This is a genomic window from Oceaniradius stylonematis (assembly GCF_965223445.1).
GTDB lineage: Bacteria > Pseudomonadota > Alphaproteobacteria > Rhizobiales > Rhizobiaceae > Roseitalea > Roseitalea stylonematis.
This window is the reverse complement of the sequence record NZ_OZ244994.1, coordinates 1464469-1520239: the sequence shown is the minus strand read 5'-3', so window position 1 is coordinate 1520239 and position 55771 is coordinate 1464469. Positions and strand designations below refer to the sequence as shown.

At 62.3% G+C, this 55771-nt stretch carries 57 protein-coding genes (2 of these 57 running past the window's edge); 16 read left to right on the top strand and 41 right to left on the bottom strand.

Annotated elements, in window-relative coordinates:
* A protein-coding gene (locus ACOQOU_RS07545) for an amidohydrolase (RefSeq protein ID WP_420578864.1) crosses the window boundary here: on the top strand, nt 1-1524 show its 3' portion. The gene continues 102 nt to the left of window position 1, outside the view; only the last 1524 of its 1626 coding nucleotides appear in the window; its start codon lies beyond the left edge, outside the window; the stop codon is at nt 1522-1524.
* A gap of 349 nt (nt 1525-1873) precedes the next feature.
* Here the strand turns inward: ACOQOU_RS07545 and ACOQOU_RS07540 are convergent, their stop codons facing one another.
* From ACOQOU_RS07540 to ACOQOU_RS07455, 18 genes are all read right to left on the bottom strand, one after another.
* Nucleotides 1874-2524, bottom strand: a complete 651-nt coding sequence (locus ACOQOU_RS07540; protein ID WP_306024929.1) for an RNA polymerase sigma factor — start codon at nt 2522-2524, stop codon at nt 1874-1876.
* A 135-nt stretch (nt 2525-2659) separates the two neighbouring features.
* Nucleotides 2660-3232 carry an RNA polymerase sigma factor gene (locus tag ACOQOU_RS07535; RefSeq protein WP_306024930.1) on the bottom strand — a complete coding sequence of 191 codons (573 nt, stop codon included), beginning with the start codon at nt 3230-3232 and terminating at the stop codon, nt 2660-2662.
* A 73-nt stretch (nt 3233-3305) separates the two neighbouring features.
* On the bottom strand, nt 3306-3674 hold the full coding sequence (locus tag ACOQOU_RS07530) for a hypothetical protein (protein WP_306024931.1): 369 nt from the start codon (nt 3672-3674) through the stop codon (nt 3306-3308).
* A gap of 160 nt (nt 3675-3834) precedes the next feature.
* A complete protein-coding gene (gene petA / locus ACOQOU_RS07525; protein ID WP_306024932.1) occupies nt 3835-4386 on the bottom strand; it encodes a ubiquinol-cytochrome c reductase iron-sulfur subunit in 552 nt (183 codons plus the stop codon).
* Nucleotides 4383-4721 (bottom strand): DUF5676 family membrane protein, encoded by a 339-nt coding sequence (locus tag ACOQOU_RS07520; RefSeq protein ID WP_196780302.1) that lies wholly within the window; start codon nt 4719-4721, stop codon nt 4383-4385. Before ACOQOU_RS07520 ends, petA begins: the two co-directional genes overlap by 4 nt.
* A gap of 112 nt (nt 4722-4833) precedes the next feature.
* A complete protein-coding gene (locus ACOQOU_RS07515; protein ID WP_306024933.1) occupies nt 4834-5400 on the bottom strand; it encodes a hypothetical protein in 567 nt (188 codons plus the stop codon).
* Between the two features lie 197 nt (nt 5401-5597).
* Complete coding sequence (locus ACOQOU_RS07510; protein WP_245412799.1) at nt 5598-6605, bottom strand: cation diffusion facilitator family transporter; 1008 nt, start codon at nt 6603-6605, stop codon at nt 5598-5600.
* The gene (locus ACOQOU_RS07505; protein ID WP_109765443.1) at nt 6602-7099 is read right to left on the bottom strand and encodes a c-type cytochrome; all 498 of its coding nucleotides are present in this window, start codon (nt 7097-7099) and stop codon (nt 6602-6604) included. Before ACOQOU_RS07505 ends, ACOQOU_RS07510 begins: the two co-directional genes overlap by 4 nt.
* 43 nt (nt 7100-7142) lie before the next feature.
* On the bottom strand, nt 7143-7601 hold the full coding sequence (locus tag ACOQOU_RS07500; RefSeq protein WP_245412800.1) for a DUF411 domain-containing protein: 459 nt from the start codon (nt 7599-7601) through the stop codon (nt 7143-7145).
* Between the two features lie 8 nt (nt 7602-7609).
* Nucleotides 7610-7903 carry a DUF2933 domain-containing protein gene (locus ACOQOU_RS07495; protein ID WP_109765439.1) on the bottom strand — a complete coding sequence of 98 codons (294 nt, stop codon included), beginning with the start codon at nt 7901-7903 and terminating at the stop codon, nt 7610-7612.
* A complete protein-coding gene (locus ACOQOU_RS07490; protein WP_306024934.1) occupies nt 7900-8451 on the bottom strand; it encodes a L,D-transpeptidase in 552 nt (183 codons plus the stop codon). Before ACOQOU_RS07490 ends, ACOQOU_RS07495 begins: the two co-directional genes overlap by 4 nt.
* Before the next feature lie 59 nt (nt 8452-8510).
* Nucleotides 8511-8849 (bottom strand): hypothetical protein, encoded by a 339-nt coding sequence (locus ACOQOU_RS07485; protein WP_375566097.1) that lies wholly within the window; start codon nt 8847-8849, stop codon nt 8511-8513.
* A 141-nt stretch (nt 8850-8990) separates the two neighbouring features.
* Complete coding sequence (locus ACOQOU_RS07480) at nt 8991-10244, bottom strand: type II glyceraldehyde-3-phosphate dehydrogenase (protein WP_306024936.1); 1254 nt, start codon at nt 10242-10244, stop codon at nt 8991-8993.
* 472 nt (nt 10245-10716) lie between these two features.
* A complete protein-coding gene (locus ACOQOU_RS07475) occupies nt 10717-12114 on the bottom strand; it encodes a multicopper oxidase family protein (RefSeq protein ID WP_306024937.1) in 1398 nt (465 codons plus the stop codon).
* 8 nt (nt 12115-12122) lie between these two features.
* Nucleotides 12123-13001: a copper resistance D family protein gene (locus ACOQOU_RS07470; protein WP_109765430.1), complete on the bottom strand. Its 879-nt coding sequence runs from the start codon at nt 12999-13001 to the stop codon at nt 12123-12125.
* 3 nt (nt 13002-13004) lie between these two features.
* Complete coding sequence (locus tag ACOQOU_RS07465; RefSeq protein WP_306024938.1) at nt 13005-13361, bottom strand: copper resistance CopC family protein; 357 nt, start codon at nt 13359-13361, stop codon at nt 13005-13007.
* 137 nt (nt 13362-13498) lie between these two features.
* The gene (locus ACOQOU_RS07460; protein ID WP_158585210.1) at nt 13499-13933 is read right to left on the bottom strand and encodes a hypothetical protein; all 435 of its coding nucleotides are present in this window, start codon (nt 13931-13933) and stop codon (nt 13499-13501) included.
* Between the two features lie 109 nt (nt 13934-14042).
* Complete coding sequence (locus ACOQOU_RS07455; RefSeq protein WP_420578863.1) at nt 14043-15296, bottom strand: class I SAM-dependent methyltransferase; 1254 nt, start codon at nt 15294-15296, stop codon at nt 14043-14045.
* Nucleotides 15297-15612: 316 nt separating this feature from the next.
* On the opposite strand from ACOQOU_RS07455, the gene ACOQOU_RS07450 reads away from it, so the two are divergent.
* From ACOQOU_RS07450 to ACOQOU_RS07440, 3 genes are read left to right on the top strand one after another with little or no spacing between them, the layout of a single operon-like run.
* Nucleotides 15613-15816, top strand: a complete 204-nt coding sequence (locus ACOQOU_RS07450) for a YHS domain-containing protein (protein WP_375566093.1) — start codon at nt 15613-15615, stop codon at nt 15814-15816.
* Nucleotides 15817-15825: 9 nt separating this feature from the next.
* Complete coding sequence (locus ACOQOU_RS07445; RefSeq protein ID WP_420578862.1) at nt 15826-17928, top strand: copper-translocating P-type ATPase; 2103 nt, start codon at nt 15826-15828, stop codon at nt 17926-17928.
* Nucleotides 17929-17985: 57 nt separating this feature from the next.
* Nucleotides 17986-18996 (top strand): DMT family transporter, encoded by a 1011-nt coding sequence (locus ACOQOU_RS07440; RefSeq protein ID WP_109765767.1) that lies wholly within the window; start codon nt 17986-17988, stop codon nt 18994-18996.
* Here the strand turns inward: ACOQOU_RS07440 and ACOQOU_RS07435 are convergent.
* The 3 genes from ACOQOU_RS07435 to ACOQOU_RS07425 all read right to left on the bottom strand — a co-directional run bounded on the left by ACOQOU_RS07435 (nt 18911) and on the right by ACOQOU_RS07425 (nt 21179).
* The gene (locus tag ACOQOU_RS07435) at nt 18911-19969 is read right to left on the bottom strand and encodes a hypothetical protein (RefSeq protein ID WP_306024940.1); all 1059 of its coding nucleotides are present in this window, start codon (nt 19967-19969) and stop codon (nt 18911-18913) included. The genes ACOQOU_RS07440 and ACOQOU_RS07435 overlap by 86 nt on opposite strands.
* Before the next feature lie 158 nt (nt 19970-20127).
* Nucleotides 20128-20514, bottom strand: a complete 387-nt coding sequence (locus tag ACOQOU_RS07430; RefSeq protein WP_109765423.1) for a DUF302 domain-containing protein — start codon at nt 20512-20514, stop codon at nt 20128-20130.
* A gap of 35 nt (nt 20515-20549) precedes the next feature.
* Nucleotides 20550-21179, bottom strand: a complete 630-nt coding sequence (locus tag ACOQOU_RS07425) for an EF-hand domain-containing protein (protein WP_306024941.1) — start codon at nt 21177-21179, stop codon at nt 20550-20552.
* A 172-nt stretch (nt 21180-21351) separates the two neighbouring features.
* Between ACOQOU_RS07425 and ACOQOU_RS07420 the strand changes: the two genes are divergently transcribed.
* Both ACOQOU_RS07420 and ACOQOU_RS07415 read left to right on the top strand, forming a co-directional pair.
* On the top strand, nt 21352-22074 hold the full coding sequence (locus ACOQOU_RS07420) for a response regulator (RefSeq protein ID WP_306024942.1): 723 nt from the start codon (nt 21352-21354) through the stop codon (nt 22072-22074).
* Nucleotides 22074-23486 (top strand): ATP-binding protein, encoded by a 1413-nt coding sequence (locus ACOQOU_RS07415; protein WP_109765418.1) that lies wholly within the window; start codon nt 22074-22076, stop codon nt 23484-23486. The genes ACOQOU_RS07420 and ACOQOU_RS07415 overlap by 1 nt, the downstream gene beginning before the upstream one ends.
* Before the next feature lie 55 nt (nt 23487-23541).
* Here ACOQOU_RS07415 and cueR read toward each other — a convergent pair whose 3' ends face one another.
* The 5 genes from cueR to ACOQOU_RS07390 form a co-directional block, all read right to left on the bottom strand.
* Nucleotides 23542-24006: a Cu(I)-responsive transcriptional regulator gene (gene cueR, locus ACOQOU_RS07410; protein WP_109765416.1), complete on the bottom strand. Its 465-nt coding sequence runs from the start codon at nt 24004-24006 to the stop codon at nt 23542-23544.
* Between the two features lie 209 nt (nt 24007-24215).
* Entirely contained in the window at nt 24216-26741 is a 2526-nt protein-coding gene (locus tag ACOQOU_RS07405; protein WP_109765414.1) for a heavy metal translocating P-type ATPase, read from the bottom strand.
* 262 nt (nt 26742-27003) lie between these two features.
* A complete protein-coding gene (locus ACOQOU_RS07400; protein ID WP_306024943.1) occupies nt 27004-27378 on the bottom strand; it encodes a RidA family protein in 375 nt (124 codons plus the stop codon).
* A complete protein-coding gene (locus tag ACOQOU_RS07395; RefSeq protein WP_306024944.1) occupies nt 27375-28292 on the bottom strand; it encodes a DMT family transporter in 918 nt (305 codons plus the stop codon). The genes ACOQOU_RS07400 and ACOQOU_RS07395 overlap by 4 nt, the downstream gene beginning before the upstream one ends.
* A 66-nt stretch (nt 28293-28358) precedes the next feature.
* A complete protein-coding gene (locus tag ACOQOU_RS07390) occupies nt 28359-28889 on the bottom strand; it encodes a MarR family winged helix-turn-helix transcriptional regulator (RefSeq protein WP_109765408.1) in 531 nt (176 codons plus the stop codon).
* A gap of 147 nt (nt 28890-29036) precedes the next feature.
* On the opposite strand from ACOQOU_RS07390, the gene ACOQOU_RS07385 reads away from it, so the two are divergent.
* Nucleotides 29037-29423 (top strand): YciI family protein, encoded by a 387-nt coding sequence (locus tag ACOQOU_RS07385; RefSeq protein ID WP_109765406.1) that lies wholly within the window; start codon nt 29037-29039, stop codon nt 29421-29423.
* On the opposite strand, the gene ACOQOU_RS07380 is transcribed toward ACOQOU_RS07385, so the two are convergent.
* The 12 genes from ACOQOU_RS07380 to ACOQOU_RS07325 all read right to left on the bottom strand — a co-directional run bounded on the left by ACOQOU_RS07380 (nt 29410) and on the right by ACOQOU_RS07325 (nt 44012).
* Complete coding sequence (locus tag ACOQOU_RS07380; RefSeq protein WP_109765404.1) at nt 29410-30207, bottom strand: ABC transporter ATP-binding protein; 798 nt, start codon at nt 30205-30207, stop codon at nt 29410-29412. The two genes, ACOQOU_RS07385 and ACOQOU_RS07380, sit on opposite strands and share 14 nt — an antisense overlap.
* Nucleotides 30208-30211: 4 nt before the next feature.
* A complete protein-coding gene (locus ACOQOU_RS07375) occupies nt 30212-31144 on the bottom strand; it encodes an ABC transporter permease (protein ID WP_109765402.1) in 933 nt (310 codons plus the stop codon).
* A 1-nt stretch (nt 31145) separates the two neighbouring features.
* A complete protein-coding gene (locus ACOQOU_RS07370; RefSeq protein ID WP_420578881.1) occupies nt 31146-32114 on the bottom strand; it encodes an ABC transporter substrate-binding protein in 969 nt (322 codons plus the stop codon).
* A 1-nt stretch (nt 32115) separates the two neighbouring features.
* Nucleotides 32116-33429: an alpha-hydroxy acid oxidase gene (locus tag ACOQOU_RS07365; protein WP_306024946.1), complete on the bottom strand. Its 1314-nt coding sequence runs from the start codon at nt 33427-33429 to the stop codon at nt 32116-32118.
* A gap of 14 nt (nt 33430-33443) precedes the next feature.
* Nucleotides 33444-34874 (bottom strand): FAD-binding oxidoreductase, encoded by a 1431-nt coding sequence (locus ACOQOU_RS07360; protein ID WP_306024947.1) that lies wholly within the window; start codon nt 34872-34874, stop codon nt 33444-33446.
* On the bottom strand, nt 34862-36031 hold the full coding sequence (locus tag ACOQOU_RS07355; RefSeq protein ID WP_420578861.1) for a prephenate dehydratase domain-containing protein: 1170 nt from the start codon (nt 36029-36031) through the stop codon (nt 34862-34864). Before ACOQOU_RS07355 ends, ACOQOU_RS07360 begins: the two co-directional genes overlap by 13 nt.
* Entirely contained in the window at nt 36024-36824 is an 801-nt protein-coding gene (locus tag ACOQOU_RS07350; RefSeq protein ID WP_109765394.1) for a class I SAM-dependent methyltransferase, read from the bottom strand. Before ACOQOU_RS07350 ends, ACOQOU_RS07355 begins: the two co-directional genes overlap by 8 nt.
* A 694-nt stretch (nt 36825-37518) precedes the next feature.
* Nucleotides 37519-37953, bottom strand: a complete 435-nt coding sequence (locus ACOQOU_RS07345) for a DoxX family protein (RefSeq protein ID WP_109765391.1) — start codon at nt 37951-37953, stop codon at nt 37519-37521.
* 133 nt (nt 37954-38086) lie between these two features.
* On the bottom strand, nt 38087-38578 hold the full coding sequence (locus tag ACOQOU_RS07340) for a TIGR00366 family protein (protein WP_109765389.1): 492 nt from the start codon (nt 38576-38578) through the stop codon (nt 38087-38089).
* Nucleotides 38579-38617: 39 nt separating this feature from the next.
* Entirely contained in the window at nt 38618-39256 is a 639-nt protein-coding gene (locus ACOQOU_RS07335; protein ID WP_109765387.1) for an OsmC family protein, read from the bottom strand.
* A 152-nt stretch (nt 39257-39408) separates the two neighbouring features.
* On the bottom strand, nt 39409-42498 hold the full coding sequence (locus ACOQOU_RS07330; protein WP_420578860.1) for an efflux RND transporter permease subunit: 3090 nt from the start codon (nt 42496-42498) through the stop codon (nt 39409-39411).
* Nucleotides 42499-42509: 11 nt separating this feature from the next.
* A complete protein-coding gene (locus ACOQOU_RS07325; protein ID WP_306024950.1) occupies nt 42510-44012 on the bottom strand; it encodes an efflux RND transporter periplasmic adaptor subunit in 1503 nt (500 codons plus the stop codon).
* 161 nt (nt 44013-44173) lie between these two features.
* Here ACOQOU_RS07325 and ACOQOU_RS07320 point away from each other — a divergent pair, with 161 nt between their 5' ends.
* A complete protein-coding gene (locus ACOQOU_RS07320) occupies nt 44174-45088 on the top strand; it encodes a LysR family transcriptional regulator (protein WP_306024951.1) in 915 nt (304 codons plus the stop codon).
* A gap of 513 nt (nt 45089-45601) precedes the next feature.
* Here ACOQOU_RS07320 and ACOQOU_RS07315 read toward each other — a convergent pair.
* The 3 genes from ACOQOU_RS07315 to ACOQOU_RS07305 form a co-directional block, all read right to left on the bottom strand.
* A complete protein-coding gene (locus ACOQOU_RS07315) occupies nt 45602-46015 on the bottom strand; it encodes a carboxymuconolactone decarboxylase family protein (RefSeq protein ID WP_306024952.1) in 414 nt (137 codons plus the stop codon).
* Nucleotides 45990-47672 carry a GMC family oxidoreductase gene (locus ACOQOU_RS07310; protein ID WP_306024953.1) on the bottom strand — a complete coding sequence of 561 codons (1683 nt, stop codon included), beginning with the start codon at nt 47670-47672 and terminating at the stop codon, nt 45990-45992. Before ACOQOU_RS07310 ends, ACOQOU_RS07315 begins: the two co-directional genes overlap by 26 nt.
* 164 nt (nt 47673-47836) lie before the next feature.
* Nucleotides 47837-48508 carry a GntR family transcriptional regulator gene (locus ACOQOU_RS07305; RefSeq protein ID WP_109765373.1) on the bottom strand — a complete coding sequence of 224 codons (672 nt, stop codon included), beginning with the start codon at nt 48506-48508 and terminating at the stop codon, nt 47837-47839.
* A gap of 186 nt (nt 48509-48694) precedes the next feature.
* Here ACOQOU_RS07305 and ACOQOU_RS07300 point away from each other — a divergent pair, with 186 nt between their 5' ends.
* The 8 genes from ACOQOU_RS07300 to ACOQOU_RS07265 all read left to right on the top strand — a co-directional run.
* A complete protein-coding gene (locus ACOQOU_RS07300) occupies nt 48695-49525 on the top strand; it encodes an alpha/beta fold hydrolase (protein ID WP_109765372.1) in 831 nt (276 codons plus the stop codon).
* Between the two features lie 42 nt (nt 49526-49567).
* Nucleotides 49568-50707, top strand: a complete 1140-nt coding sequence (locus ACOQOU_RS07295) for an FAD-dependent oxidoreductase (RefSeq protein ID WP_306024954.1) — start codon at nt 49568-49570, stop codon at nt 50705-50707.
* A 63-nt stretch (nt 50708-50770) separates the two neighbouring features.
* Nucleotides 50771-51361: an amino acid synthesis family protein gene (locus tag ACOQOU_RS07290; RefSeq protein ID WP_306024955.1), complete on the top strand. Its 591-nt coding sequence runs from the start codon at nt 50771-50773 to the stop codon at nt 51359-51361.
* Between the two features lie 31 nt (nt 51362-51392).
* Nucleotides 51393-51851 carry a YbhB/YbcL family Raf kinase inhibitor-like protein gene (locus ACOQOU_RS07285; protein WP_306024956.1) on the top strand — a complete coding sequence of 153 codons (459 nt, stop codon included), beginning with the start codon at nt 51393-51395 and terminating at the stop codon, nt 51849-51851.
* A 65-nt stretch (nt 51852-51916) separates the two neighbouring features.
* Entirely contained in the window at nt 51917-52639 is a 723-nt protein-coding gene (locus tag ACOQOU_RS07280) for a class II aldolase/adducin family protein (RefSeq protein WP_109765765.1), read from the top strand.
* A 101-nt stretch (nt 52640-52740) separates the two neighbouring features.
* Nucleotides 52741-54369: a GMC family oxidoreductase gene (locus tag ACOQOU_RS07275; RefSeq protein ID WP_306024957.1), complete on the top strand. Its 1629-nt coding sequence runs from the start codon at nt 52741-52743 to the stop codon at nt 54367-54369.
* Nucleotides 54366-55292, top strand: coding sequence for a 5-formyl-3-hydroxy-2-methylpyridine 4-carboxylate 5-dehydrogenase (gene fhmpcd1, locus ACOQOU_RS07270; RefSeq protein ID WP_109765364.1), 927 nt, complete (start codon nt 54366-54368; stop codon nt 55290-55292). Before ACOQOU_RS07275 ends, fhmpcd1 begins: the two co-directional genes overlap by 4 nt.
* 90 nt (nt 55293-55382) lie before the next feature.
* On the top strand, nt 55383-55771 hold the 5' portion of the coding sequence (locus ACOQOU_RS07265) for a TRAP transporter small permease (RefSeq protein ID WP_109765362.1). 121 nt of this gene lie beyond the right edge of the window; the window shows 389 of its 510 coding nt (coding positions 1-389); the start codon lies at nt 55383-55385; its stop codon lies beyond the right edge, outside the window.

Genomic DNA, 55771 nt, shown 5'->3' with positions numbered 1-55771 from the left:
GAGGCCATGCTGGTCGACAACGGGCGGATATCCTGGTCTGGCGCGCGGGGAGAGGCGCCGGCGGCGGATCGCGTGATCGATCTGGGCGGCGGCACCGTCCTGCCCGGGATGACCGATGCGCATGTGCATTTGCTGGCCGTCGGACAGGCGCGGCAGCAGGTCTCGGCGATCGCGCCGGACATTCGCTCGCGCGACGACTATTTGCAGCGCCTCACGTCCACATCGCAGGGCATGCCCGCCGGCGCCTGGCTCTTCGGCGGCGATGTCAACGAACAGCTGTGGCCGGAGAAGCGGATGCCGGATCGCGCGGCCCTCGACGCTGCCGTGCCGGATCGCCCCGTCTTGCTGCGCCGCTTTTGCGGCCATGTCGCGATGCTCAACTCGGCGGCCCTCCAGGCGCTGAATCTGAATGCTGAGTCCGCCGGCACAGCGGGGGTAGACTTTGACCGCGACGGCGGCGCGCCGACGGGCATCGCAAGGGAACGTGCGGCCGAGTTCGTGTTCCGCGCCGCGCCCCGCCCTCCGGACCGCCAGATCGCTCGGGCGACGCGGCAGGTGATCAACGACCTGTCCCGGTTGGGGGTCACCGCTGCCGTGGATGCCGCCGTCGGCTTCACGTTCGGATTCGAACCGGAGTGGAATTTCTGGCAGCTCTTGCACGACGAAGGGGACCTGCCGCTTCGGCTCGGGTTCATGGCACAGATCGATCCGGCCACCGCAAAAGCACTGTCGCTTGCGCCCGTCCGCGATCCATGGTGGCAATTGTGTACCCTGAAGATCTTCGTCGACGGCATTATCGGGGCGCGCACCGCGGCCATGAGCCGGCGCTATCACGACACCGATGGCAGCGGCTATCTGATGCATGAGCCGGCCGAAATCCGAAAGTTCGTTCAGGCAGGCCACGATCAGGGCTGGCAAATTGCCGCTCACGCGATCGGCGATCTTGCCATCGATGCCATCATGGACGCGATCTCCGCGGCGCAGTCCGGCCGGTCTCGCAACGGCTTGCGCCACCGCATCGAGCATTTCGGCCTTCCCGACCCCTCGGCCTTCCGGCGCGCCGCCGACCTTGGGGTCCTGGTGGCGACCCAGCCAAGCTTCATCTCACGCATGGGCGACTCCTGGCCCATCGCACTGGGCGATCGGCATCACCGCTGCTTTCCCGCCCTGTCCCTTATCGAAGCCGGTCTGTGCCTGGCCGGCAGTTCCGATGCACCGACCGGCGAACTGTCGCCATGGGCGGGGATTCAATCCTTCGTCACGCGGCGCGCCGCGAGCGGCCAACCCAGCGGCCCGCACGAGGCCCTGTCGGTGCGCCAGGCCATTCACGCCTATACGAGTGGCGGTGCCATCGCCATGGGACACGATGCCTGGCGCGGGACGCTGCATACCGGCATGGCGGCCGATTTCGCGCTGTTGGACCGCGATCCCCTCTCATGTTCGGTGGACGATCTGGCATCGATCACGGCCCGGCTCACGGTTGCCGACGGGCGGGCCATGCACGATCCGGACGGCATCCTGTAGCGAGCCAGGCCGGCCGCCGAAGACGGTCGTCCATACACTTGGCTGACAGCCGCGCGGAGGATGGGTCGGTCCGCGCTGGTTCGCCTCGCTTGTCCCAGCCATAGCGCTCCGCCATGGCGTCGACCTCGTTCTCCAAGAAGCTGAGCGCGAGCGCGCGCCGGCGAAATTCTTCGAACGTCTTGACCTCGGCACGTCCGTCAAGACGGCGGTCCAAGAATCCGTCTTCTTTTGATTTGTCATGGTCCAAAACTGATCGATAACGCTTCCATCCGCCGTAAGGTCATCCCGATTGCCCCGTGGTGTTTTCGGACAGGAACTGAGCGGCCCATCGCCCATGGGCGACCCGGCATCACGAACGATCCGGTCCTCCTCCCGTCCGCCGGTTTCGCGCGGCAGCATCGCAATTGCAGTCCATGAAGCCGTGTACGGGACAAGTCAGACACATCTCCTCGAGGCGTTTTTTCAGGGCCTGGCGGCCCCGGTGCAGCCGGACATTCAGGTTGTTGAGGCTTAGACCGAGTGCTTTGGCCACGCGTTGGCGCGGCTCTTCGAGAAGGTCGATCCGCCAGAGAATTTCGGCATATTCGTGCTTCAGAGTGGGCAGAAGCTTGTAAAGGCAATTGCAGATTGCTTCGTCGATCTCGAAATCCGTCTCAGTCGAAAGCTCCTGGATATCCAAAGGATCCATGACGGTCTCCCGTTGCCGCCGACGAGCCGCTCGACGCTGATGGTCGATGATGGTCGTTGCGAGTACGCGGCTGAGCCACCCGCGCACGGACCTGACATCCTGCAATTGGGCCGACCGCTCGATAGCGCGGAGCATAAACGCCTGCAGCACGTCTTCGGCTTCTTCAACCGAGCCCATACGACGGCATAGAAAGCCAAAGAACTGACGGTGGCTCTCTTCGAGCGCACGTCGCACCGCAGCATCTGGAGTGTGAAGCGCATCGGATGATGCTTCATTATCGATGGGCAGGGCTTCACTTGGTCCGCTTCTCAAGACTGCAATCCTCCAGGTAAGTTTGACGCACCGGTTTGCGGTTTTTTACACCTCGGTATTGGCCAGGCCGGATCCGCAAACGGGTGCGCTGCGCCACGCCGCGATATCGGTCTGTAGGGCGAGTCCGAGGATTGCTCAGCAGTCGCACTCGGCGAACCGCCCATCGGCGCAGATCGGACAGTATTGCTTGATGCTCGCCTTCAAGGCTCGGCGGGCGCGGTGGAGGCGGACGCCGACATTGTTCGCGGTCAGACCCAGATCTTCGGCAATTTGGCTGCGTGGTTCCTGGTCGAGATCGGCTCGCTTCAAAATCTCCGCGTAGTCGCATCTCAGCGTGGTCAGACCGTCTCGAACGCAGCGACACGATATGGCCACGTCATTGATCGGATCTGGATCAAGAGCGGTCGGCTGCGGTTCGCGCTTGTAAGCCTCGTCGCATCTCAGGCGAGCAGCGCGGCGTCGATAGTGATCGATGAGCGTGTTACGAAGGATGCAGCGGAGCCACGCGTCGGTCCTTGCTGCGTCATCCAGCTTTTCCGCCGACCGAATGACCTTGAGACAGAAGTCTTGAAAGGCGTCTTCAGCATCCTCCGGTCGATTAAGGCGGCGGCGGAAATAATTGAGAAATTCGCGCCTGCATTCCAGCAAGCGGTCGTGAATTGGATTGTCGTGCGGCTTCGGCACGTTCTGTCGAACGGGTGCGTGCATCGAGGGTCTCCACAGGTCAGCCATTTGGACCATGCGGACACGATCACTGGTCGTGCCCGCGTGGCGTTTGTCGTCAAGCGGCTGGGAGACGGGGAGGCCGGAAGTAAGAATAGGTCAGTGTCGGCAGTGCAGGACCGGCGCGATCAAAGCGCCATGTCGCTTTGGCCGGCCTGACGATAAAGGCGAACGCCGATGAAGGGACCCCGAAAGAGCAAACGCCGGCCGGGCGGCAACAGGCGCTGGTGCCTTCACCTTGTCCGGTGTCATTGGCGATATCAGACAGCCGCGCTTGTGAACACGCCGGTTCCGCATCAAGCGGGGCGGCCAGCGCCGGATAGGTCGATGCGATCGACGCCACCAAGACGAGGACAACGATACCCCACCGCCGATAAAACGGAGCAGGGTTCCATTTCGTCCTTTTCTTCACCAGGCCTGTCAGCATCTGATCGCCGTCTTGGGTTACGATCGCTCAGGGTTTGAACGCGAGACCGTACGCCGGTGCGATCAAGCACGCGCATGGTGGCAATCTTCAGGCGGCCTGTCGACAGTGACGATTTTGCTGCGAACGGGGCTGGCGCGAAGCCGGTCGCCCATGATGCCTCTCAGCCGATCAGGACCGTACCGTCGTCGCGCAACTCATAAGGCGGCACCACGAGGTTCCTCGGAGCCGGCCCCCTGCGAATCCTGCCGGAGGTGTCGTAGTGCGATCCGTGGCAAGGGCAGAACCAGCCGCCCCATTCACCCCGTTCATCACCTTCTCGCTGGCCCAGGGGAACGCAGCCCAAGTGGGTGCAAACGCCGACGACAACGAGCCATTCTTCGGACTTTACCCGGGAAGCATCGGTGGCCGGGTCGATCAGGTCTGGACTGTCGTCGTCGGCCTTGGCTTGAGCAACCTGCTCGGGCGTCCGACGTTCGATGAACACCGGTTGGCTGCGCCAGATCACAGTTATGCGCTGACCGGCGGCGATTGGCTCCAAATCGACTTCGGTCGTCGCAAGCGCTTGCACATCAGCCGACGGGTTCATGGCGTCGATGAATGGCCACACCGCGACGGCCGTTCCGACAGCCGCCATCATGCCCGTCGAAACAAACAGGAAATCGCGCCGTTCGATTTGCGGCGGCGAATCGTCGTCGCTGTTGGCGTCGCTCATGACCGCCCCGGCTGCTGCCCGCGCACCGCAAAGAAGTTGTAAAGGGGCCCGAATATGACGGCCACATACCAGCCATAGGCGAAAGTCTCCGCCAGCCCCAACAAGAAGCTCCGCCAGCTCAGCCATGTGAAGCCCGGGAGCAGCCGCAGCCAAGTCTGATACATGGCCTGTCCGGGAACAAGCAGGTCGAAAACAACACACAGGGTGAAGGTCAGGGCCAAAAACACTCCCAGGCTCATGCCCAATGCGAAGATCGGTATCCGTCGCGATGTTGCGTAGCGCATCGACAGATTGTCAGCCGGATCGAGCGAAGTGGTGTAACGGGTTTCCGTCATTGCTTTCCTCCAATGTCTGGCCATCGTTGTGCTCCAATCTCCGAATGGTTGGATGAAAACGACGCACCCAACGGCTCGACCTGGTGCTTTAGACGGATCGAGCCTCCAAACATTACAGCCGGACATCCCGCCGACTCGTTTCCCGCGCGGCCGCTGAAAGCTGTCGATGCGGACGGTCGAGTGCGATCCAAAACCGGCAAGAGCTTTGTCGGGGACCGAGCACCCGCCTTCCAAGGCTCACGACCAGGAGCGGAACGACGATCCATTGAACGAGCGGGGAAAGGCCGGTGCCGAAGGGCGGCACGCGTGGCATGAGGTCCGAATAGGTCCAGCGCAGCGACACCTCGGTGTAGTAGTATTCAAAGCCGACGGTCAGCGCGATACCGACGGCAACGAACAATCCGAGTTGCCAGCGTTTCGGCCCGGAAATCCAGTGCCGCGATCGTGCGGCCAATGCGGTAATCCAGAAGGCGGTCAGCGCGAAGCCGACATCGCCGACGGTCGCCGATGTGCAGATCTTGATGCCTTCCCAATGGTTAAGGTCCGCCATGCCGGCATAGGTCGGCACCTGCAGGAATTCCCAGACATAATGCAGGACAAACGACAGGAAGGCGACCGTCACCTCCGGCACGGCCCAAAGCGAGCGATCGGGCCGGGTTGGGCGGGTGCCGGTACTCATCGCATCAGATATTTGATGAGGGCGGCGACGCCGAGCACGAGAAACACCAGCACCAGAAGACCGATCAGGCCCATGCCGCCCATACCCCAAGCACTGTCCATCATTCCATTACCCATCATTTCCTTTTGCCTTCCTTGTCGATTGGCCGGTGTGCCGTTCCGATCATCGAAACGATCATCTCGCGGCTTCGCTTCCGTTCAGCCATGCGGTTTCCGGGCTGCGTGATCTGTCCGGCGTGTCACATCGATCGCGTCCGAAGCGGTTTCGTCGAGACATGCCGTTTCGATCTGAAGCGTCACGAAGAAGAAGCCAAAGCGTTCACGCAGAAGCGCATGCGCCGTCTGGAGCAATTCTCCGGCGTCTCCGTGCCATTCCGGTGCTGTGCGGACGTGAGCGGAGAACACGTAGCGGCCGCTGGTCAACGCCCAGCCGTGCACATGGTGGATATCGGAGACGCCATCGAGAGCTTCCAGCGCCGTGATGACCCGGGACAGCGACACGTCGTCCGGCGTGCCGTCCATCAACAAGTGGACCGCATCTCGCAATATGCCCCAGCTCGCCCACAGCAAAACGAAGCCAAACGCGACACCCAGCAGCGGATCGATGGCGAGGAAGCCGGTGAACTGGATGACAAGCGCCGCGACGATAATGATCAGGCTGCCGACGAAGGTCTGAATGATGTGCCAATAGGCGCCGCGGATGTTCAGGTCCTGGCCCTGCTGGCGGTAGAGCAGATAAAGCGCGATCACTTCGGTGACGATACCGCCACTGGCGACAAGCAACATTGGCCCTGTCGGCAGATGAATTGGCGCGCCCAACCGCATGACGCCCATCACGATCACAATCAGCGCCATGACCAGCAGGAATGCGCCATTGACCAGCGCGCCGATGATCTCGGCGCGATACCAGCCGAACGTCCGTCGCAGGTCGGCAGGTCTCCGAGCCAGCCGCGATGCAACGATTGCAACCAGCACACCGCCCACGGCAGAGAAGGTGTGGAAGGCATCGGAGATCACCGCCACCGAACCCGTCCACAGGCCGACAAGCAACTCGATAACGAAATAGACACCGGTCAACCAGGCCGAGATAGTCAGCGCCCGGCCGCTGGATGGCAGATGCCCGGCATGGCCCTGTCCGCCGTGGCCGGTTCGCGCTTTGCCCGAACCAGCATGGTTGCTTTCCATTCCGTCCTGATCAGCGCTCACGAGCGAGGCTCCATAGAGTAGACGCGATTGAGTTCGTCATGGCGTTCGCGAACATCGGCGGGCCACGTGCTCTTGATGTAGCTGAGGATCGCGATGATTTCGTCGTCGGTCAGGATGTCTTCATAGGCAGGCATGGCCGACCGGTAGTTTTCGAGGTTTGCTGCACGCACGACACCCAGTTTGGTGATGTCGAACAACACTTGATCGGGATGGTGCCAGGTGTGGCCGGTTTCATCATGCGGCGGCGCGGGCATCAATCCGTCCGGTTTGGGCGAGCGCCAATCGGCGACCTCGCCTTTAAGGTCGACACCATGGCAGGACGCGCAATTGGCTTCATAGAGCGGTTCGCCCAATGCCACGGTGGGCGCATGATCCGGGCGGAGGAGCTCGGCTCCGCCCGGATCCGCCCCGCCCCCTGTCAGGCGGATCGCGGCCACTGCGGCTAGCGCCGCAACCGCAATTCCGCCTGCCCCAAGCCAGATCCGAGACTTCATGTCGAGGATCCGGCTGGCGAGGACTGATAGATTCGGGGTCGGGTCATTGACCCATCCGCAGGAAGACTGCCGGCTGTTCACCGCTGCGATCCGAATAGGCATAAACGTTGTATTGGGCGTTGTCATCGAATCCCATGCCCAGCGACCCTTGCGGCATGCCAGGCACGGCCAAGCCGCGAACGTCCGGTTTCTCCGACATCAGCTTTTCCACGGCTGCAATTGGAACGTGACCTTCGAGCACGTATTTGCGTTCGCCGCCGATGACCGAGGTGTGGCAGCCGGCCAATTGGTCGGTCACTCCGCCCTGCTTCTTGATCAGCGACAGATCGTTCATGTCGCGGGTCTCGACGGTGTAGCCGGCCTCGATCATCTTGTCGGCCCAGACCTGGCAGCAGCCGCACCACGGCGTTTTGAAGACGAGGATGGATTTTTCCGGATCGGCCTCTTGCGCGGAGGCTGAGGCAAGTGTTGCGACGGTGGCCGCAACGGCGATCCCGATCATGGCCCTTTTCATTGTTCGGTATCCTTTTTCGATTTCTCGGAATGGCAACTCGTGCCGATCAGCTTGTGCATCACGAGATGCATGCCCAGACACGCCAGAAGCGGCGAGGCCGCCCAGAGCAGCTGTGTCAGGGGTTGGCCTTCGGGTGCCGCCAGAACGATCAGCCCGACGCCGGCGACCATCGCCACGCAACAGGCCATCATCAGCCAATGGGACACCGAGTGTTCCGTTTCTTTGCCCGACTGTTTGCTGGCCGGAATGGCCGGAACGGAGCGCCGGTAGGGATTGTATGGCGTCTTCATAGCACCACCACCTTCGCGCCGAGCGGCACGCGCTCATACAGATCGACCACATGATCGTTGATCATGCGAATACAGCCATTGGACACCGACTGCCCAATGGATTGCGGCTGGTTGGTGCCGTGAATCCGGTAGAGCGTGTCTCTGCCATTGCGGTAGAGATAAAGCGCCCGCGCGCCGAGCGGATTGTTCGGCCCGCCGGGGACCCCGCCGGCATAGCGGGCGTACTTCTCCGGCTCGCGGCGGATCATGTTTTGGGTTGGTGTCCAGCGAGGCCACTCGGCCTTGCGGCCGATGACGGCCGTGCCCTTGAAGGCCAGACCTGCCCGGCCGACGCCGACGCCATAGCGCCGTGCCTGTCCGCCGCCTTGCTGCAGATACAGAAAATGGTTGCGTGGGTCGATGATGATAGTGCCCGGCGCATAGCCCGACATACGGACATTTTGCGGCAGGAATTTAGGGTCGAGCGTTGGCGTATGGGCCCGGGCAGGCAAGCCAGGCAGAAATGCGCTGGCGGCAACGCCCAGCACAAACGTGCGCTTTGTGATCATGAGAAACCTCGATTGGCTGATTTCGCGAAGGCACCCTGAAAGGTGCCGGCTATGAGAAATCAGGCAGCAATCGGAGGTCGAAACTGGGGTAGGGCTATGCCGTCAGGCGCGGCTCCGGAACGGGTGATCCTGAGGTCGGCGTCCGTTTCGGCGAGAAAGCCGATGATCGATGGCACGGCGTTGCCGCAATCCATGGCACAACCGCCCATGGCATGATGCATCTTGCTGTCCTCGACGCCGCAGCAATCGGCAAGCATGTCCGCCAAGCTGAGCTCGGCCAACTGGCCATGACCGGCGGCATCCGCCTTGAAGCCCGACGCTCCGTCGAGCGTCGTGCCGGGGACGGCCATTGCCGCCACCAGTGCCAGCATCACGATCATGCTCAGTACGCGCTTCATGCTGCCGTTTTAGACCAATCTCTTTTGGTTTTCCACATCTGGCTTCTTCACGAGATGGTATGGCTCCATGAGATCGTCAACTCGAGGGCGACGACCTTCGTCTTCCTGCGTCTTCGCCGGTTCGACCGCCTCGGGAGTTTTCTAGCGGTTGCCTTGAGCGGCAAGCCGTGCGCCAATCGCGGCCAGACCGATATCCAGCGCCGCATCGGTCTTGGCGATTGATTCAGGGCCATCCTTGATCGTACCGGTAAGCGCTCTGATCGCGTCGATGGTTTCGGGGATCACAATGGCCTGGTTGTCGACCATGTAAGCGTAGAACAACTCGTCGCCGTGCACCTTCAGCATGTCTTCCCACACCGCAACTTCGTAGAGACTGTCGTAAGGCCTGGAAAGGTCGGCCATCATCTCTTTGATCGCATTGATGGCGTTCAACCCATCTCCGGCGCGCACAAGCGCAATCCGCGAAGACGTCCGAAGGGCATTCAGCACCTCCTCCTCCTCGACGTTTCGCGTGAGTTGAACGGTCCAATAGTGCAAATGCGCCAGCGTCTGGGGAACCTTGACGGCCATCGTAACCACGTCGAGATCGGGGTCCACGCTTTGCGTATCCGGGCCTTGATGGCTTGGGATTGTGGCCTCGGGAACCAGTGTATTCATGATGCCGCCCAAATGACTTTCCCAAGGATCGGTCGCTCTGCGAAGGAGCGTTCCGCGCGCTCTTCGCAGCAGTCCTGCTCTTTTGAGGGCACTCAACGTCCGCACGATGGATGTGGTGTTGCACGACACGACCCTGGTGCTGTTTCGATCAACCGCGCTATCGTAATTGGCTTCGGCCACGAATGAATGGCCGGTGACATCATGTGCTTCGCCGCCGTGAACGATGAATTTGATGCCGTGTCGGCGGTACAGTTCGACATTCTTCGCCGCGATCCGCTTTGGCGTGCAGTCGACGACGATGTCCGATTGTTCAAGCAATTCATCCAAAACACCAGCGATCTCGAGACCAGCATCTTGCATTGGCGATGCATGGCCGTCGGACGCGGCGTAAAGCTGGAAGCCCTTGTGTTTGACGATATGAGCGCGCCAATCGCCGGTGATGTCGGCGACCCCCGACAACTCCATGTCATCCTGGGCGGCGATCGCATCGGCCACGCGTTTGCCGATGACGCCATAGCCATTCACGGCCACTCTTGTGCTGTCGTTTTCAGCCATTTGTTCCTCCATCGCTTGCGGGTCGGTCATCCGCTTGCCTAAATCGTTTTCGGTGACGCCATTGTCGCTTGCTGGTTTCACGTGCCAAAGGCGAACGCCGGCGGCAGCCAGAAAGACCGGAAGGGCCAGGCCAAATGCGAATGTCAAGGACGCCGGGGTTCGGGTTCTGTCTGGGTCTATCATTCCGGTATCCCACGGTCGGCCAACTCGCCGCGACAGGCGCGGCGGGATCGCCAATAGGGACGCTCGAAAGAAGCGTTCGTTACAGTTTGGGATCCATTGCGCCTCATCTCGATGCGACGGGAACCTTGTTCCGTCAGCGCGTATCGCGACTCCGCTGGCCGGCTGCCGGGTTCGGCGCAGGCCGTCATGGCCAGAGCCGGCTCATCGCAACGCAGATAAATGATCCGGACCAAGCGATCGGCGGCAAGCCGTTCGATGACTCAACACCAGTGATGAAGCGGAGAACGCCGGAAGGAAAAAACGTCGCCAAGATTGGGCGACGTCCAATGCACCAGTCGAGGATCTGGTGGCGGTGCTGGAGGAGGCCGGCTGTCCCGCCAAACCAGTTCGGGCCGCTTGAAGGCGGACAATATGCGAGACGGCGGCCCATCGTCTGCTACCGCTATTGCATGTCTTGCACTTGGCCGTTGGCTCAGGTCACCTCGAACCATGTGTTCATGCCGCCCGCGGCGTGTTCGAGCATGTGGCAGTGATAGAGCCACTTGCCGGGATTGTCGGCAACGAAGGCGATCCTGGTTGTCTGTTGCGGCCCGACGAGAAACGTATCCCGCCATGGCTGACCAACATCGATCTCGCTGCCCGAGCGTTCGATGACGCGGAAATGGTGGCCGTGGACATGCATGGCGTGAACGAACGCTGTATTGTTGACGGTCTCGATGACGATCGTTTCGCCGCGTTGCGCCGAATATAGCGGCGTCTCGGGAAGATTGGCGATACCGTTGAACGCCCAGACCTGGCCGGTGTCGCGGAAGTCGGAGCCTTCGAGCACTTTGCCATTGTAGGTAACGCGTCCGATGTTGCCCATCGCACCGCCCGTCATCTCGACGCGAACCGTCCGTGCGCCAGCCAATTCAGGTTCGGGCAGATCGTTGACCGGCAATGACGGCACACCCGGCCCGTCCGCCGTTTCGCCCCGGACTTCAAACCCGGCAAAGGCAAATGGCGTGTCGCCCGACAGCTCTTCGATGACGAAATCCGATCCCGCTTGCGGTACGATCAGCAGGTCGACGCGTTGCGCCGGACCGACCATGAGCGGCGCGTAGGTCAGGCGCACCGGCTCGGGCAGAGCCTGCCCGTCATAGGCGATCACTTTTGCATCGAAACGGTTCGGATCGATTTCGAGGATTCGAGCGTTGGAGGCGTTGATCAGGCGAAGCCTGTAAGGCTCACCCGCATTCAACATATTGACCGGCATGGCCCGGCCATTGACCGTCAGCCAATTGCCCAAACGCCCGTCATGGCTCCAGTCCATCAGCGAGCCGAGGCTTGCCACATCCAGCGTGCCTTCGCCGGCCAGCCGCCAATCGTCGATGACCAGCGTCAGATCATGCGCCCGATCAAAGGGAACCTCGTCTTCGTCGACGATCAGCGGTCCGTAAAGGCCGCGCGCGACCTGGTTCCAGCTCTTGTTGTGGGCGTGATACCAATAGGTACCCGCATCGGGCGCGACGAAGTCATACTCGAAGCTCTCGCCGGGTTCGATCGGCTCCTGTGTCAGCCCGGCAACGCCATCCATGGCGTTGTCGATACGAATGCCATGCCAGTGCAGGGATGTTGGCTCTTCAAGGTTGTTGGCCAAACGGACCCGTACCCGCTCGTCGCGTCGCACACGTATTTCTGGCCCGGGCGCCGAGCCGTTGTACGTCCATAGGTCGGATGCCGGCCCATCCGGCTGGAAAATGGCTTGCTGGGAGGGACCAGCAACCAGATCGATGAAGCTGCCCTGGCGGGCGAGCGCGAGCGATGGAAACTGGACGGCGAGCGCAGCAAGACCTGCCCCGCCCACAAAATGTCGGCGTGTGATGTGCATCATGAACCTCAAGAAACTGGAACGGTGAAGGATGTGGTCAGCAAGGCGGTTGCCGTGAAGATCAGCAGAAAAGCCATGGTTTCGTATCGCAGCGATCTTCGGAAACGCGGCGCCGCGCGCTCGGCATCAACCGCCAGCGCCGGCACGAAACGCCATTTGTTGAGCGCGGCGATACCGAGCACGATCGATACGAGCACCAGCTTGCCGATCAGAACCCGCCCATAGTCGGATGCCCAAAGCGGCTCGATACCGCCAAGCAGAACATAGGCAAAAGTGCCTCCCGCGAGGATCAGCATGGGCACGATGATACTTGCTTGCCGGCCGAACCGGTCGGCGATCTCGGCGGCGTGGGATGCACCGCCATCGAACAAGGTCAAGCGGTACAGCGGGGCCAACGCACCAAACCAATAGGCCACCGCCAACAAATGAAACGTGATCAGCCCACCGAGCAGCCATTGCGGTTCGCGGGTGGCGTGGCCGGTCAGGGCAAACGAAGCAGCGACCATAATCGCGCCGAACAACGTCGCCGGCGCCCGCACTGGACGGAACAGCGCCGCGAGCAGGATCAGCGCCAAACCTCCGAGGCGGACGTAGGTGGACTCACCCAAGGGGCCCTGCAAACTGATCATGACGATGTTGGGATCGACCATGCCGCCCCAATCGTCCATCAGCCGTCCAGCTTGCACCAGCACACGGAACAGTGTCGCCGCTATGGCGATCAGCGTGGCAGCGATCGCCAGCGGCCGCAGCGCATCCGCCACTTCATCGCCGGCGCGCGGCAAACCGAGGCGGAACAAGAGCGTGCCGACCGCCAGGAAGCTCGCCACGTAGATAATCAGCTTGCTTGCGGCAGCAAGCAAGCTCCAAATCATGAAGACATCGCCCAAGGTTCATTCTCCTTCGACGGTGAAGGAAAACGAGCCAGTCATGACATGGCCGTCTTCCCCGAGAGCACGCCAGTTCACCTCGTATCGACCAGCGCCCATGAACTCAGGCGTCAGGCTGATCGCATCAACCATTGCGAATGTCGGTATTTCGATCGCCTTGGTGTGACTGGCTGCGCCGTTCGTGTGCATCATCTCCACTTTCATCACACGCGCGGGTGCCGTGAACTTCAGCTGGATCGTTTCGGGGACGGCATCGAGCGTCGCTCCGTCCGCAGGCTCGGTCATGTTCATTTCGGAATGGGACAGGGCGGGTGTTGCTGCAAGCAGCAGCGCCGCAAGCGCCACAATGGATTTCTTCATGCTTGGTATCCTCTTTCTTCCTTGTCCAACGCTGCGCGTTGCGCCGTCATCGGCATCAGGCCGACAATCGTGCGACCATGGCAATGAGCGTTCAATGGACTGGGGCCGGCGGCGTTCACGGTCGCCGGGATTGCTTATCAGATCAAGGAAGAAGGATATCTGGGCGGGGGCGGATCCAGCGCGTTCGAGCGACCGGTCAGAGCTTTGACGGGCCAGTCGATTGGCGTGTGATCTGCGGTCGTGTCGGACAAGTCGGCGACGGCCGGCGCCAACAGAATATGGGCGCCACAATGCAGGGATTGCGATGGCGTACTGGACTTGCATCCGCTGGTTTCATGCGCTCCAGCGGCGTGGACCGATGGCGACTTGGAACTCGAATAACAGTCAGACGCCGGTGTCTTCACCGCATCTGCATGCGCAAACGTGCCACCTGCCAGAAACAGCATCAGGACGGCGAACATGGAAAACCATGTCGCGATGAGCCTTTTCTGCCGGTGCGCAATCCGCATCGAATCGACGAATCCTGTGCCGTTGTCGAAGGCGCTGTTAGGCACCGAATGTGACCAAGTCATGTCGCCTGACAGCCAAAGTGTCAGCAAAATTGCTTAAGAAGACATCTATCTTCCGTGCCAGATGGCCGCGCGTTGCCAACACCGCGTCGATGGCTCGACGGCAGATGCGTCAAACCCTTTGCGTTGCAGCGTTGTTTGCCGCTGTCGCCGCGTCTTGAGGGGATCGGAGGTAGAGGTAGTCGCGGACCAGAGGGACCGCGTCCTGACGGCGGCCCAATTGGAGTTGGAAGACGACATGATCGCCGTGGCGGAACGACAATTCGCTGCCGGACAGGTAGAAATCCCACATGCGCACGAAGCGCTCATCATAGAGCGCGGCAGCCTGATCAGCATTATCGAGGAACCGCTTGCGCCAGGCCCTGAGCGTTTCGGCATAGTGCAGTCGCAAGACCTCGATATCCAGCACATGAAGCCGAAGTTGCTCGATGTGCCGCATGAGTTCGGAAAGCGCCGGGATGTAGCCGCCGGGGAAGATGTATTTGTCGATCCACGGATTTGTCACGCCCGGCGGCGTCGTCCGCCCGATGGTATGAATGAGCGCAACGCCGTCATCGGACAAGAGCCTGGCGATCCGAGCGAAGTATTCGGAGTAATGCCGTGCGCCGACATGTTCGAGCATGCCGACCGAGACGATGCGGTCGAACTGGCCGTCAAGCGAGCGGTAATCGGCAAGTTCGAAATGGACTTGGTTGCCCAACCCCTGTTCGGTCGCGCGCTTGCGGGCTGTGGCAAGCTGTTCCGATGACAGCGTGATGCCAAGAACATCCGACGCTCCGAGCCGGGCCAGGCCAAGCGCCAATCCGCCCCAGCCCGAGCCGATGTCGAGAACCCGGTGACCCGGCTTGATCGCAAGCTTGCGGGCAATGTGCGCTTTCTTGGCGGCCTGCGCCTCGTCCAACGACATGTCGGGCCGGGCGAAGTAGGCACACGAATACTGCATGTCGTCATCGAGAAACAGTCGGTAGAGCGCATCGCCCAGGTCGTAGTGGTGCGCGACGTTGCGACGAGCCCGGGACGGCGGATTGGGGCCCTGCATCATCCGTGACAACCAGGCCGAACCTCTGTTTTGAGCCGTGCCGTCATCACCATAGATATTGGTCCAGACGAGATCGAGCAGGTGGTAAATCGACCGGTCACAAAGTGTCAGCGCGCCGTCCATGTAGGCCTCGCCGACTCGCAGTTCGGGATTGCGCAGGATGCGCCCGATCCAGCGCGCGTCTTTGATTTGGGCGCGCACCGGCACCGCAGTCCGCTGACCGTATATGATCTTGCCGCCGTCCGGATATGTCAGGTCAAGACGCCCGATCTGGATCTGTCGTTTCAGCAGGCGATCCAGCAGCTTTGCACCAATTGCCACGCACATCCTCCTTTCCCGCCGGTCCGCAACGCGTGATGTCTCGACATTAGAGCATTGGTTGGCAGGAAAAAGGACGCCGGCCGTCCGGCCGGGTTACAATTGGCCGCGATGCAAATCACTGTCCGGACGGCCGGCTCAAGGATCGGGGCGCAATGGCGCCGTCCAGCGCCGTTCAAAAAGCGATGCACCCGATCGGGCACCGCCCGACCTGTTCGATGTGTAACGCTTTGACGCCTGCTGCGTCCGTTAAAGGAACGGCCGGATCGATCTCGTTGACCAGCGTGTGGAGGTTTCTTCGCTCGCTGCAACTGTCGGTCAGCTAATGGAGCCAGCCATGAAGGTTAAGGACCCGGTTTGCGGACGTCACATTGACCTGGACGAGGTCTATGCAAGCGCGGAACACGAAGGATGGGAGTATTTCTTCTGCTCGGCTGTCTGTCACCGGCGGTTCCGGCTGGAGCCATCGGCGTTTGCGTCGGCGCCAAAGCCAAAAGGCGACAGTCCATCGGAAAAGAAGGCCTCTTGAGAAGGACCCATGGGACAGACTCTGAATCATCATAATCGCCACACTCATCACTCTCGCGGCAAGGCGAGCGGTCATCGCGGCCATGGTGGGCATGGCGGACACGATCATGCGGCGATGATTGCCGATTTTAGAAAGCGCTTTTGGGCCACGCTCGCCGCCACCGTCCCGATCCTCGCGCTTGCGCCGATGATCCAGGGATGGCTCGGCCTTGAAGAAGCCCTCGAATTTGGAGGCGACAGCTATGTGCTCGCAGCGCTGTCGACGCTTGTCTACTTCTACGGAGGCTGGCCCTTTCTGACCGGCCTTTGGTCCGAGGTCCGCTCCGGCCGCACCGGAATGATGACGCTGATCGCAGTCGCCATCACTGCCGCCTATGCCTATTCCATGGCCATGGTCGTGATCGGCAGCGAGGAGACCTTCTTCTGGGAGCTCGCGACGCTGATTGCGATCATGCTGCTTGGGCACTGGATCGAGATGAAGTCGGTCATGGGTGCGGGCAAGGCCCTGGAGAAACTTGCCAGCTTGATGCCGGACACGGCACATCTGGTCGAAGCCGATGGCAGCGTTCGCGAAATCGCCGTTTCAGAACTGCAAGGCGGCGAGACGCTTCTTGTCAAACCGGGTGAGAAGGTTCCCGCCGACGCGGTCATCGTGAAGGGCGAATCGTCTTTGAACGAATCCATGCTCACCGGGGAGTCCAAGCCGATTCACAAGGCGCCCGACGCCGAGGTGATCGGCGGATCGATCAATGGCGAAGGAGCATTGACGATCAGAGTCGCCAAGACGGGTGAAGACAGTTTTCTGTCAAGCGTCATCAAACTGGTCGAAGAGGCGCAAGCCAGCAAGTCGAAAACCCAGGATCTGGCGAACAATGCGGCGCGCTGGCTGACTTTCATCGCCCTTGGAGGCGGGCTTGTCACGGTTCTTTTCTGGACACTTCTCACCGGCCAAGACTTCGCTTTCGCCATGGAACGCGCCGTCACCGTTATGGTCATAGCCTGTCCGCATGCGCTTGGCCTCGCCGTTCCGCTTGTCGTCGCGCGCTCGACCGCGATCGCAGCTTCCAACGGTCTGCTCATTCGCGACCGGACCGCGTTCGAGGAAGCGCGAAACACCGAGGCAATCATCTTCGATAAAACCGGCACGCTGACCAAGGGCGAGTTCGGCATCACCGATACTCTGGTCTTCGACGAAGCCTTCGGTGCGCGTGACATCGTCTCCTATGCGGCGGCCGTCGAAATGCAGTCCGAACATCCGATCGCAAAGGGTATCGTCAACGATGCGGAAGACATCTGGACCGTCGACCATTTCAGGGCGATTGCCGGCAAGGGTGCCGAGGGCAAGGTCAAGGATCGTGACGTAAAGGTGGTCAGTCCCGGGTTTGTGCGCTCGCGGGGAATATCAATTGATGATCCGCGTTTTGAAGAACTGAGCGCGCAAGGCAAGACCGTGGTCTTTGTGCTCATCGATGATGAACTTGCTGGCGCTATCGCGCTTGCCGACATCATCCGGCCGGAATCCAGACAAGCGATCGCCGATCTGCAGGCCATGGGCATACGCTGCATCATGCTCACCGGCGACAATCAGCAGGTTGCCAGTTGGGTCGGCGAGGAGATCGGTCTTGATGAAGTGATCGCCGAGGTTCTGCCACAGCAGAAAGCAGATACAGTCAAGGAGATACAGAGCCGTGGATTGATCGTTGCGATGACCGGCGACGGCGTCAACGATGCTCCCGCCCTGGCACAGGCCAATGTGGGTATCGCCGTCGGCGCAGGGACCGACGTCGCGATCGAAACGGCCGACATCATTCTGGTGCGGTCCGATCCCGGCGATGTTGCCGCTATCCTCGGCCTGGCCCGGGCGACCTACGGCAAGATGATCCAGAACCTTGCTTGGGCGACAGGTTACAACGCGTTTGCGATACCCGCCGCCGCCGGGGTGTTTTTTCCCTGGGGTCTCGTCCTCAGCCCCGCAATCGGTGCAATCTTCATGTCGGCCAGCACGGTCATTTGCGCGGTCAACGCGCAGTTGTTGACGCTCAAGAAGCACCGGAACGGGGCAGGCACAGCAACATCACAAAGCGCGGACCGGTCAGCGCTAGCGGGCGGATGAGCATTGTCGCCGATCAATTGTTGCTCTTGGTCCGTGTCAACGCATGTCGCCCGGACGATGGCAGCTAGGGCCAGGTGCGTTGCCGCCGGATTATTGGGCCCTGGCCCCAAACCACGATTGTTGGCGATTGCCGTCATGGCGCTTTGGGCATCGTGTTATCCGCTGATTGCACTGGCGCTCGATGATGCCCCGCATCTGACGTTTGCCGCCTTGCGCGCCCTGATCGGCGGCGCGGCCCTGATGCTGGTTGCGCTGGCCACCGGCGCGAGCTGGCCCAAACAGAGGATCGAGTGGGGCTGGATCGTGCTGGCGGGCGTCGGCATGACAGGCATCGGCTACTTCGGCATGTTTCACGGAGCCGAGTTCGTTGCGCCGGGTCTGGCAACCGTTATATCCAACACTCAGCCCCTGATTGCCGGACTGCTCGCCGCAGCCTTTCTGGCAGAGCGTGCCGGGCTGATGGGCTGGACCGGACTGATGATCGGTTTTTCCGGAATCGTCGTGATCGCGACACCGAATTTCAGCGCAGGATCCTCAAGCACAAGTTCGGTCGGCTTTGGCTATGTCTTGCTGGCCACATTGGGCGTTGCCGCGGGCAACATCGCCATTCGACAGCTTGGTTTGCGCGTAGCGCCTGTCATGGCGATGGGATTGCAGTTGATCATCGGAGCCATGCTTCTGGCCATTCTCGCAATGGCGCTCGAAGATCCGACACAGGTCAACTGGAGCGGCAGGTTCCTTGTTTCGCTTCTTGGCCTCGCTCTGCCCGGCACCGCACTTGCGTTCTGGATGTGGCAGATCACGCTGGCACACCTTTCTGTCTCGCAGGCAGTCTCGTTCAGCTTTGTGGTGCCGATCATCGGCCTGACCGTCGGCTGGGCGTATTTTGGTGAGACGATAACGACAATCACGATCGCCGGCGCCGTGATTTCTGTTGTTGGCGTGTATCTAGCGTCAAATGGACGAAGCGATACCAACGAAGTCAGTCGCCGCGGCCAAAAACACGCGTTTCGGGCGCAGCCGTCTTCAAAGCCGCCACGGCATCGCCGAGCGTCACCAGATCGTTGAACTGGCCGATGCCGGAGGCGTCAATCTCCAAAACCGAGCGCACGGCCAGTGCGAGCATGGCGGCCGTCGCCGCCGCCTGACTACCCGTATGTATCTCGATCCGCCCCGATACACTCCCGGCGTCATCGTGGCCTTCGACAAGGAGACGTGTTCCCGAGCGGCCCATGGTCGGCCCGCGCGCGAACAGGTCCGTCAACCGCCCGGCCTGACCTGCCAGAACCGCTCCGAGCCCGGCACGAAGCGTCGCTAGAATCGCCCGGGTCACCCAAGGCGGATCGACGGCAAGAAAAGTCCAAGCACCGTCGAGATTTAGTTGCCGGCCGATTGCAATCTGATCGGAAAAACCGAAGCCAAGAGCAAGGCGTGCGGACCGGTCGCCTTCAAAACGCACCTTTCGGCTGAGTGCGCCGGGCCGAACGCGGGTCTCGTTACCCTCATGCCAGGCCGGATAATCCGCGCCCATGCTGGCGAAGGTCCACCGGGTCGCCGCGTTGCCATGATGCCGGCCCATGCCGATCTCGATCACGATATCGGCGCTGCGCGTATCCGGGAAGCGGCGCTTGAGGGCTGCCGCCATCACGTTGGTCAATCCAGGTGAAACGCCGGCATTGAGGGCCAGGAGGCCCGGCCCCGGGCGTTCTTTCACTGCGTATTCCAATGCCTTGAGGTAGGTTGGTGTTGCTGAAGATTCGATCATGCGCGCTCCCCGGGAAACCAGCGCTGCAACGAGATCGGGAGGTGTCGCTTCGACAAGGTTGACGTAAGCCGCAGGCGGCAGTTTTTCGGCATCGGCATATGTGACATCAAGACCCACACCACGGATCTGCGGCCCGATCGCGGCCGCCGCGGCGTCGGCCTTGCTGCCATCCCGGCCCGCGATGACGACGGAAAGCCTGCAATCCCGTGCAAGCATGCCGGCAAGCTTGCGGCCGACGTCGCCGTAACCGCCGATGATCCACACCTGCGCCGTCATGTCCGTGTCGCGCGCAATGCTATCGGGTGTCAATTGCTTGTTCCTATTTTGAGCCCTGGTTGGACCTCTCTGCTCGAAGGCAAAAAAACATTGCCACGACCGAAACCGCGCCGATCAGAACAACAAGCCGAAAACCGGAACGCTTGTCGGCTCGCGCGTCACACCGATGCGACAACCTCTGACAACATGTCCCGGACTTCGCCGGCCACCTGAACCAGGTCGTCATTGTCGATGGCCTTCATCGAGGCCACAGGATCGACCGCGCTGACTTCGACTCCATCCCGGGTTTGTCTGATGATGACGTTGCACGGCAACATGGCACCGACACGTGGCTCGATCGCGATCGCTTCCCAGGCCATTTCCGGATTGCAGGCCCCCAGGATCCGGTAGGACGGCATCTCCTTGCCGATCTTTTTCTTCATTGTTGCTTTGACGTCGATCTCGGTCAGGATGCCAAAACCTTTGTCGGCAAGGGCATCGCGAACTTTCGCATCGACCGTCTCGAAATCACCGTCGGCAATCAAACGGGTCATGGTGTAGCTCATCGGACTTCTCGCACTTGATCAAATGTCTTGGGGCGTCAGTTGTCGTCCATCATTGGGCGATCATCATCGTCCATCGTGCCACTGCCCGGCTGCATCATCACGGCGCGCATCTGCTCCATGCGCTCGATCATCCGGGCCGGTGCCGTGAATTCGGCGTCAGTCACCTTACCGTCACCATCTTCGTCGAGCGCCTGAAACCGGTCCACCATGCGCGCGCGAAATGTGGCATTGTGGAGTGTCTCGAACTCGTCGATGGACAGAGTTCCACTGCCGTCTTCGTCGTACGCCTCAAGCTGGCCTGCGAGACCCATACGCATTTCGTCCGCGCTGACGAACCCATCCTCGTCGGCGTCAAACCCATCCATCATCAATGCCATGGGACCCATGCCCGTCATCATGCCACCCATGGGCCCCGAACCGCTCATCATTTGCCGATGCATCTGCATCATCATGGGCATCATGTCTTGCTGGTTTCCCATCATGCCACCGGCTTGTCCTGGTCGCATGCCTTGACCTGCCATGCCGCCCATTATGCCGAAACCTGGACCGCCCCATTGTCCGCCGGGATGGTGGCCTCCCATCGAGGCCTGGGCGAAGGCCGGAAAGGCGGCAGCGGTGCCGAGGGCCGCAACGGCGCTCAGAGCGATTATCGATTTGCGTTTCATGACATCACCTCACATTGGAAATCGGTTTCGATGCCAACCATGTGAGCAATGGGAGACAAAACGCCATAGCCGCGCAGAGCGGGATTGTATCGGTCTGTAACTGCGCCGGTCCTCGTTACTTTTGCGGACAATTTTGATCTGAAATGCCGTCACCGCACGCTATGAAGAGGACATGAATGAGCAGCCGCACATCCTGGTCGTCGATGACCATCGCGAGATCCGCGATGCTGTCAGCCGCTATCTGGAAAAGAACGGGATGCGAGCGACCACGGCGCGCGATGCGGTCGAGATGGACAACAAGCTCAAGTCGGGCCGCTTCGATCTGATTGTGCTCGATATCATGATGCCGGGCGAAGACGGCCTGTCGGTGTGCCGGCGTCTCTCGGCCGAGAGCGACGTGCCAATCCTGTTCCTGACGGCCCTGGCCGAAGAGACTGATCGCATTGTCGGGCTTGAGCTCGGTGCCGACGACTATTTGTCCAAGCCCTTCAATCCGCGGGAATTGCTTGCGCGCATCAAGGCTATTCTCAGGCGCGCCGAGAGACGCGAAAGCAGCGCGGGCGAACTGTCGGGCAGGCTGGTCGCATTTTCCGGCTGGACGCTCGACACAGACAGCCGTCGGCTATGCGCCGACAACGGCAATGAAATCGATCTGACAAGCTCCGAGTTCAAGCTTCTGACCGTCTTTCTCGAGCGTCCGCGCATGGTTCTCAGCCGCGATCAGCTTTTGGATTTGACTGCGGGACGTGCCGCCCCCCCGCTCGATCGTACAATCGACAACCAGGTCAGCCGGCTTCGGCGCAAGATCGAACAGGATCCGTCACGACCCCAGATCATATCGACGGTTCGCGGTGACGGTTATAGCCTGACCGCAGATGTCGAGGTCGGATCGTGATGCGGCGTCTGGCCGCCATCAGTCTGCGTACCCAACTGGTCATCCTGATTCTTGGCGCGCTGGTTGTCGCTCAGATTGTCAGCCTGTTCCTGTTCGTCGACGAACGCAGTCTGGCCGTACGGGCGGCCCTCGGAATGGAAGCTGCCGGGCGCGCCGCCAACGTCGTAAGGCTGATCGAAGAGGCGCCGCCATCGCTTCATGCATCGATCTTGCGGGCCGCCGATTCGCCGCTGGTCCGCTTTGACGTCGGTCCAATGCCGAACGTCCAAGTCCACGACCACAACACCAGCGGACCCGTCGTCGAACGGATTAGAGGTTTGCTGGGTGCGGCCGGTGACAGGGAAATCCGGCTTGACCTGCGGGAAATCGAAGCAGGATTTCCAGCGATCGCCGGCGTCCCGGACGGCATGGCCCGGATGCATAGCCGCATGATGCACGGCCGGATGTCGGCGATAGAGATGAACCTTTCCATCGCGCTGGGCTCCGGTGAATGGCTGAACGTCGGTACCCGGTTTCAACGGCCGCCACTACAATGGACCTGGCTCACAGCTCTCAGCTTCGGACTGACTGCCGCATTGATCCTGGCAGCCGCGTTGTGGTTCATGCTCTCTCGTCTCACCGGGCCGCTGAGCCGTCTGGCAGGAGCGGCCGATCGCTTGGGCCGGGGCGAACACGTTGCGGAACTTGCCCCGGCAGGTCCTTCGGAGGTTCAAGAACTGACCGAAGCGTTCAATCAGATGCAGGCGCGGCTGACGCGCTTCGTATCTGACCGCACCCGGCTCCTGGGTGCGCTTGGCCACGATTTGCGGTCTCCGCTGACTGCGATGCGTGTCCGGGCCGAAATGGTCGAGGATCAGGAGACCCGGGAGCGGCTGATTGCGACGATCGGCGAGATGCAGCAGATGGTCGACGAGACTCTCGCTTTCGCTCGCGGCATGGCCAACGCTGAAGCCTACGAGACGCATGAGCTTTCGGCATTTCTGCGCGATCTTTGCAGCGACTTGGCCGAAACCGGACAAGATGTGGAGCTGTCGGCAGAACCTGATTTATGGGCACGGCTGCGTCCGACGGCGTTAAGGCGCGCCTTGCGCAACATCATCGACAACGCCGTTCGTTATGGTGGCAGCGCACGGGTTTCGCTGGCACCCAGCGGAGACAACGCTGAAATCACCGTTGCCGATGATGGTCCGGGCATACCCCAGGAAGATGTCGAACGCGTTTTCGATCCTTTCGTACGCATCGAAACGTCCCGTTCCCGTGAGACCGGCGGGGCAGGCTTGGGCCTGGCAATCGCGCGCACGATCATTCAGGGTCACGGCGGCAACATCGAATTGGCCAACCGGCCAGAAGGCGGGCTGACAGCCGCGATAAGCTTGCCGCTGGTTTCCGATCCCGGTCCGACGGAAGCCTAGGGTCCCGACCCCAGAGACTGCATTCGGAATCACGCGCGCCGTTCGGCCTGCGATCTCACCGCTGACTGCTGAGTATGTTGAGTCCGATGGCCCCCTTGCGCGGTTCAGAGGTCGTGTTCGTGCGGCCTTCTTTGGGACGTTCAAGATCGTTGAGGATCGGGCAGTCCGGTCGGTGATCGCCGGAACAGTTCGCCGCCAGGTCTTCCAGCGTGTCGGCCATGGCTTCCAGTTCGCCAATTTTCCGACGAAGGCTTCGAACATGCTCCAGCGCCAGTCGTTTGACGTCGGCGCTTTGACGGGACTGATCGCGCCACAGGTCAAGCAGACCGCCTATGGCATCGACCGAGAACCCCAGATCGCGCGCACGCCGGATGAACCGCAGCATGTGCACGTCCTGCTCGGAATAGACACGGTAGCCGGCCTCGGTTCGGGCAGCCGGCGGGATCAGGCCGTTCTGCTCATAGTAGCGGATCATCTTGGCTGAAACGCCTGACGCGTCGGCCGCTTGTCCGATGTTCATGCTTGCCTCCTGTGTCGTCCGGGTATTCTCGCGTCATCGTCCTCGGGCGTGCAAAAGACGTCGGTGTGCAGATCGTCCTGCCGCGCCGGTCGCTTCCATTATGGCGTCGATCATCGTCGGCGGTCCGGCCGTGCGAGTCTTCCGGACGTCAATATCCTCAATGTCCTCGGCACCCGCGTCACTTGCATGACCCGTGCGCTGCGCCTTGGCTATTGCGCCGGGGCGAGGCGGGGGCTTGGCGCTGGTGCACTGGCAGGCGCGTCCGCTTCCATGGGGGCGTTGAACCCGCGCAATCGCAGCGCATTGCCGAGAACGAAGACGCTGGACAGCGCCATGGCACCGGCGGCGAAGATCGGCGACAGAAGCAAGCCGAAGGCGGGGTAGAGCACGCCCGCTGCAACCGGGATCAGAGCCGTGTTGTAGGCAAACGCCCAGAACAGGTTCTGCTTGATGTTGCGGATCGTCGCCTGGCTGATCGCGATCGCGTTCGGCACGCCTTTCAGGCTGCCGGACATAAGCACGACGTCGGCCGCTTCGATGGCAACATCGGTTCCAGTGCCGATGGCAAGCCCGACATCGGCCTCCGCCAACGCAGGCGCATCGTTGATGCCATCGCCGACGAAGGCCAGTCTGCCATGCTCGGCTTTCAAGCGCTTGACCGCTTCCACCTTGCCGTCGGGCAACACCTCGGCCACCACTTCGTCGATGCCCAGACGGCGCGCGATGGCGTCTGCCGTGCGGCGATTGTCGCCGGTGATCATCGCCACCTTCAGGCCCAGATCGTGCAGTGCCTTGATCGCCTCGGGTGTGGTCTGCTTGATCGGGTCGGCCACCGCCACGATGGCGGCAAGCCTTCCGCCGATAGCCGCATAGAGCGGCGTCTTGCCCTCGTCGGCGAGCCGGTCGGCGGTTTCAGTGAAGAGGGCCGTATCGAGGCCAAGTCTGGTCATGAACCGGTCAGCGCCGATCTCGACGCGCGCGCCATTCACCTCCGCTTTCACGCCGAAACCGGTCACGGAGTCAAAGCCTGTCACCTTCGGCAGATCGAGCCCTTCGGTCTCGGCCGCTTCGACGATGGCCCGGGCGATCGGGTGCTCGGACCTGGATTCCACCGCGGCAATCCGCGCCAGCACGTCATCGCGTTCAAAGCCTTCGGCCAGTTCGAGGTCGGTCAAAGCCGGCTTGCCTTCCGTCAGCGTCCCGGTCTTGTCGAGCGCGACTGCCTTTGCCTCCTTGAGGAGTTGAAGCGCTTCGCCCTTTCGGAACAGAACGCCCATTTCCGCGCCGCGTCCGGTGCCGACCATGATCGAGGTCGGCGTGGCCAGACCCATGGCGCAAGGGCATGCGATGATCAGAACAGCCACGGCATTGACCAGTCCGAATGTCAGCGCCGGTTCCGGCCCGAACGTCAGCCAGACGACAAAGGTCAGCGCCGCGATAATCATGACTGCCGGGACGAACCACAGCGTTACCCGGTCGACCAGCGCCTGGATCGGCAATTTCGATCCCTGCGCTTCTTCCACCATGCGGATGATCTGGGCAAGCATGGTATCGGCACCGACGGCGGTCGCCTTGAAGGCCAGCGCGCCTGTCTGGTTGACCGTGCCGCCGACAACCTCGGCGCCGTTCGACTTGGCGACCGGAACCGGCTCTCCGGTGATCATCGATTCATCGATATAGCTCTCGCCTTCGATCACCGCGCCATCGACTGGCACGCGTTCGCCTGGCCGCACCTCGACGATGTCGCCCGGTGCGACATCGGCCACCGCGATTTCGGTGGTTTTGCCATCGCGCCGAACACGTGCCGTCTTGGCTTGAAGTCCGACGAGACGCTTGATCGCCTCGGATGTGCGTCCCTTGGCGCGCGCTTCGAGATATCGACCGAGCAGGATCAGCGTGACGATGACGGCGGCGGCCTCGAAATAGACGTTCACCGTTCCGGCCGGCAGCAATGCTGGCGCAAAGGTCGCGACAACCGAATAGAGAAAGGCCGCCGACGTGCCGACGGCAACAAGGCTGTTCATGTCGGGCGCGCCGCGAAGCAGGGCCGGGAAGCCGTGGGTGTAAAAACGGATGCCGGGGACGAACAGGACGAGTGCGGTGAAGCCGAACTGAATGTACCAATTCGCCTGCATGCCGATCGTCGTCATGATCAGTTCATGCATGCCGGGAATGACATGACGGCCCATCTCCAGGATGAAAACCGGTGCCGTGAGCAGCGCTGCAAGGATCACGCTGCGCTTGAGCGCAGCTTCCTCGGCGTCCTTGCGGGCGACGGTCTCGGCGTGCTCATCGCCGCTGCGGTCAATCGGTTTGGCGTCATAGCCGGCATGGGCCACGGCCTCGACCAACGCGCTCATATCAGCGTTGCCCGTGACACTCGCTCGCTCGGTTGCAAGGTTTACCACGGCACCGGTCACGCCCGGCACGGCCTTCAGCGCCTTTTCGACCTGGCCGACACATGACGCGCACGTCATGCCGGAAATCGACAATTCGGCCGAGCCAGCCGGAACGTCGTAGCCGACATCCCGCACTGCATCGGCCAGCACATCCCGTGCGACCGGGGCAGCCAGCACGATCTCGGCTCGTTCTGTTGCGAGATTGACGCTTGCTTGTTCGACGCCGGGGACCGCCTTCAACGCTGCCTCGACACGGCCGACACAGGAAGCGCAACTCATCCCCTCGATCGGGAAACTCACTTTGTCTTGCGAGTGTTTTTCTGCCGGCGCATTCATCGCCTTTCCTTCCCTTCAACATGTCGCTCGCACAGCAAGATAGGGCTTCCAACGACTGGAAGGTCAAGGGAGAGGGGTGCGGTTTTTTCGCTGTTGACCTTGCAACGGTTTGAGGCCGTATCGGTCTGTGCATGCGGCAAACCGAGGAGCTTCACATGCAGTTCACATCGGAAACATGTCCCGCGACGGGCGTCCCCCAATCCAACGCGTGAAAACCCGGTCTTGAGTCATGGCGTCGCAGACGCCACTTGGCGGCGGGCCCCTATGAGGGGGCCGGGCGGTAGGCCACCACCTCGATCTCCACATTCGCGTCGACCATCAAAGGCGCGCCGACGCAGGACCGCGCCGGAGGCAAATGCGGGAAGTACTGCGCATAAACCGCATTGAAGCGCACGAAATCGTTCCGGTCCGTCAGCCAGATGGTGGTCTTCACGACATCATCCAAAGACGCGCCGGCCTGCTCAAGCGCGGCGGCGATGTTGTCGAGCACCTGGCGGGTCTGCGTTTCGATGTCTCCGCCGACGAGCGCGCCGTCAGGGCCGAAGGGCACCTGGCCGGACAGGAAGATGAAGTCGCCCGCCCTGACGGCCGAGGAGAGCGGGACCACGGGATGAACGCCGAAGACTTGCTTGTTCACAAGGGTTTCTCCTTTCCCTGAACAACTTTTGCAGGCGCGGGCTGTCTTGCCGGAGCGCTGAGGACGAGAATGTTGCCGAAGAGAACCGCGATGCCGCCAGCGATCACATAGCCGTCGATCGTCAGATTCTCGAACAGGGCCGACAGAAGCAGCGCAACCACCGGCACGAGCGCCAGCGTGTAGGACGCGCTGGCCGGGCCGATACGTTGGACGAGGCTGAAATACATGAAGAACGTCACGCAGGACGCGATGATCGCCAAGTAGGCCAGCCCGGCAAGATATGCCGCGGATATGTCGACCTTGAAGCTCATGTCACCGAACAGCGCCAGCGCGAACGAAAACAGGGCGCCAAAAAGCGCTGCCCAGCTCATGAGCACTGATATGGGTATCCCGGCTTGCTGGTTTCGCATGGCAACGACGGTGCCGCATCCGGTGCATGCCGCCGCCGCCAGGGCAAGTGCAACGCCAGCCATCGTTTGAGGGCCGGACGACACCGCCAGAAGCTGCGGCATCGCAATGACGGCAAGGCCGGCGATGCCGGACATGATGCCGAAAAGCATGCGCATGGTGACCGGCGCCGACAGGAACAGCCAACCCACGACGGCCGCGAACAGGGAGGATGTCGAAAGAACCAGCGCCGAAATGCCGGAGGTGATCAGCGTCGTTGAATGATAGAAGGTGATGAAGGCCAGGCCGAAAAACAGGACCCCCTGGACCACAACCCAAGGCTGATCGATTGGCCGCAGCCCGATCTTCTCGCCGCGCGCGATGCTCCAGCCGAACATGACAAGGCTGACGAGCGCCATTCGGTATCCAACCGAAACCTCAGGAGCGCCGGAGATTGCCTGATGACCGGTCACGATGGCACTGCTCCCCCACAGAACCGCCATCGCAACAAAAAGAAACGCGCTCATGCTCCTCCTTCGTCCCGGCAGGCCATGGCACGCGGACGGAACGTCTTTGCGTTCGGGATGGCCTGCTCAAGCTTCGGATTTCGGCTCTTGCGCCTCGGGCGCTTCCCTGACGCCACGCCATCCGCGCGCCAGAATTCCCGCGCTGGCGTCGTCAAGTTTGGCCAGTATGCCGTTCAAGACGTCCAGCTCCTCCTGCGAGACCGCATGGACCAGCTCGGTTTCGAGACGTTCCGCAAGTCCGGAGATCTCGCTGAAGGCGGCCCAGCCGGTCTCCGAGAGCTCGATTGCGGCATATCGCCGGTCGGAGCGGCCAGTCTGGCGTTGGGCGAAGCCCAGTTCCACCAATTGCTTGACCGCGCGCGACACCGCGAACTGGTCAAGGCCGCCAGCCTGACAGATTTCCTTGGCACTGACGCCGGGCCGGTTCGCGATGATCGCCATCGTGCGCCATGCGGACCGGGACAGGCCGAACCTGGGTCCGTAAAACGCGTTGAGGACATCCGCAACGCGGGCGGAAATGCGGAAAAGCCGGTAGGGGAGCCAGGCTTCCAGCTGAAGTGTCGCATCCGGATCGATCGGGCTCTGGCCGTCGTCCATTTTCGATTTTTGAGTGCTAATTAATTGCATAATGCAAGCGTATCCTTTTTAATCCGCTCGGGCAACGGCTTAATCCGTCAAAGACCGATGACCAAGAGGTGACGTGCTTTTGCGGAACGGGAAACGCCAGATCGAAAAGGATCGGACATGCCATTTGTCGTCCATTGCATCGACCGGCAGGATGCCGGAGACCTTCGCCGGCGCACGCGTGCCGAACACCTTGAATACATGATCGCGCACAATGAGCGGGTGGCATTTGGCGGCCCGTTGCAGAACGAGGATGGGTCGAAGGTGATCGGCAGTCTGATGGTGCTGTCCTACGACACGCGCGAGGCTGTCGAGGCGTTTCTGGATGCCGAACCCTATTCGCGGGCGGGGTTGTTTTCGGAGTTGAGGATCAGCCGTTTTCGCCAGATGGTCCCAGAAAACCCGCCCGGCCTGCTGATGAAAGAACTGGCGCGTGAGCGCGCGGCACTTCGGGGGCATCCGGTTTCCGGGCCGCGCCACGGGGCCGGCGCGGTCAGGACAAGATGAGCTGGTCGTCTTCGACCTCGGTGCCGGTGGTCTTCTTGAAAAGATCGAGCAGGTCCGGAACGTCGTAGCCCTTCCGCGCGTCACCATGAACATCGAGCAGGATGCGGCCGCCGTTCATCATGATGGTGCGGTCGCCGTAATCGAGCGAGTTGCGCATACTGTGCGTCACCATGAGAGTTGTCAGTTTCTGCTCTCCGGTGATTTCCGCCGACAGATCGAGGACCGTCGCTGCGGCGCCCGGATCAAGCGCGGCGGTGTGTTCGTCCAGAATGAGGATCTTCATCGGCAGCAGGGTCGCCATCAGCAGGCTGAGTGCCTGCCTCTGTCCTCCCGAAAGCGTTCCGGCCATCGCACCGAGCCTGTCTTCCATCCCCATGTCGAGCCGTGAGAGCTGGTCGGCCAGCCGGCGCCTCTGGCCGCCCCGGCCCAGCGCATTGCGCAGGCTTCGCCTGCTGCCGCGGCTTGCCGCAAGGGCGAGGTTTTCCTCCACGGTCAGGCCGCTGCAGGTGCCGGCGCGCGGTTCCTGGAAAACCCGCCCGATCATGCTGGCCCGCTGCTCCGTGCGCCAATTGGTGACTTCCTGACCGTCGATATAGATGCCGCCCTTGTCGAGACGGACATCTCCGGCGATGGCTGACAAAAGCGTGGACTTGCCGGCGCCGTTGGTGCCGATGACCGTGACGAACTGGCCTTCCTCCACGTCGAGATCCACACCGCGCAGTGCCGGAACCGCCAGCGGCGTTCCCGGGTTGAACGTCAAAAAGGCATCGCAAACACTGAGCACGAATTCACCCTTTCTGCGGCTGCGTATCCATCAGCAGGCTCCGCATCTTTGGCCAGAACTTGAAACGGCTGTTTCGCCTGGCTTGGGAAAGAATGACGGCGATCGCGACAACAACGGCCGTGACGAGATTGAGGTCCTGCGCCTGAATGCCGAGAAATCCCGCGCTGAGGGCGGCGGCGATGAACAGGCGATAGAGAAGCGCGCCGATGAGACAGCCAAGCGTCGCCCAGAAGACCTTTGTCGAGCCCAGAAGGGTTTCGCCGATGATCAATGCGGCAAGGCCGGTCACAATCGTACCGATGCCCAGCGAAACGTCGGCGACGCCCTGGCTCTGGGCGAAGAGGGAGCCGGCCAGCCCGACAAGGGCGTTGCTCACCGACATGCCGATGATCGTCATGCGTCCGTTGCTGACCGATTGTGCGCGAGCCATGGCCGGGTTCTCTCCGCTGGCCCTGAGCGCCAGGCCGACCTGTGTTCCCAGGAACCAGTCGACGAGCAGTTTCATGGCAATTGCGAAAACCAGAAGGATCGCGCTGGTCGTCCAGATCCCGAGATCGATCACCCCCTCGAACGCGGTGAAGATCGTGTTCTCGCCGTAAAGCGAGATGTTCGGTCGTCCCATCACCCGCAGATTGATCGAGTAGAGGGCCACCATGGTCAGGATGCCGGCCAACAGATTGAGAATCCGGAACCGGACGTTCAAAAAGGCCGACACGAAGCCAGCGCAACAGCCGGCGAACGTACCTATGACCGTCGCAAGGAACGGATTGACGCCATGAATGATCGCGACAGCGGTCGCGGCAGCCCCGAGTGGGAAGCTGCCATCGACCGTCAGGTCGGGAAAGTTGAGGACGCGAAAGGAGAGATAAACCCCGAGCGCCACAAGGGAGAAGAGAAGGCCGGCTTCAATGGCGCCGGCGACGGCTAGCGCGCTCACCTTACTGGATCACTTTCGTGGCTTGCTCCAGAATGTCATCGGGAAGTGTCACGCCCATTGCGGCTGCGGCGCTTGTGTTCAGGTAAAGGTCCTGCGTGTCCAGCGCTCCCACCGGGATCGCCGCCGGGCTCTCCCCGTTCAACACACGCACTGCCATCTCGCCGGTCAGGCGCCCGAGCTTGTAATAGTCGAAACCGAGGGCAGCCAGCGCACCGCGCTCGACGGAATCCGTGTCGCTGGCGAAGACCGGGATCTTCGCCCTCTCGCCAACGTTCACGACGCTCTCCACCGCTGCCACAATGGTGCTGTCGGTGGGGATGAGGATGGCGTCGGCACGCCCGGCCAGGCTGAGGGCCGCATCGGCGACCATCGCCGTCTGGGAGGCGGTGCTCTCCTCGATCTCGAGGCCATGCGCCTCCAATTCAACCTTCAGTGCGGCGACCTGGGACACGGAATTGGCTTCGCCGGCATTGTAGATGACCCCGATCCTCTTTGCGTCGGGGACAAGCGTCTTGATCAGCGCCAATGTCGGTCCGAAGGGTTGTTTGTCGGTCGTGCCGGTGATGTTTCCGCCCGGTGCCTCGATGCTTTCGACCAGCTTGGCGCCGACCGGATCGGTGACGGCCGCGAAGAGAAGCGGGATGTCGCCGGCCGTGCTTTGAAGCGCCTGGGCCGAAGGTGTGCTGATGGCGACGAGCAGATCGGGTTCCAGTCCCGCGAACTCTTTTGCGATCTGGAGCTGCGTGGGCATGCTGCCCTGAGCGCTCTGGACACGCAGTTCGAGCGTTTCGCCCTCCTTGAACCCGTGGGCTTTCAATTCATCGACGATGCCCATGCGCGCCGCGTCGATCGCAGGATGATCGATGATGTAGGTGATCGCGACCTGGGTCATCTCGGTTGCCGAGGCAACCGAACATGCCGCCGAGATCAGTGCCGCCGCGGCGAAGCTTGCTGCTTTCTTTCGAAACATATCAGATGATCCTTTCGCTGTTTGTTTTGCTGGACGCTTGGAACTCGCGTTTCCGCGAAGCTTGAGGCGCGGGGTAGGGCAGGGCGCCATGGGTGTTTTCGGCAACCGTCGACAGGAGGCCCGACTGCCGCGGCGCGGCGGCGGCTGTCGCCATCGGTTCGGGGTTTTCGGGTGCCAAGCGGCAACGCACCATGGACTGGTCGAAGTCCTTGACCGTCCGCGCGCCCATCAGCATCTGAGCGACGTTGAGCTCGCTTCCGAGGATGGACAGCGCATGACTGACGCTTTCCTCGCCTCCACACGCAAGGGCGTAGAGCGTTGCGCGGCCGACCTGGACGGCATCGGCACCAAGACAGAGTGCACGGGCAATGTCCGAGCCCGTCCGGAAGCCGCTGTCGACGAGAAGGGTGAGCCTCGATCCGCACTCGGCCCGGAACTCGGGCAGTATGTCGATCGTGGCGATCGCGCCATCGAGTTGGCGCCCGCCATGGTTGGATATGACCAGCCCGTCGACGCCGATCTCCAATGCCTTGGCAACCTGGCCGGGATCGAGCATGCCTTTGACGACCAGCGGACCGTCCCAGGCGTCGCGCACCCATTTGATGTCTTCCCAATCAACGGAAGGATCGAGCTGGGCCTGCATGAGTTCTGCGATCGTGTCGGCCTTCTCCAGGCCGAGTTCGGCCGCCATGACCTCCAGTCTTGGCGGGCCGGCGCGCGCCGTCCGCAGGCTCCAGCCGGGATGGGCGGCAAGACTCGCCAGCTTTGCCGGTGACCAGCGGAACGGCAAAGAAAAGCCGTTCTTCGCATCGCGCAGACGGCGTCCGGGAATGGCATTGTCGACCGTCACCTCGAGCGCGCCGAAACCGAGATCGCGTGCCTTGGCGACAAGCCGCTTGCTGACCGCCCGATCCTTGAAGATGTAAAGCTGGAACCATTTGGCGCCATTGCCGGCGGCGGCGACCGCTTCCATGGTGGCCGTCGCGGCCGTGCTCATGACAAATGGAATGTTGTGGGCGGCCGCGGCGCGGGCCAAATCGACGTCCCCGCGTGGCCATGCGGCGCCGGCCAGTCCTGTCGGACCGATGATGATCGGACGGTCATAGCGCTGACCGAAAAGGCTCACCGACTGCGAACACGAGCTGATGTCGGTTGGCGCAGAGCCGACGAGACGGACCCGGTCAAGCGCTGTCCGGTTTTCGGCCAAAGTGTTTTCCGTTCCGCTTCCGCCGTCGATGAAGTCGAAGACGAAGCGGGGAAGCCGCCGGCGGGCTGTTTCGCGAAAATCGGCAATGGAGTGTTGGCGATGTATCATCGGACCGATGCCTCTTACTCAAAAGGCGGCAGATCGCCGGCTTCCACGATTTTTCCGGGATTGAGAATGCCGCGCGGGTCAAGCGCCCGCTTGATGGCCGCCATCGCGCGCACGCCGGCAGCGCCATGTTCTTCGGCAAGATAAGCCCGCTTGCCATATCCGATCCCATGTTCGCCGGTGATCGTTCCGCCAAGGGCGATGGCGCGCCGCGACAAGCGCCGCAGAAGCTCGTCGACCTTTTCGCGTTCGGACGGCGCGTCCGGATCGAAGATGACGCACATGTGGAAATTGCCGTCGCCGACATGACCGCAGATCGGTGCCGTGAGCCCGAGCTGCGCGCAGTCCTGTTTGGCGAGGGCGATGGCTTCCGCCAGCCGGGAGACGGGAACGCAACTGTCGGTTGGAATGCCCTTGGCGCCCGGCCGCAGCGCCAGTGCGGCCCACCATGCGTCGTGCCGGGCCCGCCAGATGCGCGCGCGTTCTTCGGGAAGACGGGCCGTGTCGATCCGCGCCGCCGCATGTTCGGCGGCGATTTCGGCAATCCACGCGGTCTGGCGCGAAACGCTGTCAGGTTCACCGGCGCATTCCACGATCAGTGTCTCGCCGGAGGTCAGCCCGAGGTCGGAATGGGCTTGGATGGCGCGGATCTGGACGTCATCGAGATATTCGATCCGGGCGACAGGGATGCCCGCACCCATGATCTCGATCGCGCAGTCGATCGCTCCGGTGTGAGACGGAAAAGCGATCAACAGGGTCTCGACAGCTTCGGGAACGGGATGAAGCCGCAATGTGGCGGAGACGATAACGCCAAGGGTGCCTTCGGCACCGACGAAAAGCCGGGTCAGATCGTATCCGGACGACGATTTGCGCGCCGAACTTGACGTCCGCATCTGCGTCCCGTCGGCGAGGACGACATCCAGGGAGACGATTTGGTCCTTCATGGTGCCGTACCGCACGGCCATCGTACCGGAGGCACGGGTCGATATCATTCCGCCGATGGAAGCGTCGGCGCCCGGGTCCACCGGAAAGAACAGGCCACAGTCGCGCAGATGGGCGTTCAGCTTTTTTCTGGTCACTCCCGGCTGGACGACGCACGTCATGTCGGCGGTGCTCACCGGGCCGATCGCATCCATTTGCGACATGTCCAGGCAAATACCGCCGTGCAGAGCCGCGACATGCCCCTCGCACGAAGTCCCCGTACCGAAGGCGATCACTGGAACATCGTGGTCGTGGCACAAGGCGACGATGGCGGCGACCTCGGCTGCGTCTTCGGGGAAGGCAACCGCATCCGGCGGATAAGGCGGCAGGTAGCTGGCGTCCTGACCATGGTGCTGGCGCACGGCCGCAGAGGTGGACAGGCGGTCGCCCAGCATCGCTTTGAGCGCCGACACCACATCTGCCAGCGGATCGTTCTCGTCGGTGCGAGGTGAGTTCAAGGCTGACATCGGGAAAGCCCCGGTTTCGACCTGCGCTCGTTGGTCGGCAGGTCGCGGTCGGCACGGGTTCTCGACCCGGCGCTGTGCATTGGAAACACGCCCATGATGGTCTGACTGGTCGTGAAGTGCCGAAGTGTATGAAGCGCCCGGCGAACCGGCGGGCCGTCCGGATGGCCCTCGAACTCGCACAGGAAACGGGTTGCCACGAATTGGCCGCCGACCAGATAACTCTCCAGCCTGGTGAGGTTGATGCCGTTTTCGGCAAAGCCGCCGACCGCCCGAAACAGGGCTCCGGGCGTATTGCGGACTTCAAACATCAGGCAGGTCAGGACGTCTGGCCGATCCGCCGCCGGAACGATCGGCTTTGCCGCCAGCACATAGAAGCGGGTCATGTTGAAGGGATCGTCCTGTATGTTCGGCTTCAGGACTTGGAGGCCATAGGTCTGTGCGGCGAGATTCGAGGCAATGGCGGCGTCCGCACGATCGCCCTTCTGTTTGATCAGCGCCGCCGCGGTGGCGGTATCGCTCTGTGCAACGGCGAAGAGGCCGTTTGACCTCAGAAAGCGCTGCACCTGCCGCAGCGCGACCGGATGGGAATGCACCCGCCTTATCTCCGCAAGCGACCAGCCTTCCGGGGCAACCAGATGAAGCTCGATCGGCAGGAAGATCTCGCCGACAATCGAAAGACCGGCTTCCGGCAAGAGCATGTGAATGTCCGGCACCCGGCCGGCAAGAACGTTCTCACACGGCAAGACGGCGACGTCTGCCGCGCCGCTTCGCACCGCATCGACGACGTCGAGCAAACTGTCACCGGCAATGCTTCTGGCGTCGGGGAAGGCGCTTTCGCAGGCGATATGAGCGAACGCGCCGACGCTGCCGTGATAGATGGCGACATTCGGCGCCACTCGACTTTCGGGCATCGCGGACGCCGCCCGGAGGCCGCCACAAGCAGCATCGCCATGTCGCCCGAGCGCGGGATACTCCCGGCGAGGTGACGACGTGCCCCGGCCCGTATCATGGCCGTATCGGCGAGCAACCCGCAAATCGGGTTTGCGGCGGCCCTGCGAGAGGGAGCGCTTGCGGCGCACGCCTTGTCTGTCGCCATGTCCTTTCAGCTTCCGGGGTCGGCGCATGGCGCGGATCCTCAAAGATTGCCCGTCAACCATGTGCCGGCCGGACCGATGTCATCACGGTCATGGGCCACATGAGCGCCCAGCCGGACGTCGTCTGGCTCACGCTCAGGTGCCGGTCCGCAGCTTCAAGGCAGTCTTCGGCGCTGTAGCCGGGTTTGGCGGAAAACAAGAGCTGCAGAAAACAGCCGATGTCCTCGCGCTTCTTGAACTCCCAGGGTGTGACGACTTCATGAAAGACGGGCTCTCCCCAGCCCGTGAGCGCGCAAAGGCTCTCGGCGAACTCGCGCGACAAGAATGCCACCTCGTGGCCCGTGCTGCAGCTTCGCGCGATGAAGCTGTCGAAATATCTGGCAAGCACCGTTCCGGAGAAGACGTCCGCGACAGCCAAGCGCGCGCCGGGCCGCGCCAGCTCGGCAAACCGGGTGAACGCGGCGGTCTTGTCGGTGACGTGATGGATTGCGCCACGGCTCCAGATCGCGTCGAACCCGTGGAAATCGATGGCGAGCGTGTCGGCCGATGCCGGCACAACCCGGATGTTGCCGTGCCTGCTTTCGGCTTCGATACCGGCCAACTGATCGGTTGAAGGATCGCTTGCCACAAGGAGCCCGTCCGGCCCCAGGCAATCGGCGATGGCGACACTGAAATATCCGTTCCCGGCCCCGACTTCGAGAATGCGCTCGCCTTGCGCGGGTTGAAGAAACCGCTTCATGCAGGCGATGTCCGGCCGCCATGCGTCGGCGTAGTGCGACAGGGCATTCCGATAATCCGACGATCGTTTTCCGATGAATTCAATCGACTGGGATTCGGTCTTTGCATCGGCATACATCGATCTGGTCCTTCTGATTGCAGACGTGTTTCGACCGCTCCTGGCCGCGTGGCCGTGTCGTTTCCTCCATCTTCCTCGGTCAACCGCATGGCATCGCGGGACGGTCGTCGGCGGGCGGCACCCGCCGGGATCCTGCCGCTCCCCGGCTTCTTTCGACGCACCCGCCCGGGTCTTTGCCCGCGTCCCGTTGCGAAAACCGGTCCGCGCCGGAACAGGATACGTTGCGCGTTTCTTAGGAGCGATTTCCTTGGCTCGGCCGTCGATCGCAACGATAGTTTGCAAAAAACTAGCTTGTCAATTGCATTTCGCAATTAAATATTGCAGTGCAAAAAATTTGAGCAAACGCCGCCAAACCGGTCATTGAAATCGCTTGGGTTCCACAAGGACCGCCGGTTGTCCGCGATCTGTCGAGGGCCGCGCAAGGATGGTTCGGCTGAACGAATGGCGGCTTCCGGACGATGGCCAAAGCCGCTGATGTGGTTGGTTGCGGCGCCGCACTTCCGGTTGTTGGTGCAGCAAAAGCGAGCAGGGTGTCGAATTCTCCACAGGGCGTGACCTGAGCCGTTTGGCTGCCTCGCTCACTTGGATCGTCTCCGGGTTGGCTATCTCGGTGGTTCGGTTCTGACGCGCGCAGGGTGCGCGGAGCCCTCGATTTGCTCAGGCGCACGCTGCGCGGTTGCCGGCTGTTTTCCGTTCAAAGCCGAATGCGGCCTGCCGGTGTTGTGGTCTTGGCGCCGGCGGCCGGACTTTTGCTTTGCGTGCGCCCGGGATTGCGCACCCAAAGCACGATGCAGGCCAGCAGAAGCAGCATCAGCGCCGGCACGAAGCTGCCGCCGATGACGGCCAGATGCGTGTAGATGGCGCCGACCATGATGCATGAGACCAGGGCCGCGCCCCAGAACGCTGTGGCCGGGATCAGCAGCATGACGGCTCCGGTGATTTCCAGACTGCCCGTCACATATTGAAACAAGGGACCGAGGCCGATCGCAGCGAACATCTGCAGCATGGGCTCGGTGCCGATGATTTTTTGAGAGCCAGCGGCAAGAAACGCCAATGCAAGCAGACCCTGCGCGCCCCAGGCGACCCGGTTCTTCCACTTCGGCTGATCGATGTTATCCGTGTAGGCCATGTCATTCCTCCTTCGGTTCCAATGACGTGAGTATCGCCAAGAGACGGGCGGATCTGGAACAGGCCTGACTGGAACCTGGCGTTCCGCAGGCGAAACGCCAGGTTGGGCGGCGGTGGAGGCCGCCGCCTGCCGGTCAGGGCAAAAAGGTCGAACCGAGCAGCAGGATCGCGTCCGATACCAAAAGCGTGACAAGGCAAAAGCCCATGATATCGCGTGCGGACAGGCCCGCGATCGCCAATGCCGGCAGCGCCCAGAAGGGCTGGATCATGTCCGTCCAGGCATCGCCCCAGGCGACCGCCATCACCACGCGCGGCAGATCGGCGCCCAAGGCCGCCGCGGCCGGGATCATGATGGGCCCCTGGACCGCCCACTGCCCACCGCCGGAGGGCATCAGCACGTTCACGAGCCCTGCGCTCAGGAAGGCAAGTGCCGGCAAGAAGGTCGCGTCCGCCCGGTCGACGAACAGCGTCGTCCATCCGGCCGCCAGGCCGGAGCCGACCATCATGCCCATCCCGCCGGCATAGAAGGGAAACTGGATAAGTATGCCGCCGACGCCCGAGATCGCGTTGGCTACAGCACCGCTGAAGCTGCGAACCGAGGCAAGGGGTCCTGCCGGCCCGACCAAGGCCGTACCATCGCTCGAGCCGGCATGTGGCCTTGAAGGTCATGCCGCTTTGGGAAACGGCCCCGTGCCGCCGACATCGCCGATATGGTTGCCGTTCAGATAAAGGCCTGTGGCGACAGGTGTTGCCGCCGTAACGGTCTGAAGTGCCATGCACGCTTGTCGGCAATATCTGATGAACTCGGAGATCTTCGGTGTCGATTCAGGGCTTTCAATGATGAGATTGAGCTGCATCAGCTCGCCCTTGCCGTAGATGTCGGCAGGCGCGACGGCACCCAGATCCATTGTGGTCGTCCATGTGCTGCGCTGCTCAAGACGCGCCGCGGAGATTTCGAAATCGCGGCTCTTGGCGAGCATCTCCACATGGCTCATCAGACACAGACCGAGGCCGGCGGCGAAGTACATCAGCGGCGACGGCGCCGTGCCGCGGCCGCCAACGGCCGTGCCTTCGTCGGAAATCAGTTCCCATGTCCCCCCATCGGGGACGTTGGAGAAGACCGTCACCTTCTTGAGATGTTTGCCTTCCGGCATGGACTCCACGTTGACATGGGCATCGAAGCGCATCCGTTCGCCCTGCCTGACCTTTTCCAGTGACGGGTCAGGCAGCGTCTTCTGACGGGGTTCATCGGGGATCTTTCGCACGATCGTTCTGTCGTTCATGTCCCAGGACACATCAGTCATGGTTGGTCTCCTTTTTTTGGCCAGGTGTGGCAATGGGCGGCCATCCGGCCCGGAAGACGGGCCGCCCGCTCGGTCGATTCCGGGCCGGTTCTTGAAGTGATGTCTTGCTGGCGGAACGCGTTCGCCCGCTACGTTGCGGCGTCAGCGAGCGCTCATGCTGCGGCCTCCCACCGGGGGCTGTCGGCCTGCGCTTCCGCCAGTTCCTTGCGGAAGAACAGTGAGTAGACAACAGGCACGAAACCGAGGGTCAGCATCGCGCCAACCGTCAGTCCTGCGGCCATGACGGTCGCCATGCCGAAGAACAGCGGATCGACCGACACGATCAGCGGCATAAGTCCCAGGACGGTCGTGATGGTTGTCATCAAGATCGGCCTCAGCCGGCGCATGCCGGCCCGGACGATGGGCTCCATCCCGGAGTGGCCTTCAGACCGTTCGATCTCGATCCGGTCGATGAGCACGATGGCGTTGCACATCACGATCCCGGCCAGCGACAGCATGCCGAGGATGGGCATGAAGCCGAAATCGGCGCCGAATCCGCGCAGGCCAATGGCGACACCGACGACGATCAGGGGAATCGTCATGATGAGGATCAGCGGCCTGCGGAACGAGTTGAACTGCAAAATCAGCAGAAGCGCGATGATCCCGAAGCTGAGCGGCATGTTGGCAAGAAGCGCCGCGCGCCCTTCCGAGGACTGCGTGATGATGCCGTCGAATTCAATCGAGTGGCCCGGCGGCATGGAGGCTTCGAGCTCAGCGAGCCTTTCCTCGATGAGGGGCACCATGTCCTCGGCTCCAATCAGGTCCGAGCGTGCTTCAATGGTTACGGTACGGGCCAGATTTTCCCGTTCAATGCGGCTGTAGCCATTGACGAAATCAACGTCGGCGACCTGTGCAAGCGGGACGACCGCACCGCCCGCACCAAAGATTGACAGGGTACGGATGTGGTCGAGGCTTGTGCGCTCGCCGGCCGTCGCGCGCGCGACAATGGGCACGACATCGTCGCCCTCGCGGTACTCGGAAACCGGCCGTCCGCTGAAATAGGCCGACATGGAGCGGGCGACATCGGCCGACGTGACTCCGGCGCGGCGGGCGCGGGCCTGGTCGACCTCGACGACGACGCGGGCGACGCGGTTCTCCCAGTTCTGCCTGATGTCGCGAGAGGCGGGGATTTCTTCGGCGAGGATCGCCTCGACCTGGCGCGCGGTCGCGTAGATGTAGTCGCGGTCCGGGCCGATGACCTGGACTTCGAGAACCGAGCTATCCGACGGTCCGAGGAACATGCGCGTGACCCGATTGGAGATGTGCGCGAACTCATTGTCGAGGTGATCGCGCAGTTCCGTCACAGCCCTGTCCATGTTCTCCGGGCTGTCGACGTTGATCACCAGCACGGCACGGTTCGGCGCCGGATCGACGGGGGTCAGCGACAAGACGAAACGCGGTCCGCCAAAGCCGACGTAGGCGACATGATCGACCAGCCAATCGAAGCGCTCATCGTTCAGGGTCGGCAGCATGGCCTCGATCTCGTCGCGCGTGGCATTGGTCGTCACGTCGGCGGGAAGGTCGAAATAGGTGATGATCTGCGCCCGGTCGGAGCCGGGGAAAAAGCGCTGCGGCGCCGTTGCGATCGCGGCGGCGCCGGCGACCAGCGCGATCACCATTCCGGCCAGGAAAACGAACCGGTTGCGCAACGCCCACCGAATGCCGACCTCATACGCCGCGATCAGCGGATCGAAGGCGCGTTCATAGAACGGGCGCTTGCCGCCCGGTTCCGGCGGCGCGGCAAACCGGTGCGACAGAAGTGGGGTCACCATCATCGCAACCAGCCACGAAACCGAGAGCGTGATCGCCATGACCAGGCTGATGGAGCGGGTGTATTCGCCGGCCACATGTTCCGCCAGCATCAGTGGCAGGAACACCAGGATCGTCACCGATGTCGAAACGAACAACGGCAAGGCCAGCGTGCTGCCAATGCTCTTCATGGCACTGTCCCGATCTTCGCCCTCGCCGATGCGACGTTTGTAGTCCTCGGCGACAACGATGCCGTTATCGACAAGGATGCCGAGCGCGATCACCAGCGTGGCAAGGCTCATGCGCTCCAGCGGCATACCCAAAATGCCCATCACCGCCAGCGTCGCCAGCGTGATGACCGGAATGATGGCGCCGACGATAAGTCCGGTCTGCACCCCCAGGAGAAGGACGACGACGCCCAAGACGAGCGCCAGGGTCTGCACCACGTTGAACGACACGCCGTAGACCGCCTGCTCGACCTGATCGGCCTGGAAGGTGACGATATCGATGGTGAACCCGACAGGCAGCGTGGCCTCGATTTCCTCCAGGGCGGTCGCAACGGCAGGGCCGAACTCAAGCACGTTGCGGCCGTCCTGCTGCGCGATGGCGAACATGATCGCGGGATCGCCCTGGTAGAACACGGTCTGCGGCGCCGGGTCGATGAGGTTGCGGCTGACTTCGGCGATGTCGCGCAGAGCGATCGTCTCACCACTGCCGGGAATCTCGATCAGCGTGTTGCGGATCGCCTCGATGTCGCGAAAGTCGCCTGTCGGCTCGATCAGCACGCTGCGCTCGCCGAGATCGATCTGGCCGCCCGGCCGAATGATGTTCTGGCCGGCCAGTGTCTGGGCAATCGCTTCAGGGCTGATCCCCAATTGGGTCAGTCGCGCGTTGCGGCTTTCGATGTAGATGCGCTCGGGTTGGGCGCCGACGATGTCGATGCTCTTCACCCCGTCGACGGCATAGAGCTGGTCGCGCACATAGGTCGCCATGTCGCCGAGTTCGGCCATGGAATGATCCGGCGAGCGAAGGGCCGCGGTAACCACGGCGACATCTCCGGTATCGTCCAGGACGACCGGCGGACGTGTGCCGTCAGGCAGGCTTGCGGCGGCGGTCTGCACTTCAGCGCGCAGATCGTCCCAGATCTGATCGAGCTCGAAGTAACGATCGAAGACCTCGACATGAATGATCGACAGGCCCGACACCGAACTGGAGCGTATTTCCTCCACCTCCGGCAGTTGGCGGATGGCGCGCTCCAGCGGCTTGGTCACAAGCTCTTCGACCCGTTCGGGGCTGAGTCCCGGATAAGCTGTCTGCACGATGGCCTGGCGGATCGTAATCGCAGGGTCTTCCTGGGCGGGCAGGTTGAAGTAGCTCCAGGCGCCAAATGCCATCAAGATCGCAACGATGGCGTAGACGATGCGCTGATTGCGATATGCAAGTTGCGTCAACATTGCTGCTTTCCTCAGTCGTCGTACCGTACGATTCCGACGCCCCGCAGGGCGACGCGCTGGCCGTCATGGAGGAAGGGCAGGCCTCGTGTTGCGAGGATGTCTCCGTCCTCCAGTCCTTCGGAGATGAGCGCCGTCGTGCCTTCGCGCCCAGCGACGGTTACACGGCGCTTTTCAAGCGTCTGCGTGTCCGACTGAAAGACGAAGGCGACATGGCGGTCACCGTCACCCGGCAGGATCGCCGTGTAGGGGATGCCGAGAACGTCGCTTGCGCCAGCGGTGCGCGGGTCCGACCTCAAGTCCAGATGGACCTCGGCCGTCATGCCGGCGCGAACGCCGTGATCGGCATTGAGAATATCGAGCGTGACGGGAAAGCCGGTCGTCGCGTTGGCGCGGCTGCCGATCTCATGAACGCGCGCCGTAACGGCGGTCGCGGTGCCATCGAGTATGACAGCCCCGTGATCGGAACCTGGGACGATTTGCGCGATCAGCGCGTCCGGCACCGTGATCTCGATCTGAAAGCCTGCGTTCGCGTTCTGGATTTCGAAGGCCGGCGCGCCTGCCTGCAACGTTTGCGCCGGCTCGACCAGGCGCGCGGCAACGATCCCCTCGTAAGGCGCACGCAGCACCGCGTCATCCAGACGGTCTTCCGCTTGGCGCACGCCCGCCTCGGCCATGGCCAGGCGGCTTTGCGCGCTCTCGGAGACCGCCACAGCCGACTCGAGTGCTGCTTCACTGATAACCCGGCTGGCGGACAGCTCTTGCTGTCGTTCCAGCATCAGCCGGGCTTCGGTCGCGCGCGCTTCGGCTTCGATCAGTGCCGCGCGGCGTTCATCCAGCGCGATCCGCAATGCCGTCGGTTCGAGCTCCGCCAGAACGTCGTCCGTTGAAAAGCGGTCGCCGATCTCGACGTTGACGGATGAAAGGGTGCCGGTCACCTCGAACGATAGGGGTGCGCGGTCCGCGGCGACAACACTGCCGGTCAGGATGCGGGAAATGCCTCTGTCAAACGGTGCAACGCGCGCCCAGTCGACCGGGCGGGCCGGTGCCGTTTGGTCGCCTGCCTCGTCTTCGGGTTCGTCCGCAATCGGTTCGGGAAAGGCAATGGCGAGGGCAAGGTCGCCTCGTGCCATCATCCGCTCGCCGATCAGTTGAATGCCCGGATAGCTCCATGCGGTGCGGACCACACTGTTGTCATCGAGGCGGACATTGAGCGCGCCGGCGAGGGCGACCGCAATCGCAGCGGCTGGAACAATGGCCACGGCCGCGCCGACAAGGCGCGACGACGAACTCGGCTTCCTTGTGCGAGCGCGCCGCGCCGCGAGCGCGCCGGCCAAAATGACGACCGCAAAGGCTGCAAGGGCGGCCGGCACAGGAAGCGGCGTTACCGCCGCAGCAGCGACGGCAGCAACCAAGGCCAACGCGGAGCCGAGGGCATGGATTGCGCCCAGGCTCCAGCCAAAGCCCGCCATGAGGACGAGGCCGGCAATCAGTGCAATGTCGAACGGTCCGAACATGGTCTCTCCTTTCCACACCACAATGAGCCAAGGGGTGGGGCGGGAGAACCGAACGAACTAAAACGACGTGTTTCATATTCGAAACGCCCGATGCCGTTTTTCGATGTTATCGCAGAGATCGCGGGCAATAATGGCCTGCACACGCTCGTGAAAGGACCGCCATGCCGATGCAATCACCCATAGGCCTTGATGATCTGCGGCATTTCTTTCTCATTGCCGAAGCAGGCGGCGTCAGTGCCGCCGCACGGCGCTTCGACATATCCAAGGCAACGCTCTCGCGGGCTATTACCAGGCTTGAAGATCAGGCCAAGGGGCCGCTTTTCGACCGTCTGAGCACTGGTCTTCAACTCACCCAGGCTGGCGAGGCGCTTATGGACGCAGCGCGCCAGGCCACCGAGGCGGGAAGTTCGGCCGAAAACGTTCTGCGGACGGTCATCGAGGAACCGCAGGGCGCCCTGCGTGTGGCTGCAAGTGCCCTGAGCGCACAATATCTTGTCAGCCCGGTGCTGGCGCGGTTGACCGCAGATTATCCGTTGGTCACCGCGCACATCAAGGTGACCGCCGATGGCCCAGATCCGCTTGCCGAGGATCTTGACCTGGTCCTGCAACTGGGGCGGCCGCAGGAGCCCTACCTTATCGCGCGCCGGATCATCGGCACACCGATGAAGCTCTATTGCGGTCCGGACTTCGCCGCATCTCATCCCGTCGATGATCCTCAAGCGGTTACCGAACTGATCCGCGTTTGCGTCGACGTTCCAGGGACATCTCACGAGTGGACCCTGACCGGCCAAGACGGCGTCCCGGTGAGATTTGACAAAACGCCATCCGTCTTTGCCGGAGATCCCTCCGTTGCACTGGGTCTGGTGCGATCGGGTGCGGGCGTCACTTTGCTGCCGGCGCTTTATGGCGATATGCAGGTGCGGCGCGGTGATGTCGTGCCTGTCCTGCCCGGCCATGAAGCCCCAGCGGTGGAGATTTTTGCTGTCTTTCCACCGCGCCGGTCGAGCGTCCCGGCCGTGCGCATCTTCATCGACTATCTCATCGAGTATGCGAACGCGCTGGTTCACAGAACGTGATCCCGGCAGTCTTGCCGGTTTCGGTGGGCTCGGCTCTTTTTGACGGTGCCCCGATGGCGCCAGCAGCGCCAGAGCCTGAAATGCTGGGTGTCAGGATCTGAGAAGTTTCAAAGACGAGAAAGCGCCGGGTTCGGGTGAATTTCAATGCAGCCGCATCGCGCGATCAAATGGCCAAGGCGGCGCCACACGGCGGCCTGTCGACATCAATCGCACCGCTTGCGCTCGATGTCGCTGGACTGCGCCTGAAATCCACACGTTTGCCGCCGGTGAATGTGGAATTCGTTGGCCGCGAGTCTCGGCAGCCACTCAAGCCATTGATGCAGAACAATGTTCTAGCCTGCCCTTTTTGCGGGCTTTTTGCGTTTTGGCGCCATGTCGTTTCGGTGAAACGAGCTTCACCTCGCTGACTTCGTATTGTGGGGCGGCTTTCCGAAAGCGGCCGGGAACATGCCGGGTCGCACATGGACCGGCTGGCGGACCGGCAACGGCATCCAACCCGCAAGACGGGCCGGTTCAGCCGGCGTCCGCTTCCTCGTCGAGTTCGGCGAAAACCGCCCGGGCCGACCGCATGGCGTCGAGAGAGGCGGGGACGCCGCAATAGATCGCGCCCTGGAGAATGATTTCGACGATTTCCTCTCTCGTCAGGCCGTTGTTGAGGGCGCCGCGTACATGGAGCCTGAATTCGGCCGATCGGTTGAGGGCCATGGTCATACCCAGGTTCAGAACGCTTCGCATCCGACGCTCGAGGCCCGGCCGGCTCCAGATCTCGCCCCAGCACCATTCGGTGATCAGCTTCTGCAGCGGAGCCGAGACATCGTCCGCTGCGGCGATCGACCGGTCGACATATGCATCGCCCAGAACCTGGCGGCGAATCCGCAAGCCTTTCTCGAACCGCTCCCCCTCAAGCTCGGGGCGTTTGTTGGTCATGTCGCAACTCCTTTCTCGTGGTCTGTGGCCTTGGCGCGGGTCCGTGTCTGACCGGTCTTGCGGGCCCATCGCCGCTCCGATGGTTGTGCCTGCCCGCTGGTCGTTCCCTTGTGCTCATCGACCGGGCGAATGTCTCGGCGATTGCCAGAACGGCAGCGTGAATCGGTCCCGCGGTGAGGCTTGGAACAACCGAAGCATCCACCACGAAGAGATTGTCGAGCGATTTCAGCCTGAGATCGGCATCGACGACGGCCTGGGCGTCCTTGCCCATCCTGCAGGTGCCGCATGGATGATGATGGGTGATGACCGCGTTCTCGATGAATTCGTCGATTTCGGACACGCTGTTCAGGGGGCCGGGAAGCAGTTCGCGCTCCCGCCACTCCGATAGCTCGTTCCGATGTCCGATCGTTCGCGCGGCTTCAAGCGCCTGTCGAAACAGGACCCGGTCGCGGCCGGTCTGCAGATAGGCCGGATCGATGATCAGGGGGTTGCCCGGCTCCGATCCGCTGATGCGGAGGCTTCCGCGGCTCGTGGGATGGGTGACGCCAAAGAGCAGTGAATAGGCGCTGCCGGGTTCGGGCGCCACAAAACGTTCCGACACGATCGGCGCCACGCCGCAACCGACGACGATGTCGGGCCGTCCGGTGGCCGTGAAGGCGTCCGACCGCATGTAGGCCATCGACTCGGAGTGCTGGAGGCGCGACGGGGGGAGGAGCTTTCGTGTTGCGTACATGTTGCCGGCGCCCAGCAGATGGTCCTGAAGGTTGCGGCCGATATCGGGCATGTCGAAAAGGCATCGAACGCCGGCGGCGGCGAGCCATTCCTGCGGCCCGATGCCAGAGCGCATCAGCAGTGCCGGGCTTTCCAGCGCGCCTGCACTCAGCACGACCTGCCCGGCACGGACGTCGATCGCACCGTCGGGTCCGACAAGCTCGAAACCGCGGACCCGGGTGCCATCGACGATGAGCCGTCGCACCAGTGAACCCGTGACAATGGTCAGGTTGTTGCGGCTGCGAACGGCTGGCGTCAGCCAGGCATCGGCGGTGGTCACACGGCGCCCGTCGCGTATGTTCAGGGCATTCGGCGTAACGCCAACCATCTCTCCGTCATTGTGGCTCTTCAGGCGTGGCAGGCCAAGCGATGCGCCCGCTTCGATAAAGGCGCGGGTGAGGGCGCTGAGCTCCTCGCCGGGCACGTAGACAGGCATTGGACCGGTTTGCCGAGGTGCGCCATCGTCATCCGGCAGGCGGTTTTCAATGGCCCGGAAGGCTGGCTGCAACTCATCCCAACCCCATCGGGTATCGCCGGTTGCATCGACCCAGGCCTGGTAGTCCTGGGGATGACCGCGCATGTAACCCATGGCGTGCAGGCAGCTTGAACCGCCGATCGCCCGGCCCCGTGCCCAGTGATGGACCCGGCCGGCCGTTCTCGTTTGCGGTTCGGTTCGATAGTCCCAATCATAGCTGCGGCCCTGGAGCGCCGGCCACGCAGCGGGATGCCGGATGTCCGGGTCCGTTGCTTCTTCGCCGGCTTCGACCAGAAGGACATTGCGGTCCGGCTCTTCGCTCAACCGCGCTGCCAGAAGCGTGCCAGCCGAGCCGCCACCTATGATCGCGACATCGGCGGCAGGCCTCACGCCGTCAAACGCGTTGTCCATAGCCACTCCGTTTGGTGCGCACGTCGCCTGCGTCCGGGCTTTTCAGGGTCGATCGATTCAACCCCCGACACCGCGGCGAGCCGCCGGGCATTCTGCGTGTCGGCGGATGGTGCATGACTGCCGGCTGCACGTCTGAGCAAACGCCAAAGACCAGGTTCAGGACCCTAGGTTCCGGTTTCCATGGAGAGCTTCGCCGCCGCCTTTGCCTTCGCGATGTGTTTCTTGGAGGCCTTGCGGGCGGCCTTTTCATCGCCGGCGGCGATGGCTTCGAATATTTCCCGCATCTCCGCCAAACTGCTCTGCGCGCGCCCTTTCAGCGACATCGATCGCGCGCGAAAGAAGCTGATCCTCGCGACCAGACCGCGGTGCACCTCCTCCAAAATCGGATTTCCGCAATTGGCGAGTATGATCGAATAGAAGTCAGCGGCCGTCTTGACGCGCGCCAGACTGTCGTTGCTCGAAGCCGCTTCCTCGAAGGCCGAGAGCGACTTTTCGAGTTCATGCAACTGGTCTTTCGATATCCGCTGGGAGCACCGCCCCACCGCTTCCAGTTCCAACAATTCGCGCACTTCATAGATCGCCGTCATCTCCTCCAGGGTGAGCGCGGGGATCGACGGTCCGCGGTTGGGCACGATGTCGATAAGCCGTTCGGCCTGCAGACTTCGCAGCGCCTCTCGCAGTGAAGGACGGCTGATACCGAGTTCTGCGCAAAGATGACTTTCGACCAGGCGGCTCCCGGGCTCAAACATGCCCGAGAAGATGGCCAGTCGTAGTTTGTCGACTGTCTCCTGCTGCACCGTTCGCGGTAAAATCCGAAGATTTATTTCTGGTGGCATTGTTTAGGTCTCATCAACAGCGGAAGCGATCCGACGAATAGCAGATGGCACTGCATAGACGATGACACCATAAATGGCCAGACCGTCAATTTGCAAGATTGAAAGAATGTCAGACAATTGGGTTGACGCCTCATCGGGTTTTGTGTTCCCTTTCGTGTGACAGGCAGCGGTGATGAGAACTGGTACATGGTGGCGGACACGCACTTGGATGGCATGCACTCGCGACGCATCGAGGCAGGCGGCATTGCATTGAATGTCCGTGAAGCCGGGAGCGGGCCGCTGATGCTCTTCTTCCACGGCATCACGGCCAATTCGGCCGTCTTCGCGCCGCTGATGGCCCGGCTTTCCAATCGATTCACGACCATCGCCGTCGACCAGAGAGGGCACGGCCGCAGTGACAAGCCGGATAGCGGTTACGACGCCGATTCCTATTCCCGGGACATCGCCGGCTTGATCCGCGCTTTCGATCGGGGGCCGGCAATTCTGGTGGGGCATTCCCTCGGATCGCGCAATGCGGTGACCGCCGCGGCACGATATCCGGACCTGGTGCGCTCGGTCGTGGCGATCGACTTCACGCCATACATCGAGGCTGAAGCGCTCGATGCGCTGGAGGCGCGTGTGAATGCCGGGAGCCGGGTCTTCGAGAATCTGGACGCCGTGGAGGCCTATTTGCAGGCCCGCTATCCGAACCTGCCCGCGGCCGCCGTGAAGATCAGGGCCGAAAGCGGATTTCACCCGGTCGACGCGGGTCTGGTGCCGCTGGCATCGCCCGTCGCCATGGCTCAGACCGTCACGGGACTTCGCTCGGACCTGACCCAGGCCTATCGCGACGTGAACCGTCCGGTTCTGATCGTTCGCGGCGGGCGCAGCAAGCTGGTTTCGGCTGCTGCGCTGGCCAAGACAAGCCAGCTGCGCCCGGACCTTCCCGTGGTCGTCGTTCCCGACGCCGATCATTACGTCAACGAGGTGTCTCCCGACATCACGTTGAAAGCCATCACAAATTTCATCGATGCCTGACAGTGCAAACGCTGCCAACGAGTGCGCAAGAGGACCCAAAGCATGGCCAATATCAACAACTCAACCGGAAAAACGCGTCGCGCCGAGGTTGCTGGCGGCGGCTTTGCCGGGCTGACGGCCGCCATCGCGCTCAGGCAGTGCGGATGGGATGTCCAACTGCACGAAAAGGGATCCGAACTGCGGGCGTTCGGCGCGGGCATCTACCTTTGGTACAATGGTTTGCGTGTCCTCGAAGGCGTGGGCGCGCTGGAGGACGTTCTGGCGGGCTCGCATACGCCTCCGGTCTACGAGACCTGGCTGCACAACAAGTCCGTTTCCCGGGAGACCTTCAACGGATTGCCTTGGCGCATCATGACCCGCGCGCATCTGCATGATGCGCTGGTCAAGCGCGCCAAGGAGGTCGGGGTCGAAATCCGCACCGGCTCGGAAGCCGTAGCCGCCGATCCTGACGGTCGTCTGACCCTCCAGTCCGGAGAGGTGCTCGAAGCCGACCTGATCGTCGGAGCGGACGGTGTCGGCTCGAAGGTCAGGGACTCGGTGGGCTTCGAGCAGGACCGCTGGGTTTCCACCGACGGGATCATCAGGCTGATCGTGCCCCGGATGAAAAAAGAGCTCGGCCATGGCGAGTGGGACAACACCATCGACATGTGGAACTTCTGGCCGCGCGTACAGCGCATTCTCTATTCGCCGTGCAACGAGAACGAACTCTATCTGGGCCTGATGGCGCCGGCGGCCGATCCTCGCGGATCGCGTGTTCCGCTCGATCTCGAAGTCTGGGTCGAAATGTTCCCCTTCCTGGAGCCGTGCCTGATCGAGGCAGCCAAGCTGGAGACCGCCCGCTACGACAAATATGCAACGACCAAGCTTGATGCGTGGTCGAAAGGCAAGGTGGCCCTCGTGGGCGATGCCGCAAACGCCATGTGTCCGGCCCTCGCGCAGGGCGCAGGGTGCGCAATGGTCAACGCATTCAGCCTTTCCCAGGATTTGGAGCGGGGGTCGTCGGTCGAGGATTCGCTTGCCGCATGGGAAAAGCGCGTCCGCCCGATCACGGACCGCTGCCAGGCCCTGTCGGGCGAATATGCGGCCAATCGCTCGCTCTCCAAGGGGAACATGTTCACCCCGGCGGCCCTTGAATCCGCCAGCTATGATCCGCTGCGAGGCGTTTTTTCATGGCCGCAGTGAAGGCACTGCCTGCCGCAAACTTGACAGCCGGCGCATCCGTTGCGCGCTTTTCGGGAGACAAGAATGGATAATTCGGCCGCAGTCGAAAAGCACTATGAGGTGCGTGGCTGGTACTCGACCGTCCACGAGATCCGCCATGATGGCGGGCAGCCCGGCGATGCGCTCGTCAAAGCGGCGGTGGGCGTGATCATCAAGAACCCCTATGCCGGCAAGTTCGTGTCCGATCTGTCGCGATTGACCGGGCCGAGCGCGGCCATAGGCCATGCGCTTGGCGAGCGGGCGGTTGCGCTGCTGGGCGGCAGGCCGGTCGAAAGCTATGGCAAGGGCGGCATCGCCGGCGTGGCCGGCGAGCAGGAGCATGTGGTGGCCTGCGTCACCACCGTTTTCGGGGATCCACTGCGCGAGCAGGTCGGCGGCGGCAACGCCTGGATATCCTCGGCCAGCAAGGTCGGCAGCGCGGGCACGTCCATCGACATTCCGCTCGCCCACAAGGATGAACTCTACATCCGCTCCCATTACGACGCCATCACCTTCTGTGTGCCGGACGGTCCGCGCCCCGATGAGATCCTTGTCTGCATTGCCGCGGCCACCGGACCGCGCGTGCACCAGCGCGTCGGCGGCAAGACCGTCGCCGAACTCAAAGCAGCCGTTTAGCCCGAATTCGACCGATTAAAGGACGCATCCAATGCCTCTCAACATCAAAGACCTGAAAATCACCTCGACCGATTTCCAACCGCTTGGAAAGCTGCGCGACGAGCATGCCGGCGACAAGGGCAACGTCTTGCCGAAACTGCAGGTGAGCGGCGTTCCGGAGGGCACCAGGGAACTGGCGGTCATCTGCCATGATCCCGATGCGCCCCTTCCGCACGGCTTCACGCACTGGGTCGTTTTCGGCATCGATCCGTCGACCACCGATCTATCCGACGCCCAGGAGAGATTTCGGGTCGGCCCCAACGGTGCCGGCGACCACCAGTATTACGGACCCCAGCCGCCCGCCGGCCATGGCGAGCACCATTACTACTTCTGGGTCTACGCCCTGGACACAAATGTAGAGGGAACGCCGACCCGCGAAGCGTTCCTCGACACCTACGCCGGCAACATCATCGAGCAGAACCGCATCGTCGGCCTTTACGAGAACAAGTGAACGTCAAGGTCCCGGCGAGCGGCACGGAGCGCTCGTCGGGGCTCATGTCATGGGAGGGTTCGAAAATGGCAAACGGCAGCGAGACGCGCCAGACAGTTTTCGAGGAACTGGTCACCGCGACGAAGATCCTGCTGAACGAGGGCATTCTCGACACGTTCGGCCACATCAGCGCGCGTGATCCCGAAGACCCCGACGCCTTTTTCCTGGCGCAAAAGCTGGCTCCGAGCCTCATCACGGTGGACGACATTCAGCGCTTCAATCTGGACGGTGAAACGTCGGACAACCGGCCATCTTATCTGGAGCGCTACATTCATAGCGAGATCTACAAGGCGCGGCCGGATGTTCAGTGCGTGCTGCACAGCCACTCGCCCGCCGTGCTGCCCTATTGCTTCGTCGATCAGCCCTTGCGGCCGGTGACCCATATGGGGGCGTTTCTGGGCGAAACGGTTCCCGTTTACGAGATACGCGACAAGCAGGGCGACGATACGGACCTGTTCGGCGGCAGTCCCGATGTTTGTCGTGATATTGCCGAGAGCCTGGGTGACCAGGCGGTGGTCCTGATGGCGCGCCATGGTGTCGTCAATGTCGGCAGTTCGGTCAGGGAAGTTGTGTTTCGGGCCTTCTACACCGAACAGAATGCCGCAGCGCAGACGGCAGGACTGCAGATCGGAACAATCAAATATCTCTCACCGGGAGAGGTCAGGACGGCGGGGAAACTCGTCGGTGCCCAGATCGATCGCGGATGGGACCACTGGTCCAAGCGCCTCGCGCAGGCGGGGCTGATCTAATGCCTGCGGCTTGGCAGGAAAACCCGCCGCCCGCCGAAAAGGGCTGGCGTCACACGCAATAGTTTCCTGGCGCAGTGGCGCCAGATGAAGGCAGCGAAAACATGCCGAATGCAGGAAACTACGACTACATCATTGTTGGCGCCGGGTCAGCGGGTTGCGTGCTCGCGAACCGCCTGAGTGCCGACCCGAACCTTTCGGTGCTGCTGCTCGAGGCAGGCGGCTGGGATCGCGATCCCATGATCCACATCCCGCTCGGATGGGGAAAGATCCTGACGGAGCGCCGCCACGACTGGATGTACTTTTGCGAACCCGAGCAGAATGTGGGCGGACGCAGCGTCGAGTGCGCGCGCGGAAAGGTGATCGGCGGCTCGTCGTCGACCAATGCGATGGCCTATGTTCGGGGCAATCGCGGGGACTATGATCGCTGGGCCGCCAACGGGCTTGAGGATTGGTCATACGACCGGGTGCTTCCCTATTTCCGGAAGCAGGAACGCTGGGAAGGCGGCGAGAGCCGGTACCGCGGCGGCGCCGGGCCCGTCAGCACCCAGTTCTGCCGCTATCGGGACCCGCTCGTGGAGGCGTTTGCGCAGGCCAGTCGACAGGCGGGCTATCCGCAGACAGACGACTATAATGGCGAGACCCAGGAGGGTTTTGGCCGCCTTCAGATGACCATCTCGAAGGGTCGGCGCTCTTCCACAGCCTCGGCCTATCTTCGCCCTGTCCTGAAACGTTCCAACCTGACCGTGCTGACCGAAGCGACGGCCACGAAAATCCTTTTGAAGGACGGGCGGGCCACCGGCGTGCAGATGCTCCATCGCGGGACGCAAAGAACGGCCGTGGCCCGCAAGGAAGTATTGCTGGCGGGCGGCGTGATCAACACGCCACAACTGCTCATGCTGTCCGGTGTCGGCGCGCCGGACGAACTTTCGGCGCAAGGGATTGCGACGCAGGTCGATCTGCCGGCGGTGGGCAAGAACCTGCAGGACCATGTGTCGGTCATTGTCATGTACAGGCGCCGGACCCCCGGCCCATTCCTCCGAAACATGCGGGCGGACCGGATCGCACTGGATTTCGTCAAGACCTACCTCACCGGTCGCGGCTTCTCCTCGGACGTCCCAGGCGGTGTGGCCGCATTCCTCAGGAGCGGTCCGGATCGGCCACTGCCGGACGTGCAACTGCTTTTCACGGCAGCGCCGCTTGCCGCATGGCCTTATCTCAAGCCGTTCAAGCAGCCGTTCCAGGACGGGTTCGCGACGCGCATCGTGGCAACGCAGCCCAAGAGCCGGGGCTCGGTCAGGCTCGCCTCGTCCGATCCGCTTGCCGCGCCCCTGATCCACCAGAACTTTCTGGCCCATCCCGACGACTGGCAATCGCTTCGCGCGGGTTTTCGCGTGGCAAGGAACCTCGCGGCACAGCCCGCCATGGAGCCCTTCATCGAGGCGGAATTCTTTCCCGGACCCGATTGCCAGAGCGATGACGAGATCGACGAGCACATTCGCCAGACCTGCATCACCGTGCATCACCCGGCCGGCACCTGCCGGATGGGCAGCGATCCGGCCTCGGTTGTCGATCCGGCCCTGCGCGTCCGCGGCGTCGATGGATTGCGGGTCGTCGATGCGTCCGTGATGCCCGATCTGGTCTGCGGAAACATCAATGCCGCGGTCATCATGATCGCCGAGAAGGCCGCCGACCTCATCTCGACGGAACAGACAAGCAGGATAGCGGCATGATCAAGCATGTAGCGATCATCGGTCTTGGAACCATGGGGCCCGGCATGGCCGCGCGTCTCGCAAGGGGCGGCATCGCGGTGACGGCTCACGACATTGCACCCGAGGCGATCGAGCGCGCGGGCGTGATGCTGAAAGCCGCAGAGACCGTTCTGGACGCGCTGGGCATGCCGTCGACGGATGGGAGCGCCACGGTCCGCTTTGTCGAAACGATAGAGAGTGCCGTGGCGGATGCCGATCTGGTCATCGAGAATGTGCCGGAAAGCACCGCCGTCAAGGCAGACGTCTATCGCACGATCGACGGCCTGATCGGGCAGGACACGATTGTCGCCTCGGACACGTCGGGCATTCCCATCACCAAGCTACAGGCGCATATCTCCAATCCGGCGCGCATGGTGGGCATGCACTGGTCCAACCCGCCGCATATCATTCCGATGATCGAGGTCATCGGCGGCGAACAGACGGCGCCGGAAACCGTTAAGACCATCAGGGACTTCATCCGGTCGCTGGGACTGCTGCCGGTTCTGGTCAAAAAGGACGTACCCGGCTTTGTCGAAAACCGGGTTCTGTATGCGCTGCTGCGCGAGGTCGTGGACCTTGTCGAACGCGGCGTGATCGAGCCCGAGGATATCGACACCTGCGTGTCGTGGGGCATCGGCTACAAGCTGGCGGTGATCGGGCCGATGGCGTTGCTCGATATGGCCGGCATGGACATCTATCACTCGGTCTCTTCCTTTCTCAACGAAGACCTCGCCGACCGCAAGGACGTGGCGCCGCTCGTTGCAAGGCAGATCGCCGACGGCAAGCTTGGCATCAAGTCGGGCGAGGGGATTTACGCCTACACTCCCGAACGCATTGCCGAACTTCAACGTGAGCGTGCACGCAAGCTGGTCGCGATCCGCCGCATCATCGAGGAGGACGGCTAAGATCATGGCCGCTCATCCGACACAGTGCCGAACCGTAATGGCCGCCTGCGCGAGCGGATTGGTCCGGTGTCATGTCCGGGAGAACGGCACATGAGCGCAAACGGCATCTTTCGGCTTGAAGCCCTGGCCGTCCGGCTCATCGGGATGCTGCTCGGCCTCGGCATGATCGTCATGGTCGCGGTCAACGTCGCCAACGCGGTGGGACGCTATAGCGGTCTGTTCGCGCTGGTCGGCGCCGACGAACTGCTGGTCTACGGCATGATCTGGATCGTCATGCTGGGCGCCATCCTGGCCGCGCGGGATCGCAGCCACCTGTCGATCAACCTGCTGCCTTCGGCGGTGTCGGGACGATCCGCCACGGCACTGCAAATCGGTATCGGCCTGGTGACCGTCGCCGTCTGCGCCTTCGTGGCCTGGCAGAGTTTTGATTTTGTCCAACGCATCGCCAGCCTCAACCAGGCAAGCATGGGACTGGGCAT

What these genes read in the sequence shown, in the direction of transcription:
- ACOQOU_RS07535 (WP_306024930.1), bottom strand. Translation starts at nt 3,232, where the DNA reads ATGCACGCACCCGTTCGACAGAACGTGCCGAAGCCGCACGACAATCCA.
- ACOQOU_RS07530 (WP_306024931.1), bottom strand. Translation starts at nt 3,674, where the DNA reads ATGCTGACAGGCCTGGTGAAGAAAAGGACGAAATGGAACCCTGCTCCG.
- petA (WP_306024932.1), bottom strand. Translation starts at nt 4,386, where the DNA reads ATGAGCGACGCCAACAGCGACGACGATTCGCCGCCGCAAATCGAACGG.
- ACOQOU_RS07520 (WP_196780302.1), bottom strand. Translation starts at nt 4,721, where the DNA reads ATGACGGAAACCCGTTACACCACTTCGCTCGATCCGGCTGACAATCTG.
- ACOQOU_RS07515 (WP_306024933.1), bottom strand. Translation starts at nt 5,400, where the DNA reads ATGAGTACCGGCACCCGCCCAACCCGGCCCGATCGCTCGCTTTGGGCC.
- ACOQOU_RS07505 (WP_109765443.1), bottom strand. Translation starts at nt 7,099, where the DNA reads ATGAAGTCTCGGATCTGGCTTGGGGCAGGCGGAATTGCGGTTGCGGCG.
- ACOQOU_RS07500 (WP_245412800.1), bottom strand. Translation starts at nt 7,601, where the DNA reads ATGATCGGGATCGCCGTTGCGGCCACCGTCGCAACACTTGCCTCAGCC.
- ACOQOU_RS07495 (WP_109765439.1), bottom strand. Translation starts at nt 7,903, where the DNA reads ATGAAGACGCCATACAATCCCTACCGGCGCTCCGTTCCGGCCATTCCG.
- ACOQOU_RS07490 (WP_306024934.1), bottom strand. Translation starts at nt 8,451, where the DNA reads ATGATCACAAAGCGCACGTTTGTGCTGGGCGTTGCCGCCAGCGCATTT.
- ACOQOU_RS07485 (WP_375566097.1), bottom strand. Translation starts at nt 8,849, where the DNA reads ATGAAGCGCGTACTGAGCATGATCGTGATGCTGGCACTGGTGGCGGCA.
- ACOQOU_RS07480 (WP_306024936.1), bottom strand. Translation starts at nt 10,244, where the DNA reads ATGATAGACCCAGACAGAACCCGAACCCCGGCGTCCTTGACATTCGCA.
- ACOQOU_RS07475 (WP_306024937.1), bottom strand. Translation starts at nt 12,114, where the DNA reads ATGCACATCACACGCCGACATTTTGTGGGCGGGGCAGGTCTTGCTGCG.
- ACOQOU_RS07465 (WP_306024938.1), bottom strand. Translation starts at nt 13,361, where the DNA reads ATGAAGAAATCCATTGTGGCGCTTGCGGCGCTGCTGCTTGCAGCAACA.
- ACOQOU_RS07460 (WP_158585210.1), bottom strand. Translation starts at nt 13,933, where the DNA reads ATGACTTGGTCACATTCGGTGCCTAACAGCGCCTTCGACAACGGCACA.
- ACOQOU_RS07455 (WP_420578863.1), bottom strand. Translation starts at nt 15,296, where the DNA reads ATGTGCGTGGCAATTGGTGCAAAGCTGCTGGATCGCCTGCTGAAACGA.
- ACOQOU_RS07450 (WP_375566093.1), top strand. Translation starts at nt 15,613, where the DNA reads ATGGAGCCAGCCATGAAGGTTAAGGACCCGGTTTGCGGACGTCACATT.
- ACOQOU_RS07445 (WP_420578862.1), top strand. Translation starts at nt 15,826, where the DNA reads ATGGGACAGACTCTGAATCATCATAATCGCCACACTCATCACTCTCGC.
- ACOQOU_RS07440 (WP_109765767.1), top strand. Translation starts at nt 17,986, where the DNA reads ATGGCAGCTAGGGCCAGGTGCGTTGCCGCCGGATTATTGGGCCCTGGC.
- ACOQOU_RS07435 (WP_306024940.1), bottom strand. Translation starts at nt 19,969, where the DNA reads ATGACGGCGCAGGTGTGGATCATCGGCGGTTACGGCGACGTCGGCCGC.
- ACOQOU_RS07430 (WP_109765423.1), bottom strand. Translation starts at nt 20,514, where the DNA reads ATGAGCTACACCATGACCCGTTTGATTGCCGACGGTGATTTCGAGACG.
- ACOQOU_RS07425 (WP_306024941.1), bottom strand. Translation starts at nt 21,179, where the DNA reads ATGAAACGCAAATCGATAATCGCTCTGAGCGCCGTTGCGGCCCTCGGC.
- ACOQOU_RS07420 (WP_306024942.1), top strand. Translation starts at nt 21,352, where the DNA reads ATGAATGAGCAGCCGCACATCCTGGTCGTCGATGACCATCGCGAGATC.
- ACOQOU_RS07415 (WP_109765418.1), top strand. Translation starts at nt 22,074, where the DNA reads ATGCGGCGTCTGGCCGCCATCAGTCTGCGTACCCAACTGGTCATCCTG.
- cueR (WP_109765416.1), bottom strand. Translation starts at nt 24,006, where the DNA reads ATGAACATCGGACAAGCGGCCGACGCGTCAGGCGTTTCAGCCAAGATG.
- ACOQOU_RS07405 (WP_109765414.1), bottom strand. Translation starts at nt 26,741, where the DNA reads ATGAATGCGCCGGCAGAAAAACACTCGCAAGACAAAGTGAGTTTCCCG.
- ACOQOU_RS07395 (WP_306024944.1), bottom strand. Translation starts at nt 28,292, where the DNA reads ATGAGCGCGTTTCTTTTTGTTGCGATGGCGGTTCTGTGGGGGAGCAGT.
- ACOQOU_RS07390 (WP_109765408.1), bottom strand. Translation starts at nt 28,889, where the DNA reads ATGGACGACGGCCAGAGCCCGATCGATCCGGATGCGACACTTCAGCTG.
- ACOQOU_RS07385 (WP_109765406.1), top strand. Translation starts at nt 29,037, where the DNA reads ATGCCATTTGTCGTCCATTGCATCGACCGGCAGGATGCCGGAGACCTT.
- ACOQOU_RS07370 (WP_420578881.1), bottom strand. Translation starts at nt 32,114, where the DNA reads ATGTTTCGAAAGAAAGCAGCAAGCTTCGCCGCGGCGGCACTGATCTCG.
- ACOQOU_RS07365 (WP_306024946.1), bottom strand. Translation starts at nt 33,429, where the DNA reads ATGATACATCGCCAACACTCCATTGCCGATTTTCGCGAAACAGCCCGC.
- ACOQOU_RS07360 (WP_306024947.1), bottom strand. Translation starts at nt 34,874, where the DNA reads ATGTCAGCCTTGAACTCACCTCGCACCGACGAGAACGATCCGCTGGCA.
- ACOQOU_RS07355 (WP_420578861.1), bottom strand. Translation starts at nt 36,031, where the DNA reads ATGGTTGACGGGCAATCTTTGAGGATCCGCGCCATGCGCCGACCCCGG.
- ACOQOU_RS07350 (WP_109765394.1), bottom strand. Translation starts at nt 36,824, where the DNA reads ATGTATGCCGATGCAAAGACCGAATCCCAGTCGATTGAATTCATCGGA.
- ACOQOU_RS07345 (WP_109765391.1), bottom strand. Translation starts at nt 37,953, where the DNA reads ATGGCCTACACGGATAACATCGATCAGCCGAAGTGGAAGAACCGGGTC.
- ACOQOU_RS07335 (WP_109765387.1), bottom strand. Translation starts at nt 39,256, where the DNA reads ATGACTGATGTGTCCTGGGACATGAACGACAGAACGATCGTGCGAAAG.
- ACOQOU_RS07330 (WP_420578860.1), bottom strand. Translation starts at nt 42,498, where the DNA reads ATGTTGACGCAACTTGCATATCGCAATCAGCGCATCGTCTACGCCATC.
- ACOQOU_RS07325 (WP_306024950.1), bottom strand. Translation starts at nt 44,012, where the DNA reads ATGTTCGGACCGTTCGACATTGCACTGATTGCCGGCCTCGTCCTCATG.
- ACOQOU_RS07320 (WP_306024951.1), top strand. Translation starts at nt 44,174, where the DNA reads ATGCCGATGCAATCACCCATAGGCCTTGATGATCTGCGGCATTTCTTT.
- ACOQOU_RS07315 (WP_306024952.1), bottom strand. Translation starts at nt 46,015, where the DNA reads ATGACCAACAAACGCCCCGAGCTTGAGGGGGAGCGGTTCGAGAAAGGC.
- ACOQOU_RS07310 (WP_306024953.1), bottom strand. Translation starts at nt 47,672, where the DNA reads ATGGACAACGCGTTTGACGGCGTGAGGCCTGCCGCCGATGTCGCGATC.
- ACOQOU_RS07305 (WP_109765373.1), bottom strand. Translation starts at nt 48,508, where the DNA reads ATGCCACCAGAAATAAATCTTCGGATTTTACCGCGAACGGTGCAGCAG.
- ACOQOU_RS07300 (WP_109765372.1), top strand. Translation starts at nt 48,695, where the DNA reads ATGGTGGCGGACACGCACTTGGATGGCATGCACTCGCGACGCATCGAG.
- ACOQOU_RS07295 (WP_306024954.1), top strand. Translation starts at nt 49,568, where the DNA reads ATGGCCAATATCAACAACTCAACCGGAAAAACGCGTCGCGCCGAGGTT.
- ACOQOU_RS07290 (WP_306024955.1), top strand. Translation starts at nt 50,771, where the DNA reads ATGGATAATTCGGCCGCAGTCGAAAAGCACTATGAGGTGCGTGGCTGG.
- ACOQOU_RS07285 (WP_306024956.1), top strand. Translation starts at nt 51,393, where the DNA reads ATGCCTCTCAACATCAAAGACCTGAAAATCACCTCGACCGATTTCCAA.
- ACOQOU_RS07280 (WP_109765765.1), top strand. Translation starts at nt 51,917, where the DNA reads ATGGCAAACGGCAGCGAGACGCGCCAGACAGTTTTCGAGGAACTGGTC.
- ACOQOU_RS07275 (WP_306024957.1), top strand. Translation starts at nt 52,741, where the DNA reads ATGCCGAATGCAGGAAACTACGACTACATCATTGTTGGCGCCGGGTCA.
- fhmpcd1 (WP_109765364.1), top strand. Translation starts at nt 54,366, where the DNA reads ATGATCAAGCATGTAGCGATCATCGGTCTTGGAACCATGGGGCCCGGC.